33 protein-coding genes are annotated in these 40,686 nt (G+C 41.9%); 18 read left to right on the plus strand and 15 right to left on the minus strand.

Translation table 11 applies throughout. From position 1 onward, the window contains the following. Positions 1-461: 461 nt before the first annotated feature. The 8 genes from L2703_RS14345 to cmoA all read right to left on the minus strand — a co-directional run bounded on the left by L2703_RS14345 (position 462) and on the right by cmoA (position 9,325). Positions 462-1,355 (minus strand): LysR family transcriptional regulator, encoded by an 894-nt coding sequence (locus L2703_RS14345; RefSeq protein ID WP_248971762.1) that lies wholly within the window; start codon positions 1,353-1,355, stop codon positions 462-464. Between the two features lie 146 nt (positions 1,356-1,501). Beyond that, the gene (locus tag L2703_RS14350; protein ID WP_248971763.1) at positions 1,502-2,632 is read right to left on the minus strand and encodes a DUF3541 domain-containing protein; all 1,131 of its coding nucleotides are present in this window, start codon (positions 2,630-2,632) and stop codon (positions 1,502-1,504) included. Beyond that, positions 2,610-4,370, minus strand: coding sequence for a hypothetical protein (locus L2703_RS14355; RefSeq protein ID WP_248971764.1), 1,761 nt, complete (start codon positions 4,368-4,370; stop codon positions 2,610-2,612). Before L2703_RS14355 ends, L2703_RS14350 begins: the two co-directional genes overlap by 23 nt. Continuing rightward, the gene (locus L2703_RS14360; RefSeq protein WP_248971765.1) at positions 4,333-5,289 is read right to left on the minus strand and encodes an alpha-L-glutamate ligase-like protein; all 957 of its coding nucleotides are present in this window, start codon (positions 5,287-5,289) and stop codon (positions 4,333-4,335) included. Before L2703_RS14360 ends, L2703_RS14355 begins: the two co-directional genes overlap by 38 nt. Beyond that, a complete protein-coding gene (locus L2703_RS14365) occupies positions 5,289-6,797 on the minus strand; it encodes an inactive transglutaminase family protein (protein ID WP_248971766.1) in 1,509 nt (502 codons plus the stop codon). The genes L2703_RS14360 and L2703_RS14365 overlap by 1 nt, the downstream gene beginning before the upstream one ends. 8 nt (positions 6,798-6,805) lie before the next feature. After that, positions 6,806-7,579 carry an ATP-dependent zinc protease family protein gene (locus L2703_RS14370; protein WP_248971767.1) on the minus strand — a complete coding sequence of 258 codons (774 nt, stop codon included), beginning with the start codon at positions 7,577-7,579 and terminating at the stop codon, positions 6,806-6,808. Positions 7,580-7,604: 25 nt separating this feature from the next. Beyond that, a complete protein-coding gene (gene cmoB, locus L2703_RS14375) occupies positions 7,605-8,597 on the minus strand; it encodes a tRNA 5-methoxyuridine(34)/uridine 5-oxyacetic acid(34) synthase CmoB (protein ID WP_248971768.1) in 993 nt (330 codons plus the stop codon). Beyond that, the gene (cmoA, locus tag L2703_RS14380; RefSeq protein ID WP_248971769.1) at positions 8,594-9,325 is read right to left on the minus strand and encodes a carboxy-S-adenosyl-L-methionine synthase CmoA; all 732 of its coding nucleotides are present in this window, start codon (positions 9,323-9,325) and stop codon (positions 8,594-8,596) included. Before cmoA ends, cmoB begins: the two co-directional genes overlap by 4 nt. 756 nt (positions 9,326-10,081) lie before the next feature. On the opposite strand from cmoA, the gene L2703_RS14385 reads away from it, so the two are divergent. The 6 genes from L2703_RS14385 (at position 10,082) to ruvB (ending at position 17,814) form a co-directional block, all read left to right on the plus strand. Continuing rightward, entirely contained in the window at positions 10,082-12,853 is a 2,772-nt protein-coding gene (locus L2703_RS14385) for a diguanylate cyclase domain-containing protein (RefSeq protein ID WP_248971797.1), read from the plus strand. A gap of 167 nt (positions 12,854-13,020) precedes the next feature. Next, entirely contained in the window at positions 13,021-14,796 is a 1,776-nt protein-coding gene (gene aspS, locus L2703_RS14390) for an aspartate--tRNA ligase (protein WP_248971770.1), read from the plus strand. Between the two features lie 98 nt (positions 14,797-14,894). Further along, entirely contained in the window at positions 14,895-15,647 is a 753-nt protein-coding gene (locus L2703_RS14395) for a YebC/PmpR family DNA-binding transcriptional regulator (RefSeq protein WP_248971771.1), read from the plus strand. Further along, positions 15,644-16,162, plus strand: a complete 519-nt coding sequence (gene ruvC, locus L2703_RS14400; RefSeq protein ID WP_248971772.1) for a crossover junction endodeoxyribonuclease RuvC — start codon at positions 15,644-15,646, stop codon at positions 16,160-16,162. The genes L2703_RS14395 and ruvC overlap by 4 nt, the downstream gene beginning before the upstream one ends. After that, a complete protein-coding gene (ruvA, locus tag L2703_RS14405) occupies positions 16,159-16,776 on the plus strand; it encodes a Holliday junction branch migration protein RuvA (protein WP_248971773.1) in 618 nt (205 codons plus the stop codon). Before ruvC ends, ruvA begins: the two co-directional genes overlap by 4 nt. A 33-nt stretch (positions 16,777-16,809) precedes the next feature. After that, complete coding sequence (ruvB, locus tag L2703_RS14410; protein WP_248971774.1) at positions 16,810-17,814, plus strand: Holliday junction branch migration DNA helicase RuvB; 1,005 nt, start codon at positions 16,810-16,812, stop codon at positions 17,812-17,814. 557 nt (positions 17,815-18,371) lie between these two features. Here ruvB and L2703_RS14415 read toward each other — a convergent pair. Then, positions 18,372-19,238, minus strand: a complete 867-nt coding sequence (locus tag L2703_RS14415) for a PA4780 family RIO1-like protein kinase (RefSeq protein WP_248971775.1) — start codon at positions 19,236-19,238, stop codon at positions 18,372-18,374. 225 nt (positions 19,239-19,463) lie between these two features. On the opposite strand from L2703_RS14415, the gene L2703_RS14420 reads away from it, so the two are divergent. Continuing rightward, complete coding sequence (locus L2703_RS14420; protein WP_248971776.1) at positions 19,464-19,937, plus strand: YciI family protein; 474 nt, start codon at positions 19,464-19,466, stop codon at positions 19,935-19,937. Positions 19,938-20,084: 147 nt separating this feature from the next. On the opposite strand, the gene yfaE is transcribed toward L2703_RS14420, so the two are convergent. The 5 genes from yfaE to ubiG all read right to left on the minus strand — a co-directional run bounded on the left by yfaE (position 20,085) and on the right by ubiG (position 26,031). Further along, a complete protein-coding gene (yfaE, locus tag L2703_RS14425; RefSeq protein ID WP_248971777.1) occupies positions 20,085-20,453 on the minus strand; it encodes a class I ribonucleotide reductase maintenance protein YfaE in 369 nt (122 codons plus the stop codon). Next, positions 20,443-21,573, minus strand: coding sequence for a class Ia ribonucleoside-diphosphate reductase subunit beta (nrdB, locus tag L2703_RS14430; RefSeq protein WP_248971778.1), 1,131 nt, complete (start codon positions 21,571-21,573; stop codon positions 20,443-20,445). The genes yfaE and nrdB overlap by 11 nt, the downstream gene beginning before the upstream one ends. A 68-nt stretch (positions 21,574-21,641) precedes the next feature. Continuing rightward, positions 21,642-23,930: a class 1a ribonucleoside-diphosphate reductase subunit alpha gene (nrdA, locus tag L2703_RS14435; RefSeq protein WP_248971779.1), complete on the minus strand. Its 2,289-nt coding sequence runs from the start codon at positions 23,928-23,930 to the stop codon at positions 21,642-21,644. A gap of 611 nt (positions 23,931-24,541) precedes the next feature. Then, a complete protein-coding gene (locus L2703_RS14440; RefSeq protein WP_248971780.1) occupies positions 24,542-25,204 on the minus strand; it encodes an HAD family hydrolase in 663 nt (220 codons plus the stop codon). A 104-nt stretch (positions 25,205-25,308) separates the two neighbouring features. Further along, a complete protein-coding gene (ubiG, locus tag L2703_RS14445) occupies positions 25,309-26,031 on the minus strand; it encodes a bifunctional 2-polyprenyl-6-hydroxyphenol methylase/3-demethylubiquinol 3-O-methyltransferase UbiG (RefSeq protein ID WP_248971781.1) in 723 nt (240 codons plus the stop codon). Positions 26,032-26,418: 387 nt separating this feature from the next. On the opposite strand from ubiG, the gene gyrA reads away from it, so the two are divergent. Both gyrA and serC read left to right on the plus strand, forming a co-directional pair. Then, positions 26,419-29,139: a DNA gyrase subunit A gene (gene gyrA, locus L2703_RS14450; RefSeq protein ID WP_248971782.1), complete on the plus strand. Its 2,721-nt coding sequence runs from the start codon at positions 26,419-26,421 to the stop codon at positions 29,137-29,139. A gap of 223 nt (positions 29,140-29,362) precedes the next feature. Further along, on the plus strand, positions 29,363-30,454 hold the full coding sequence (serC, locus tag L2703_RS14455; RefSeq protein WP_248971783.1) for a 3-phosphoserine/phosphohydroxythreonine transaminase: 1,092 nt from the start codon (positions 29,363-29,365) through the stop codon (positions 30,452-30,454). Positions 30,455-30,818: 364 nt separating this feature from the next. Here the strand turns inward: serC and L2703_RS14460 are convergent, their stop codons facing one another. After that, positions 30,819-32,012, minus strand: coding sequence for an amino acid aminotransferase (locus L2703_RS14460; protein WP_248971784.1), 1,194 nt, complete (start codon positions 32,010-32,012; stop codon positions 30,819-30,821). A gap of 426 nt (positions 32,013-32,438) precedes the next feature. Here L2703_RS14460 and aroA point away from each other — a divergent pair, with 426 nt between their 5' ends. The 9 genes from aroA to L2703_RS14505 all read left to right on the plus strand — a co-directional run bounded on the left by aroA (position 32,439) and on the right by L2703_RS14505 (position 40,504). Beyond that, positions 32,439-33,719 (plus strand): 3-phosphoshikimate 1-carboxyvinyltransferase, encoded by a 1,281-nt coding sequence (aroA, locus tag L2703_RS14465; RefSeq protein ID WP_248971785.1) that lies wholly within the window; start codon positions 32,439-32,441, stop codon positions 33,717-33,719. A 177-nt stretch (positions 33,720-33,896) separates the two neighbouring features. Further along, positions 33,897-34,586 carry a (d)CMP kinase gene (gene cmk, locus L2703_RS14470; RefSeq protein ID WP_248971786.1) on the plus strand — a complete coding sequence of 230 codons (690 nt, stop codon included), beginning with the start codon at positions 33,897-33,899 and terminating at the stop codon, positions 34,584-34,586. A gap of 113 nt (positions 34,587-34,699) precedes the next feature. Continuing rightward, positions 34,700-36,367, plus strand: coding sequence for a 30S ribosomal protein S1 (rpsA, locus tag L2703_RS14475; protein WP_188740495.1), 1,668 nt, complete (start codon positions 34,700-34,702; stop codon positions 36,365-36,367). Between the two features lie 76 nt (positions 36,368-36,443). Further along, the gene (gene ihfB, locus L2703_RS14480; RefSeq protein ID WP_248971787.1) at positions 36,444-36,731 is read left to right on the plus strand and encodes an integration host factor subunit beta; all 288 of its coding nucleotides are present in this window, start codon (positions 36,444-36,446) and stop codon (positions 36,729-36,731) included. Positions 36,732-36,852: 121 nt separating this feature from the next. Beyond that, on the plus strand, positions 36,853-37,149 hold the full coding sequence (locus L2703_RS14485) for a LapA family protein (RefSeq protein WP_248971788.1): 297 nt from the start codon (positions 36,853-36,855) through the stop codon (positions 37,147-37,149). Between the two features lies 1 nt (position 37,150). Beyond that, positions 37,151-38,311, plus strand: coding sequence for a lipopolysaccharide assembly protein LapB (lapB, locus tag L2703_RS14490; protein WP_248971789.1), 1,161 nt, complete (start codon positions 37,151-37,153; stop codon positions 38,309-38,311). Between the two features lie 51 nt (positions 38,312-38,362). Next, positions 38,363-39,055 carry an orotidine-5'-phosphate decarboxylase gene (gene pyrF, locus L2703_RS14495; protein ID WP_248971790.1) on the plus strand — a complete coding sequence of 231 codons (693 nt, stop codon included), beginning with the start codon at positions 38,363-38,365 and terminating at the stop codon, positions 39,053-39,055. A 58-nt stretch (positions 39,056-39,113) separates the two neighbouring features. After that, positions 39,114-39,926, plus strand: a complete 813-nt coding sequence (locus L2703_RS14500) for an SDR family oxidoreductase (RefSeq protein ID WP_248971791.1) — start codon at positions 39,114-39,116, stop codon at positions 39,924-39,926. A 26-nt stretch (positions 39,927-39,952) separates the two neighbouring features. Continuing rightward, positions 39,953-40,504: a DUF2058 domain-containing protein gene (locus L2703_RS14505; protein WP_248971792.1), complete on the plus strand. Its 552-nt coding sequence runs from the start codon at positions 39,953-39,955 to the stop codon at positions 40,502-40,504. Positions 40,505-40,686 lie beyond the last annotated feature (182 nt).

Consider the following 40,686-nt stretch of genomic DNA (forward strand, 5'->3'; position numbering starts at 1 on the left):
TGAATAGTTATTCTCTTTCGAAGTCATGCAACGCAGTGTAAGCCCTTTTAAAACTCGCCACAAAGGAATGCCCCAGTCGGTTTTGCTTTACGTTCTCGCTATTTGAAAGGGAACAACCATTACTACATAACCTGAGCTCGGGATAAGGGATAAACTTATGCTATTTAAAATCAACATGTTACCCCTTCTCACTTTCAAGCTTGTCATTTGTTCTGCTAACAAGGCGAATTGACGTGTCAATAGCTAGCCTATTGTAAGTCGATTCAACGCAGTGAGCAGGGCAAAGGACTGTTTGAAAGGCATTTATTATCCCGAGCTCAGGTTACATAGCGACGCCTTAATCAAAAACCGCTGGACGCATTCACAGTGGTCACTTATTAATGCGCAATGGTATAACACCTAAAACCACGAATTCTGCTTTCTACTCACAGTCATATTGGCGCTAATGCATTAATGCAGGGTTAGATAGGCAGTTTGTGTTGCTGCAAAATGAGATTTTCAAGTAATTTTGACGCAGGACCCTGTTGATCGCGATTGGGTACGACTAAATTTAAAATGGCTTTACGTTGTGAGCAACCTCGAAGTTGTAAGCGGGTTAATTGATTGCTGCTCAGCTCTTGCTGCACGATAAAGCTAGGTATCCAGCAAAAACCAATATTTTTAGCCAAAATGGCTTTTGCTTCATGGAAATTCGAAACCGTCCACCTTTGTTCAGCCTTTAGCCAGCCATAATCAGTTGTCGATTTAACCCCAGTATCTTTGATAACAATTTGTAGATGCTGAGCAAGTTGTTTGTCATCTTCAATATAGTCGAGTTGAGCTAGTGGGTGGTCTGGGTGACACACTAGTTCGAATACCGATTCACATAATGGTTCAGCAATATGTCCTTTAGGGGGCGTTGCACAAATGGCGATATCTACCTGGTTATTTAAAATGAGTTCATGAGTGCCTGTGATCACTGAGTCGAGAATCGTGACTCGAGTACCACGGCTTTGAGGTAAAAATGAATTAAGGGCCTCAATAAGTGTATCAATTGGATAAATGATTTCACGTGCGATAGTTAAATTAGGCTCCCAACCTTGGCCTAAATTTGTCGCCAGTTGTTCAAGTTCATCTACAGACTGAGTCAGATGTCTTGAGCGGCGTAACAGTACTTCACCTTGTTCTGTAAGATAGGCTTTACGACCTTTGACCTCTAATAAATTGATACCCAACTGGTGCTGTAATTTTGCCACAGCATGATTAAGCGATGATTGGCTTTTATTGAGCTGTTCAGCGGCTTGTGCATAACCGCCAAAATCAACCACCGCTTGCACTATTCGCCATTGTTCTAGTGTTGATTTTGCTCGACTCATTGAGGCATCCTAGTGAAGTAATAGAATCCATATTTTGACATATAAAAAAGGCAAATGCAGTGCATTTGCCTTTGATTAACGCATTCTCTGTGGTTAACGTTTAACTAAATATTACAGTTTAATGCCGTTTGTCTTGTATTGATAAATCATTGGCTACTCTTGTTAGCCGCAGTTGATTTAGGTGTAACAAGTTTTGGAAGGTAGCGTTTAGTGCTGGTAATGTCGTTTAAATACGGCCCTTTATGTAATGTCTCTGGCCACTTGAGTAACATCATTGCTAACACATTTCGATGCTCACCAGAAGATAAGTGTGCTTCGCCTTTAGGTGATGGGATCATCTTAAGCTGTGGATGATAAGCGGCAATAACGTGTTTTTTGACTTTATCCACCACAGGGTTGTTGGCATTACCAGTGATTAAAAAACTGATCCCCACTTCGGTAATGATATCTTCTGTGGTGTCTTTTAAAATGCGATCAATATTGTTTTCAAAATAAGTCAAAATCCATTGGTATTCTTTTGCGTCAACGGGCTGTTGGTAGTATCCACTGGCTGCAAAAATAAAATGTGTCATGCCATATATTTTATTTTTGTATTGGCTTTTATCTAATTTAGCGTCCTCGCTATCAGGATAGGTTTTGATGAATGCTTGTTTATATGCAGAGTAATAGTCGCCCACACCCATTTGTTTAGCCCAAAAAACATAATTTATTAGTTGTGCTGCCCAGGATTTAATCATCTTTTTGTCTGTTAATGCTGGTGCTAAATTGGCATTTTTAAGGGTGTTTATCATGACATCATGGCATGGCCCTTTAAAACCAAATTCATCAACACGACTTGCGTAACGCAGTAAAATGTCAGTATAAAACATAAATTCAGGGTAGGGTGCAATGGCTGATTTGCGTGCGTTACCGCGTATACCAGGTTTAATTTTAGCCACTTCCTTTTGGGATTCGGCTTTGCTAAAACCGGGCTTGTCTAACTGACAATTATAATAAGCCTGTTGTTCAGCAATGGTTAATAAGTCTATCAATGCTCCATTGGCATATTTATCTTCGCCGGTCATACGATATTGCCTAATGGCATAATGACCTTGCACTCTGGGTGGTAAGGAAAAAAGGTTGGATTCTAGGGTTGATTTAATCCCTTGATATACCTGATCTGCAGTCAAATTGTGCGAAAGCGTTTCAACAGACTCTTTGGCAAAGGCCACGCTACCGAATAAGCTCGCTGACAGTAACAGATACGAGATTACATTACTCTTGCGGTGTTTCAGCATGGTTAAATCTCCTAATGAGTGAATATGGGTCAATGGGCGGGCCAATGAGTTGTTCAAGTTGGTTGTTAAATGATAATTGGGATTCATTAACAATTAATAAATCGAAAATATCTTGTGCAGAATAGGCAACGGGAGCCTGTGTCATAATCAGCTGTGCAATTGCCTGATGCCATAGTGGAAGATAAAGGCTAATTCCTTTATTAGCAATAGCTTGGTAGCTATATATTGCATCGGTGGCATGTGGCCAAGGTCGGCCAAAACTTTGCTCAAATGCAGCAGATAAATCCTTGTCAGCTTTCAACCAATCTTCATGAGTTAAACTGGCTGAGTATTGATAAAACATCAACGACGCTTTACTTCTAAACACATTCATTTGAGTTTGATACGCTTGCGTAAGCTGTTCGCGTTCAGACATTGGAGCAAATGGTTCTGATTGACTTAAAAAATGGCTTAGCCAGAGACTGGCTACCGCGTGACGTTGAAGATTTTGCGTTTTACGGTTAAGTAAATAAAATTGCCCACTTTGAGCCAACGAGACAATGGCATGGCTTAATTCATTGATTAATTGCAGTTGCTGAGATTGCGTCGTTAATTGGTCAGGAAAGCTTAAAGCATATTGACCAAACTGATGGCCAATCACCGTTTGTTTAATGAGTTGTCCGTTTACCTTAAATGGCGAGGGTTGCTGTGTTTGTGGGTAAGTGTAAATCTCACCGAGTACACGCTGTTGATGCATTATTCTGATTATTTGAACTTGAGTTTGACCCGCTTGTGCTGGTGGATGATGTTCAAGCCTATCGGGGGGGATGCTCTGAGCTATGATCCCAAACTCGGTTAACTTTGATAGCAGTAAGAGTAAATAATCGTGGGCTGAAATGGGTTTTATGGCTGAGGCTTTTTGAGTGTGAGATAACGCCTGAGCCATATTCCATGGCGCGACAGTCAGTTGTTTGGTTTGAGAGTCTAAAAACATGTTCAACATTGCTGGGCTGAGATCATAGGGAGCTAACATCAACTGGGCAGCATTTTGATAGCCCTGAGCTTGAGCCTGTTGCTGATTTAATTCATGTATAAAGGATATAGCAGACTGTATTTTTGATTTTGCTCGTGTTTGATAAGCAAACCATGCTTGTTTGCGACACTCTTCGTTTGGTTGAACAAGCAAATATTTAGCGATACGTATATCAATATTGGGTTGTTCTTGTTGGGTGTTGCTGCCTGAAGGAACGGTGATTTTGCATTGCTCGTCATTAAACTGCATCGTTAATTGACGCTCTGCTAAAGCTTGAGTTACGGCAGCCTGTGCACTGTGCAGTTTAGATTTTGCGGTTAACTCCCACTGTGATTCTTGCAGGTGAATTAACTGCTCAGCGAGTGGCTGATAGGGCGTTGTTTGCAATGAATCGATAAGCTGTTTGGTTGTTTTGGCGTTGAGTAACTCATACAGTTCATCTGCTAAATGCAGTTGGCACCAGAGTAAACCTTGTTTACTGAGAGTATCGGTTGCAAAAGGCCGATAATATTGAACCCGATCGTTAATATTATTTAACGCGAGTGTTTGCAGTTCAAATTCTGTTGCTTTTTGATTGGCTGTTAGGGTGCTATCAGAGTCGAGCGCGGTTAAATCAAGTTGATATAACAGACACTGTTCAACAAATAAGGCTAAAGGATTGGCCACAGCATGTGCTGTGGCCAATAAACTAAAACTTAGGATTACTAGAGAAATGCTTTTTAGCATAGGCCACGCGTTCTTCAACTGACATCGCTGGACCTTTCATGGCTTCAACATGTTTCAGTCGTGGTAAAATGCCTCTACCGTTGGCAATTTGAATGGTCAAACCAGGACGAGCATTCAATTCAAGTAGTAGTGGTCCTTTGTTTTTATCCAGTACCATGTCGGTACCTAAATAACCTAACTCACACATTTCATAAGCACTTGATGCCGTATGCAATAACGTTTCCCAATGCGGCACAGTGATATTAGACAGCGGGTAGTGGGTGTCTGGGTGTTTATCGACAGGCATGTCAAATTGTACAGCGTGTAAGCTCTTGCCTGTTGCAATATCTAACCCAACACCAACAGCGCCTTGGTGTAAGTTGGCTTTACCGTCAGAGGCGGCGGTCGATAAGCGTAACATTCCCATTACAGGGAAACCTTTAAATACGATTAAACGAATGTCAGGTACGCCTTCGTAACTAAAGCCATCAAATACTGGATCAAACTCAATTAAGCCTTCAACAATTGCCACATCAGGCTTACCCCCCAGTGAAAATAAGCCACTGAGGATGTTCGACACGTGTCGGTAAATTTCACTGTGGGTCACTTCATGGCCATTGGGTTTGTAATAGCAGCCATTGTTGACTTTAGTGATAACCAAAATCCCTTTACCACCAGAACCTTTTGCAGGTTTGATAACAAAACCAGTACGGTCACTGACCATGGCTGGGATCTCTTGTATTTTGTGTTGCTCATGAACAACACCAATTAGGTCAGGAACCGCAATGTTATTTGCAAGCGCAAGTTGTTTAGTGATCAACTTGTCATCAACGCGCTTATAAAATTTACGCTGATTATAGCGACCAATATAACTAATATTGCGCCTGTTCATATTCAGTACACCGCTACGGCTCAATTCCCAAGGCCAGGCGTACTTCATTATTTCTCTCCAACTAATGGTTTAAAGCGTTTTAACTCAGTTAGACGGTAGCCTGTGTATTGGCCCATCACTAATACTAGGGCTAAAATCACTAAGTGGATCCCTAAAAAGTTAAACACCCAATGTTGTACTAAATCGTTATCCATAGCTAAGTAGGCAAGGGTTGCCACAAATAAACTGCCGCCACCGGCTACAAATACTTTTTTAGGGCCTTCTTCTTCCCACAAAATAGACATACGTTCAATTGTCCATGCAAGAATAATCATCGGGAAGAATGTCACTGTTAAGCCTTCACTTAATCCCAATTTGAATGAAATCAGTGTAAACAAGCCAATGATAAAAATAACCACAATAATTACCGCGGATATTCGGGATATTAATAGCAAGTTGAGTGTTGATAAGTACGAGCGGATCATTAAACCAAACGCAACAATCAATAAAAAGCCAATTAACCCAGTCAATAATGTGGTTTGGATAAAGGCTAGGGCGATTAACACTGGCATAAAGGTACCAGATGTTTTAATCCCAACAATAACCCGTAAAAACACCACCACTAAAACCCCGATTGGGATGAGCAAAATGCCTTTAAACAAACTTTGCTCTTCAAGTGGTAATTGATAAAGCGAGAAATCCCACGCGTTATCATTCATCATCATGTCAATAGATGTGGCCAATGCTGAACGTGTGTCTTGCAGCATAGAGAAGTTAACTTGAGAGTTAATACCGCCCATCACATCTAATACAGAATGACCTGAGTATTCCCATAACACTAAGGTGTTATCGCGGCCTTGTTTGTTGTTTGGTACGTCAAACAACACCCATTCGCCTTTGTTATACACCTGCACATAAGAAGCTAATTGTTGGCGACGACGTTGATCTTCAAGTTGTAAGCCGTTAACGATGCGTGCTGGTACACCTTTTGAGTGCAGCATGTGCAAGAACAAATCAGTAGACGTGTTTGCCGACAATAACAATGCCATATTTTGGCTTTGCTCTGGGTCATTGATTAAATTCATCAATTGTTGAGCAAAAGACAGGTTAGTGGCACTGCGTCCCCACACTTCTTCGGTGATCTGTTCAGCAGCTGACTTCTCTGTTGCTGGCCATAGGTAAGTGTCTGGCGTTACAGGTTCTTCGGTTGCTTGAATCGATAACTTACCCGTAGGCACTAATGTGACTCGGTAATATAAGGCTTGTGGACCTGACGCTTCACGAATTGACCATACCGCACGGCGGTTTGCCACGTCGTTTGAAATGGTTAAACCGTAACCAGGTGATGTGGCGTTTTCAACTAACACGTCAAACGCCGGATCATTGGGTAACGAGAAGTTGACTTCGGCGGGCTGATTGCTACCTACAAAGCTCACTTTGGCGTCTACAGCCCAACTTTGGACCTGCTCACCAGGCAAAAAAGGCACATTGTGCTCAATTCCACGATAGATACTCGTGCTGATGCCGATGATAAATAGCAGCGCAACAAAGATGTAAAACGGTTTACGAGAATGCATTACTGATCCTATTTACTTAACGTGGTTATTTGGTCTTTTGCTTTACCGTGGATATAGATTTGGCCTACATCAACGACAGCAATATCTTTCATAAACTTGCGACCTAGCAACAATGGGTAGTCTAGGTGGCTGCGATCAACAAGGTTTAAGTCTGTTTCTGCTGAATATTTACCTATTTTTAAATGCGCATGAATAACGGGACGACGATCATCTTCAGAATCCACGTCTTGTTTAATACGAACAAATTTTTCAACTTTTGATTCAAAGGTATTAGGCGGTTGGTCAATACCATTGGTCATCACATCATAGCGAGCCCATTGTACGCCGTCGCGCTCAAATAATACGATATTTCGCGCATCTAAAGAAGATGACTCAGCGCCTGTGTCAATACGGGTAGCGAACTTGGCTTTCACTTCGTCAACATACACGCTTTCTACTTCGCCTAATAAAAACTTTTCACCGATTGTGGCTTCAGAGCATTGATCTGGAATGGCAATGGGTCTAGCAACCGGTGGTGGTGGCACTACAATTGTTTTTGGGCGTTCAGCCATGGCTGTACTGACCTGAGTTTTTAATTTTCTCATCTCGTTTGAAAGTGCGTTTATTTCTTCACTTTGTTGTGAACAACGAGCATTAATCGCGTCAATAACAACGGTTTGTGATGTGAGCAAACTGCTATTCAACTCAGCGTTTGTTAGCGAAGGAGGCGTGGGTTTTTGTGTTGCTGTACAACCAGAAAGTAAGGCTGCAGTAATAGATAGAGCAAGTACCTGCTTTAACATGTCAATTCCTGTTGAATAGTATTAGTTAAACTAAATCTTGATTCGGTTGATTCTTCGTTGCAATAATTATGGCCCGTTTAGGGGCTGGATAACCTTCAATGGTTAAACTCACATCATTTGGATCGAGATAGTCAATAAGTGATTCATTTTTCATCCAACTAGTGCTTCGTTGTTCATCCAGTGAAGTGACATCGATATCAACACAACGGATATCGGTAAACTCACACTTTTTTAACCACAACATTAACGCTGCGACAGACGGGATAAACCAAACGTTATTCATTTTGCCATATCTCTCTAATGGCACCAGAACAGCATTTTCATCACCTTCAATCACTAATGTTTCAAGCACTAATTCGCCCCCCATTCTCAACTGATCACGTAATTGTAACAAGTGATCGATTGGAGAGCGGCGATGATATAAAACACCCATCGAAAAAACGGTGTCAAATGCATCAAGTGGTGGCAGTTCCTCAATGCCTAATGGCAATAAGTGAACAGGATGTTGATTACCAGCAAGACGTTTAATTGCTTCAAATTGGCACAAGAAAAGAGGAGAGGGATCAATGCCGACCACTCTTTGGGCTCCTTGGCCTAGCATACGCCACATATGATAGCCACTACCACAACCTACATCTAGAACCGTTCTATTCTTCAATGATGTTATGTGTTCTTTTACTCTATCCCATTTCCAGTCGCTGCGCCATTCCGTATCTATTTCAATACCATGGACAGAAAATGGGCCTTTACGCCAAGGTTGAAATATCCCCAATAAATTGGTTAATTTTTCAACTTGTCCAGGGGTCAGTTGTTGACCGGTTCCGATTGTCACACTCGAAGTCAGCTCGACTAAATCGGGGACGGGGTAATTAAGTTTATTAAGCACCTTTTCCCATTTGGGCAGGTTACCATGCTTATGATCACGCTGCCATTGACCCAATATGGAGGGCAATGTTTCTAACCAATGTTGTAAGTTAGAGTCGGCTATGTCTTTGTAGAAAGAACTAAAACTGATCATTTAATTGCTACCATGGATGCAAAATTAAAACATTGAAACCATACAGAAAAATGTGAAAATCCGTTATCAGTTAAACGTTGTTTATGCACGGTCAAGCTGTCTGGACGCATCACATTTTCAAGCGCACTGCGTTTTTGACTGATTTCCAACTCACTGTAACCGTTTGCACGTTTAAAATTGAGATGCTGTTTATCTAACAGACCGTGAATTTGCTCATCTTCAAAATACAGTTTTTCAGATATCACCAAGAGCCCACCGGGTAGCATGCCATCATAAATACGTTTTATCAGTGAATCACGATCGCTCTTGGGTAAAAATTGTAAGGTAAAATTAAGCACAACCATGGATGCATTTTCAATATCAATATCTCTGATATCGGCACACAATAAATTAACCTTGATGTCACTGACATAAGCTGAAAGGTTTTCAGTACAGCGTTCAATCATTGATTGGCTGTTATCTATTGCATAAATTTGGCATTCACGACCTTCAATTTGGCGACGAATGCTTAGCGTCGCAGAGCCTAATGAACTACCAAGGTCATAGACGTTGCTGTTAGGTGTTACAAAATCGGAAGCAAAATCACCAATGGTATTGATAATTTGCGCATACCCTGGCACAGAGCGGCGTATCATGTCATTAAATACGCCAGCAACACGTTGATCAAATTGAAAATCCGCTATTTGATCTGCTGCGTGAGCATAAATGTTATCTTGTTGAGAAATCATGTGCTGTTATGTGGAAAAATTCTGAGTGTATTTTAGCTAATCATTGTTAATTGCAGCAAGCATTCAGCTAGGGTTTTATGAGTTTTTTTTTAAATAGTGTCGTTCAATGTTAATGTTAGGCTAATAACGATCCAAAAATGCTGTAAAATTAAGCGTTAATTAAACTAGGCTCGATATTGGGCTGTACACGTTTTTATTGTTAGGAATTCGATTTAAGGTTAAAAAATAAAAACGGTAATGGTGGAGATAATTTTAGCGTGAAAACCATTAAAACAATGATATTATTTGTTCAAATTACATAAATATAACAACAAAGCATGGATTTTTTTTGGCAATAGGGGTGTAAACAACGTTAGGCTAGGGCTTGTTGATCTTTGCTGGTTGAATGTTGTTTGAGTTAAAAATGTGTAAATCGAGGCGAGTTGATTGCTAGCTAGCCATTTAAGCAAGTCTTTGTTCGCTAAGCGTTAATCAACAAAGAGTAACACATTTTTAGCCAAACCTTATGCGCTGCTTTGTTGGCCATTTTTACTGTGTTATCGACTGTGTTGTAAAAAAATACGACAACATCTCTGCCTAGTAGCTCATGGTTAAGTCATGGTAATTTACCTGCAAAAATAACGCTGAAAATCAACAGGCCCGAATAATCACAATAAAAATGATATTTACCAATCAACATTGAAGTATTAGGGAAAAAACTTGAAATTGATACCTTGGTTGCAGACCTTCATTATCTTGTTATCATGTCTGAATGTGATGACTGTGTCTGCAAAACATGACGTGATGGCTCCAGCAGGCAAACCTTTGGTCATAGTACTTGGTGAAGACACTTATCCTTACCAATATTTAGATGAACAAGGTAATGCTGCAGGTATTTTAGTTGATATGTGGAACCAATGGTCAACAGTCACCAATACCAAAGTTCGATTTGTTTCAAGGCATTGGCAAGATTCTCTTGATCAGTTAGCGCAAAACAATGCCGATGTGCATATCGGAATGGCGAAAACCAAAGCACGTAGCGCAGCATTTGATTTTGCCAAGCCTATCACGTCGTTAAACACGTACCTTTATGTGCATAAATCGATTAAAAGCAAGAAACAATTTAGCGATCTTATTCCTTATCAAATTGGCATTGTTGAAGGGTCATCCCACGAGGTAATGTTACAACAACTCGAGCCTCGGCTCAGTTATAAGCGCTATAAAAATCGTAATCAACTATTAGCTGCGGCAGATAAAGGCGAATTGTATGTATTTGCCGGCATTGAAGGTTACCAGCGTAATGATCCGCTCGAGCAAGATATTGCGGCAAACTTTTACAGTTCATCACGTATTTTAATTCAAAAAGTGGATTTATTTCCTGCGGTGAACAAAGGCAATAAAACACTGATTAGAAAAATTAACGAAGGTTTTGCGTTAATTTCTCCCTCAGTTATCAAGCAAATTGAGCGTCGCTGGTTAGGTTATCATAAGCAAACATCTGGTGTGGTGATTGCCATGCAAAATGGTGTTGAGCCCTATGCTGATATAGGTGCTGATGGTTTACCTACGGGCATGTTGGTTGATTTGTGGCAATTATGGTCTAACAAAAGCGGCATTAATATTGATTTTATTAGTGGCGATATGAATAGCACTATTGACGATGTTAAACGCGGTATTGCAGATGTGCATATCGGTTATCCCGAAAGTAATGACATTCGTTCTGGCTTGAAACAAGCTTGGCATATTTTATCGGTGAAAAGTCGATTTTTTAGCCGTGACCAACATTTGGAGAATATAGACGAAACCACGATGAGGATTGGCGTGTTTCCAACTGCGCCTTATATTGCACAGGTTAAAACTGCATTTCCAAAGGCCCAACTTAGGTTTTATGATTCATTAGAGACCATGGTCAATGCTGCTTACAACAACGAAATAGTTGGCTTTGTGTCCTCTTCGGCGATGACCTCACATTATTTATTGGCTAATAAATTGTGGGCTGAATTTCGTCAATATACCGACATTGAATTTAACACCGACATGTTTGCGTTAACCCGCATTGATGACAGCGGATTAGCCGACAGAATTCAGGCGGGTTTTAATTTAATTTCTGTAGAAGAACAAATACAAATAGAACGAAAATGGCTAATTAACCCTGACGATAGGTATTTTTCAGGGTCAACCAATAAAATTAAACTTACAAGCCAACAAAAACAATACTTAGCGAGTTTAGGGGCCATTAAAATGGGTTACCTTAAAAATTGGGCACCGATGGAGTTTCAAGGTAAGAATGGTCAATTTTTAGGGGTTAATGCAGACATTAAAAACCTATTAGTTAAGCAACTCAATTTAACGATTATTCCGGTGGCTTATGATGACTTTGGCCTAATGGTCAATGACCTTGTTAAAGGTGAAATTCAGCTAGTGGCAAGTATGGCTCAAACCACTGCCCGTGAAACCGCACTCGCTTTTTCAAGCGCTTATTGGCCATCGCCCTGGGCTATCGTCACATCGTTAACCCAGCCTCCTATTTTTAACATTTCACAAGTTGTTGGCAAACGCCTCGCTGTGGTTGAGGGCTACCATATTGTTGATCAATTAAGGCAACAATATCCGGCCATCGATTTGGTGCTTGTAGCCAATACAGAACAAGGCATTAATGCTGTGATAAATGGTAAGGCAGACATGTTTGTTGAACAAGTTGCCACGCTGGCCTCGACACTCAAAGGGGGCCAGTATCCTAGTTTAAAAATGTCATTAATTGCTGAGTTAACAGAGCAACATAGTCGTATTGGTTTTTTCCCTGGCGTAAAAAAATTAGTGCCGTTAGTCGACAGAGTGTTATCTACAATCGATGAAAGCACACAACAAAACATGTATCAAAAGTGGGTCACACTTGATTTGAGCAGTGACACCTTACAATACGAACGCTGGGTAAAAATATTAGTCATCAGTGTGTTAATTCTTGCGGCAATTGCATTTGTGATTTTTTTGTCTAATCGTCGTTTAAATACCGAAATACAAAAAAGGCTTAAAGCTGAGGATAACCTTAAGTTTATGGCCAATCACGACAACCTAACAGGGTTACCAAATCGAGGCTTATTTGATGATAGATTACATCAGGCTGTTTTGACCCATCACCGAGATAAACAGCGTTTTGCATTATTGTTTCTCGATCTCGATGGGTTTAAAGCCGTGAACGATCTTCATGGCCATCATATTGGTGATAAACTTTTACATCGTGTGGGGTTATTGTTGAATAAATGCGTGCGTGAGTCAGATACTGTGGCACGCTTTGGTGGTGATGAATTTGTGCTGCTTCTTAACAACATCGACGATAAAAGCAGTGCTAGGCATGTTGCCGATAATATTTTACTTGCGCTGAAGAAGCCCATCGTGATTGATAATATTACGGTGACTATTTCAGCCAGTATTGGTATTGCTGTTTTTGCCGATGATGCCGATACCGCACAGCGTTTACTGAAATGTGCAGACAAATTAATGTATCAAGCTAAAAAGATTGGCGGGCATCAATATAAAATCAATGAATAGATTTGTTGATTTTTCAGTCATTCAATCGCGTTTATGTGCGGCAGGTATGGTTAATTCACAGAAACTAACTGATACTGCAATGCATATAGTTGAGTCACGGTATATAATGCCGTTTTATCGTTTTCGATTTCCAAAAATACCGCTTTGTGGATAAAGGATAGAGTTCAATGCGCAGTCATTATTGTGGAGACATTAATAAGTCTCATCTTGGTCAAGAAGTTACTTTAGTTGGTTGGGTCAACCGTAGCCGTGATTTAGGCGGAGTTGTTTTTTTAGACTTACGCGACAGAGAAGGGCTTGTTCAGGTTGTTTATGATCCAGACTTAAAAGCAGTCTTTGACGTTGCAAGCACATTACGCAGTGAATTTTGTGTACAAGTAAAAGGGATTGTTCGCGCACGTCCGGACAGCCAAGTTAACGCACAAATGAAAACCGGTGAAATTGAAATTCTCGGTAAGCAATTAACCATCATTAATGCGTCTGCTCCGTTACCCTTGAGCATGGACAATCATCAAAACAATAGCGAAGAACAACGTCTTAAGTACCGTTACTTAGATTTACGTCGTCCAGAAATGGCAGAGCGCTTAATTTTTCGCGCTAAAGTGACCAGTGCGGTACGCCGCTTTCTCGACAGCAACGGTTTTCTAGACATCGAAACCCCTATTTTAACCAAAGCAACCCCAGAGGGTGCTCGTGATTATTTAGTACCAAGTCGTACTTATAAAGGGCAATTTTTTGCATTGCCGCAATCACCGCAGTTATTTAAGCAATTGTTGATGATGTCTGGTTTTGACCGCTATTATCAAATTGTGAAATGTTTCCGTGATGAGGATTTACGCGCTGATCGTCAGCCAGAATTTACTCAAATCGATATCGAAACCTCATTTATGACTTCTGAGCAAGTGATGGAAAAAACTGAGCAGATGATGCGCGGTTTGTTTCAGGATTTATTAAATGTCGATTTAGGTGATTTTCCGCGTATGACCTACGCAGAAGCCATGAAACGTTACGGTTCAGACAAACCCGATTTACGTAACCCGCTAGAGCTTGTTGACGTTGCAGACCTCGTTAAAGACGTTGAATTTGCGGTATTTAACGGCCCTGCTAACGATCCAGAAGGCCGTGTTGCTGCGCTTCGTATTCCTACTGGTGCATCACTATCACGTAAACAAATTGATGACTACACCAAGTATGCCGGTATTTATGGTGCTAAAGGTTTAGCTTGGATGAAGATAAACGATTTGGCCGCCGGAATGGAAGGCATCCAGTCTCCTGTGCTTAAATTCTTATCAGAATCAATCGTTAATGACATCATTAGCCGTACAAGTGCACAAACTGGCGACATTATTTTATTTGGCGCAGACAAGTCAAACATTGTTGCTGAAGCCATGGGTGCCCTGCGTTTAAAAGCGGGTGAAGACTTTGATTTGTTACAAGGTGAATGGCGTCCACTTTGGGTGGTTGACTTCCCTATGTTTGAAAAAATTAACGGTGGATTACACGCTGTTCATCACCCATTTACCGCTCCGCGCGGGATTACTCCTGCACAGCTTGCGGCTAATCCTACGGCAGCGATTTCTGATGCCTATGACATGGTATTAAATGGTTGTGAGTTAGGTGGTGGTTCTGTTCGTATTCATAACGCTGAGATGCAAAGCACGGTATTTACTCTACTAGGCATCGACGCTGAAGAAGCAAAAGAAAAATTTGGTTTCTTACTTGAAGCGCTACGCTATGGTACCCCGCCTCATGCAGGTTTAGCCTTTGGCCTAGACCGCATCATTATGTTGATGACAGGCGCCACGTCGATTCGTGATGTTATGGCATTCCCTAAAACCACTACCGCAGCATGTCCATTAACCAATGCACCTGGTTTTGCAAACCCTGTTCAATTAACTGAGCTCGGGATTGCTGTAATCGAAAAGCCAAAAGCTGAAGAATAATGGTCATTGTTCAGTATCCATCGCTCTAAAAGAGCAACATATACCGAGGCTGCTGCCTCGGTATGTTTTTACAAGTAATGGATTAACAGGAGCTTAATGTGGCAGGACACAGTAAATGGGCCAATATTAAACACCGCAAAGCCGCGCAAGATGCCAAACGTGGTAAACTATTTACTAAATTCATTCGGGAGCTGACCGTAGCCGCCCGAGAAGGTGGGTCTGATCCCGATGCAAACCCAAGGCTTCGTGCAGCAATTGATAAATCACTTTCAAATAATATGACACGTGACACCGTTGAGCGTGCAATTAAACGGGGTGCTGGCGAGGTCGATGGACAACAACTTGAAACCATTATTTATGAAGGTTATGGCCCCGGCGGCACCGCTGTGATGGTTGAAACGATGACCGATAATCGTAATCGCACTGTATCAGGCGTGCGCAATGCTTTTAACAAGTCTGGTGGCAATTTAGGCACAGATGGCTCAGTGGCGTATTTGTTCAGTAAATCGGGCATTATTTCCTACGACCATAACACAAATGAAGACACATTAATGGAGCTTGCACTCGAAGCCGGCGCAGACGATGTCATTACCCATGATGATGGCTCGATGGATGTGTTCACCAGCCCTGAATCCTTTGGTAAAGTGAAAGATGCGTTAGATAAAGGCACACTTAATTGTGTGAACGCTGAAGTGACTATGGTGGCGTCGACAAAAGCAGAGTTAGATGTTGAAACTGCTGAAAAATTTTTACGATTAATTGATACCTTAGAAGATCACGATGATGTACAAGAGGTATATCATAACGCTGAGATTTCAGATGAAGTCATGGAAGCATTAGACAATTTATGATTATATTAGGCGTTGACCCTGGCTCACGCATTACTGGCTATGGTGTTATTCAATGCCAAGGTAGGACGCAAATTTATTTGGGCAGTGGTTGCATTCGAACATCGTCAGATGATTTACCCCAACGTTTACAACAGATCTATGCCGGTTTAACTGAAATCATCACTCAATATCAGCCCAATGAGTTTGCCATCGAGCGGGTATTTATGGCTAAAAATGCTGACTCTGCGCTCAAGTTAGGCCAAGCTCGTGGTGCTGCGATTGTTGCTGCAACTTGTGCTAACTTACCTGTTGCTGAATACAGTGCTACCCAGATTAAAAGTGCCGTAGTCGGTACTGGCCGCGCGCAGAAAACCCAAGTTCAGCACATGATTAAACAGCTGCTAAAGTTACCCGCTGCGCCGCAAGCGGATGCCGCAGATGCATTAGGTGTTGCGGTTTGTCATTTTCACACTTATCAGAGTCTTGTTGCCATGGGCGGTAAGGCCATTAGCAGAACGTATGGAAGATACAAATGATTGGTCGTCTAAGTGGAATATTAGTTGAAAAACAAGCACCTGAAATCATGATTGACGTTAATGGAGTGGGGTATGAGTTACAAGTCCCAATGACCAGTTTTTATGACTTGCCTGATCTTAATCAGCAAGTCATGTTGTTCACCCATTTTGTTGTGCGTGAAGATGCGCAATTACTCTATGGTTTTATTACTAAACAAGAGCGTGCACTGTTTCGCTTATTAATTAAAACCAATGGCGTTGGCCCTAAATTAGCCTTGACGATTTTATCTGGAATGACCGCTTCAGAATTTGTCACCTGTGTTGAGCGTGATGACATTGTCACGCTAATTAAACTTCCTGGCGTAGGTAAAAAAACGGCGGAGCGTTTAGTCATTGAGATGCGCGATAAACTTAAAAGTTTACTTGAAGCTTCTGTGGGATCAGAGCGCGAATTTATGCTGCAAAGTCATTATAAACCAGCTCCCGTTGTCGAGAGTGCAGAAGAAGATGCCATATCAGCGTTATTGTCACTTGGTTATAAACCAGCACAGGCAAGTAAAGCAGTTTCAGCAGCATACACCGACGGCATGAGCTCAGAAACGCTAATTAAAGCGGCATTAAAGTCGATGTTATAACACGATGAATTCATACACTAGGGTATCCACATAATGATTGAAGCTGATCGCCTGATCCAACCCCAAGTTCAAGGTCAAGATGAACAAATTGATCGCGCTATGCGACCTAAAATGTTGGATGAATATACCGGGCAGGACGATACTCGAGCTCAGCTTAAAGTGTTTATTCAAGCGGCGATAAATCGAGGTGAAGCATTAGATCATATGCTTATCTTTGGCCCTCCAGGGTTAGGTAAAACCACTCTAGCAATGATTGTGGCTAATGAAATGGGCGTGAATATTAAGTCTACATCTGGCCCTGTGCTTGAAAAAGCAGGTGATTTAGCCGCGCTGTTGACCAATCTTGAACAAGGCGATGTATTGTTTATTGATGAAATCCATCGTTTAAGCCCAGTTGTTGAAGAAATTTTGTATCCGGCAATGGAAGATTATCAACTCGATATCATGATTGGAGAAGGGCCGGCTGCGCGTTCAATCAAGCTCGATTTGCCGCCGTTTACTCTCGTCGGAGCCACAACCCGAGCAGGCGCGTTGACTTCTCCATTGCGCGCACGATTTGGTATACCTTTGCGTTTAGAGTTTTATAACGTAAAAGATCTCACCACAATTGTGACTCGCTCAGCTAACGTGATGAACTTAGACATTGACGAGCAAGGCGCAATTGAAATTGCTACCCGTTCCCGTGGCACACCTCGAATCGCCAACAGACTGTTACGACGTGTGCGCGACTATGCTGAGGTTAAACACGATGGCGTGGTCACACAAAAAGTGGCTCAGTATGCCCTTGATTTACTCGATGTTGACATGCAAGGTTTTGATTATTTGGACCGCAAATTATTGTTAGCGATTATCGACAAGTTCATGGGCGGGCCTGTTGGGTTAGACAATCTGGCTGCTGCAATTGGTGAAGACAGAGAAACCATTGAAGATGTGCTCGAGCCATTTTTGATCCAACAAGGTTTTATTCAACGCACACCAAGAGGGCGTATTGCAACACAGCGGGCTTACGAACATTTCAGCTTAGTTAAACCAGAATAGCGCCTCAGAATAAACGAATAAGCCAGCTATTTGCTGGCTTCAATCAGGAAAAATAATGATCAGAAAGTGCGTAGGAAAAAGCGCTTAGAATAAGGCTGGAGGTGCAGCGAGCTGTTTTACCTGCAACATTTTTTACAAGGTTTTAATTAACCAGTAATACTATTGCGCATTACAAGGTGACCGCTCAGAATGCGTCCAGCGTTTTTTGATTAAGGCGTCGCTATGTAGTAATGGTTGTTCCCTCTCAAATAGCGAGAACACAGAGCCCAAGCGGCTGGTGCATTCCTTTGTGGCAAGTGTTAAAAGGGCTTACACTGCGTTGCATGACTTCGAAAGAGAATCGCTATTCATTGAGTCATTCGCCTTGTTTAAGTTCTTTTAAATTCTCGCGAATCGATCATTTACTCACGCGCAATGTTATCAGCATGTTCGCATTTTTGTGTTAATGGCTATTATTGGGTTAACATCAGCGCCGTGGCGTCAAGCGATGTTAATCTGCACAGGTATGCTAAGCAGAGTTAAGCGGCACAGGACCATAGGTTCACTTTCACAATCAATTAGTCATCATAGTGGTCATTATCAATTGCATGCTGACGTTGTTGTTTAAATTGCGCCTCTTGGTATGCGGCGTTTATCTCATCAAGTACAGATGCCACATCTGCCGTATTGGTATCTTCATCAAACATGCCGGTTAATACCGTATCTGCTTCTAATTTTCCTTGCTCATACAGTGACCACATTTCTTTGGCATACTTTGTTTGCAACAGCTCTGGAGCAAATTGGCCGTAGTATTCGGTCATGTTATTTACATCGCGATACAACATGGCTCTGGCATTGTTGTTAGCCGAAGCATCGACGGCTTGTGGAAGGTCGATGATAACCGGACCATGACTATCTACTAATACATTAAACTCAGATAAATCACCGTGCACAATACCGGCACATAGCATACGTACTATGTAGCCCATCATAGTGTGATGTTGTGACATGGCTTGTGCATGGGTTAAGTTTACGTCGTTTAAACGTGGAGCCACATCGCCATTGGCATCGGTGATCAACTCCATCAATAATACACCGTCAAAACAACCGTAAGGCACAGGTACGCGTATCTTTGCTGCAGCGCATTGATACAATGCATCCACCTCGGCATGTTGCCAGGCTTTCTCTTGTTCTTCGCGACCGTATTTCGAGCCTTTTTCCATCGCACGACCACGACGGCTATTTTTGGTTTTACGTCCCTCTTGGTATTGTGCTGCTTTTTTGAAGCTGCGTTTAGTCGCTTCTTTATAAACTTTGGCACAGCGGATCGCATCACCACAGCGGATCATATAGACCGTGGCTTCTTTGCCGCTCATCAATTGGCTTATGACTTCGTCAATAAGGCCATCGTCAACCAGAGGTTGTAAACGTATTGGGGTTTTCATAGCGCCCGTTATACATGAGTTATGTCAAGGATGATATATTTTGGCAGACTATTTTTGTGTTGATTCGGTAAGCGGTATTTTTTTTATACAATTGCTGTCTAAAAAACATCAGGAGTGTGTATTGGCTCACCTTGTGGTTGTCAGAGCAGCAGTTTGCATGGGTTTCGGGTAAGATAAGAGCATGTTGGTACATAATCGTCTTTTTAGTACACAAAAGGAATACCGATGAAAACTCATTCTCGTATGTTAGTCCGTTTATTGATGATAAGCGCGATAATGTCATCGCCGTTACAGGCCAAAACACAGGTCAACCCATTGTTTGATCAAGCTCGTGCGACAAAAAACGGGGCAGATGAATACGGCATGAAACGCTATGTAATGGCATTTCTTAAACGTGGTCCAAATCGTGATCGTCCAAAAGCTGAGGCGGATGAACTGCAACGGCTACACATGGCCAATATTGGACGTTTAGCCGAAGAGGGTAAATTGGTATTAGCAGGTCCATTTTTGGGAGATGGTGATTTACGCGGAATTTATATTTTTGATGTAGAAACCCTTGAACAGGCTAAACAATTAACTGCAACCGATCCAGCGATTAAAGCAGGCAGTTTGATAATGGAATTAGTACCTTGGTATGGCAGTGCAGCGTTAATGGAAGTCAATGGGATCCACAATACCCTAGCGAAAACCCTAATGTAATCTAATGTGGGTGATGCTGTTATCTTGGTAACAATTTATTTTTAAGTGATTGCTATTTAACTGAATATTATTTAAGTGGTTATCATTACCGTGGTGCTAGCTATTTACCCACATGCTGCACAAAATAAGTCGCACATTTTGATTTGTTTAACCTTCGTGGGCCAGTTTAGTCAGCGCGGGTGTCGCAGTAGGATTATTGCTGTATTGACGTTTTACTACAACCTCAACTCCTTTAGTGGATAACTTCAGGTTGAGATCTGACTCTGGTACACAACAGCAGGGTAAACACTCGTTTGCTTTGAGCTCAGCTAATGGCGTAGTGAGATAACTCACTTCGCCAGAAATCACCGTGGTTTTACACGCGCCGCAAAAACCATTACGGCACTCTGAAAATACCTTGACCTTTTTCGACTCAAGCGCTTCTAGTAAGCTTGAATGTTTGCCGTCAAACAAAATCACCGGCTGACCTTTCAAGCTTACGATTGGGGCTTTTTTAAAAAAATTTCTATAAGTCAAAGTCTAAAAACTCATCGCCATCGACAGAAGAATCAATTTGTCCAACAAGGTATGAAGACACTTCAACTTCTTGCGGGGCAACTTGCACTGCATCGCTTTCTAACCAGTTCTTCATCCACGGTAGTGGGTTTGAAGACTCTTCGTACGGTTGCGGTAAGTGCACCGATTTCATGCGTTGGTTAGTAATAAACTCAACATATTGACATAAAATTTGCTCATTTAAGCCGATCATTGAGCCGTCTTTAAACAAATACTTAGCCCATTCTTTTTCTTGCTCAGCGGCTTTAACAAACAAATCGTAGGCTTCTTGCTGGCACTCAATGGCAATTTCGGCCATTTCTGGGTCGTCTTTACCGCCTTGCATTAAGCTCAGTATGTGCTGCGTGCTGTTAAGGTGTAAGGCTTCATCACGTGCGATTAAGCGGATGATTTTGGCATTACCTTCCATTAAACGGCGCTCTGCAAAAGCAAATGAACAGGCAAAGCTCACATAAAAGCGAATGGCTTCCAGTGCGTTTACAGACATCATGCACAAGTACAGAGACTTTTTAAGTATGCGTAAATTAACGGTAATTGTTTCACCATTAATCACGTGAGTCCCTGAACCATGCAAGTTATACACTTGTGTTAGCTTGATTAAGTCATCGTAATAACGTGCAATGTCACCGGCGCGTTTTAAAATGTGCTCATTTTCCACAATATCGTCAAACACCACAGAGGGGTTATTCACAATATTACGGATAATGTGGGTGTATGAACGTGAATGAATGGTTTCTGAAAACGACCAAGTTTCAATCCAGGTTTCTAATTCCGGCAGCGATACCAATGGCAAAAATGCCACATTTGGCGAACGGCCCTGAATAGAGTCAAGCAAGGTTTGATATTTAAGGTTTGAAATAAAAATGTGCTTTTCGTGTTCAGGTAATCCCCCGAAATCGATTTTGTCACGGCTTACGTCAACTTCTTCAGGACGCCAGAAAAACGATAATTGTTTTTCAATTAGTTTTTCAAAGACTTCATATTTCTGTTGATCGTAGCGAGCTACGTTAACGGATTGACCAAAAAACATCGGTTCTTTAGTAGAGTCGTTAGGTGTTTGACAAAATGTTGAGTAAGCCATTATTTAAGTGTCCTGAAAACGCATTTCAAAAAGCGGGGAAGTCCCCGCTCAATAATTACATTAGATAATTAGATTTTGCACGCACCGCCTGCACAACCATCATCTTCTTCCTCTACGGCAACCAAATCGTCAAACTGATCTTTCGCGCCATCACGAGTGTTATGGTAATACAAGGTTTTAACCCCTAACTTGTACACACTTAACAAATCTTTAAGTAAGGTTTGCATAGGTACACGTCCGCCTTCAAAACGGCTTGGGTCGTAGTTAGTGTTAGCTGAAATCGCTTGGTCAACGAACTTCTGCATAATGCCCACAAGTTGGATATAACCATCATTGTTTGGCATGTTCCATAATAATTCGTACTTGTCTTTTAATAGGTCAAAGTCTGGTACGACTTGCTTTAATTGCCCGTCTTTACTTGCCTTAACACTGATTAAGCCGCGTGGAGGCTCGATACCATTAGTCGCATTAGAAATTTGCGATGAGGTTTCTGACGGCATTAATGCTGACAAGGTTGAGTTACGTAAACCGTACTGTTTAATGTCGCTACGTAGGGTTTCCCAATCCATGTGTAATGGCTCGTCACAAATCTTATCGAGATCACGCTTGTAGGTATCGATAGGTAAGATACCTTGCGAATAAGTAGTCTCGTTAAATAGCGGACAGGCACCTTGTTCTTTTGCTAAGTTCATTGAGGCTTTCAGTAAGTAGAACTGAATTGCTTCAAAGGTTTTATGGGTCAAGTTGTTGGCTGAGCCGTCTGAATATTTTTTGCCATTTTTAGCAAGGTAGTTAGCAAAGTTAATCACACCAATACCTAAGGTGCGACGGTTCATTGAACCAAGTTTTGCTGACTTGATTGGGTAATCTTGATAATCAAGTAAGTTATCAAGGGCACGCACAGCAAGATCGGCTAAAGGTTCAAGTTCTGATAAATCCTGAATAGCACCTAGGTTTAATGCTGACAGCGTACACAATGCAATTTCGCCGTTTGGATCGTCGATGTTAGTGAGTGGCTTGGTAGGCAGAGCAATTTCTAAACACAAGTTAGATTGCTTAATAGGAGCTACTTTAGAATCGAACGGACTATGTGTATTGCAGTGATCCACGTTCTGAATATAGATACGGCCAGTTGAAGCACGCTCTTGCATCATTAATGAAAACAGTTCAACGGCTTTAATTTGTTTTTTACGGACGTTGCTGTCTTGCTCATACTGTAGGTATAAACGTTCAAATTCTGCTTGATCTTCAAAAAATGCATCGTAAAGACCTGGCACGTCCGATGGACTAAACAAACTGATGTATTCGCCTTTAATTAAGCGTTGGTACATTAATTTGTTTAATTGCACACCATAGTCAAGATGACGTACACGGTTATCTTCAACACCACGGTTGTTTTTAAGGACAAGTAGTGACTCAACTTCTAAATGCCATAACGGGTAGAATAGGGTAGCAGCACCACCGCGCACACCGCCTTGAGAACATGATTTAACCGCAGTTTGAAAATACTTATAAAAAGGTAAACAACCTGTGTGGAATGCTTCGCCGCCACGGATAGGGCTTCCTAACGCGCGGATACGACCAGCGTTAATACCAATGCCGGCACGTTGACTGACATATTTAACGATAGAAGATGCCGTGGCGTTGATTGAATCTAGGCTGTCATCACATTCAATTAATACACATGAGCTGAACTGGCGCGTTGGCGTACGTACACCAGACATAATCGGTGTCGGTAATGAAATTTTAAATAATGACGTCGCATCATAAAAACGCTTGATGTAATCCAAACGAGTGTCTTTTGGATAACGAGCAAACAAACACGCGGCCACTAAAATATATAAAAACTGTGCGCTTTCATACACTTCATGTGTGACACGGTTTTGCACTAAATACTTACCTTCTAATTGCTTAACCGCAGCATAAGAGAAGTTCATATCGCGCCAGTGGTCGATATAGCTGTCTAAGGTTTCAATTTCTTCACGGGTGTAATCGGCCAAAATATGCATATCATATTTGCCCATTTCCACTAAGCGTGTCACGTGATCGTATAGTTTAGGTGGTTCAAATTGACCAAAGGCTTTTTTACGTAAGTGGAATACCGCTAAACGTGCTGCTAAAAACTGATAATCAGGTGAGTCTGGCGAGATTAAGTCAGCAGCTGCTTTAATAATGGTTTCATGAATGGCTTCAGTTGGAATGCCGTCAAAAAACTGCAGATGAGATCGAAGTTCAACTTCAGATACCGAGACGTTTTTTAATCCCTTGGCTGCCCAAGTGATCACGCGGTGAATTTTATCTAAATCGATAGTTTCACGTTCGCCACTGCGTTTAGTGACTGTCATATTGCTATTCATTGAAGAGAGGCCTTGGTTTTATATCCGGTCATGTGATCATGTTCAGGATGCTGTGTTACTTTATTCGATCAGAACAAATCACAAAACAGTTCCATGTTAAAACAATCATCCTGAATGCACTTACGCCGATGTACATCTACAGTACGTTCAGTAAGCAGCTACGTTTTTACTGCAAGTGCAGCGTAGTGTTTAGATTGTTACCCACACACAAGATATGGTGTTATTTATAAACTGAGATACAAGATAGTGAGGTTTGAGCTGATTTGCAAGCCACAATTTCATTAACTTCTTGTGGATAAGTTGAGGATAAAGAGCAGGGTTAGTAACGACTAACCCTAGAGCCCAAATTTATATAGTGTTTTTGACGGTTGATGATTTTTTATCCGATAGATTAGAAAAATTTGATCGATAAAATAAGCAGCGATCAAAATTTTATGGCCATTTTTAGATTGATCTTTTATTGCTTTTGATGTGCAGCAGAATGAGCAGCAAAAAATGGATAATCAACCACGGATAACGCTCGCGGCAAAGTTTATTGGTTAATGATACATGCGTCATACCAATGTGCATTGAGTCAATGAGCGATTATCTATTAATAATGTACATAGGTATTATTGGCTAAAAAACTGTGTCAATGAGGCGCCATGTTCAAATTGGCGTTTTGACGGCCATAAGTCAGGCTTATCTGTAGCAGATAAATAGCCCCACAATGCTACGGCACCCAGCATATTAGCATTATTGGCGGCAACGAGATCGCGTTCTGCATCGCCTAAGTACAAAATGTGTTCAGGCGGCGTGGCAATTTGTTGTGCGGCTAACAACATAGGTGCAGTATGCGGTTTCGCGAAGCGCGTGCTGTCTCCGCTGATCATCGCTTTAAGGTTGGCAGTTAAACCCAACTTGTCGACTAATGGTCGTGCAAAGCGTGCAGGTTTGTTAGTGACAACCCCATAAGGAATACTTTGTTGATCGAGCAATGTGAGTAACTCTGCTAACCCATCAAATAAACGACTGTAAGTGCCATTCACCTGAACATAGTGGCGTAACAACCCCTGTTGTACGCTCATTTGTGTGGTTTCATCTGCTTCTGGAATGGCTGTTTTAACTAAAAATAAGCTTCCGTGCGACGCGGCATGGCGCATTTTATCAAGTGGTTGGGCACTAAAGCCTGAATCGTTTAAGCTGAGATTAAGTGCATGAACTAAATCAGGTGCTGTGTCTGCTAATGTGCCATCAAGGTCAAATAAAACGCCTTTAACATCATGTTTATGCACTTATTTATTCCTTATAAAAGCGTTGAGTGATTATGTTGAGTGAGTGTCAGGTGTCACAAGAGGATGTGGCCGATAAAGACGACTTTATCGGCACGATGACAGTGTTAATCGACTTTTTGCGTGGCAATCATGTAGTTAACATCTACATTTTTAGTGTATTTAAACACACCAGAGAGTGGATTGTAGGTAATGCCTAATGCGTCTTTACATAATAAGTCGGTATTATCTACTAAGGCCATTAACTCAGACGGACGAATAAATTTACTGTGATCGTGCGTGCCAATAGGCAACATTTTCAGTAAGTACTCTGCACCAATAATGGTTTGTATATAAGACATCATATTGCGGTTTATGGTTGAGAAAAACACAAAACCGTTTGGTTTAACCATATCGCAACATGCTTGAATGACAGACTGTGGGTCTGGAACATGCTCAAGCATTTCCATACAGGTGACGACGTCATAGTATTCAGTGTGGTTGCTGCGATGATCTTCTGCGGTTGTTTTAAGATAATTAACCGTCACCCCCGCGTCTAATGCATGAAGTTTGGCGATTTCTAGTGGATCAGTACCCATGTCGATACCATCAACATGAGCACCGATACGAGCCATGCTTTCAGATAAAATCCCGCCACCACAGCCCACATCTAACACTTTTTTACCAAAAATCCCGCCAGCGGTTTGGTCGATATAATTTAATCGCAGTGGATTAAGTAAATGCAATGGCTTGAACTCGCCATTAAGATCCCACCAGGTTTGGGCCATGGCTTCAAATTTTGCGATCTCTTGTGGATCAACATTGGCTGTTGAGTGTTCAGCGTTTGACATAAATTAACCTAACTGTGTAGTGATGTATGGCGGTTATTATAACGATAACCTTTACGAATAGTAGTCAGCATTATGCTTTTGCGTCCTCGTGCTGTTTATTAAATCATCACTTAACGCCTGCGCTGGCGATTTTTACAACTTAACATGGGTAAACCCTCAGCGGTTTGAGTGTTACACGCATTTAAATTTGCATTATGTTGGTTAAAATTGATAGCAAATTAACTGAAAATATTCACTTTTTTATAATTTTTATACACTAGAGTCGATTTGGCTGGTGTTTGCTCTGGCGACAATAAATATCTGTGTTAGAATGCCAAATCACGTTTTTAAGCTAGATAATAATATGGAAGTTTTATTGTCAGCTAATTTTAGGGGAACGCGCAGTTTATGACTGATCTGGCATCATCTATTTCGCCAATTAATATCGAAGACGAACTTAAGAATTCTTACCTTGATTACGCCATGAGTGTAATCGTAGGTCGTGCATTACCTGACGTCCGTGACGGTTTAAAACCAGTTCACCGTCGCGTACTGTTCGCCATGAGTGAATTAAAAAACGATTGGAACAAACCATATAAAAAATCCGCTCGTGTGGTTGGTGACGTTATCGGTAAATATCATCCGCATGGTGATACCGCGGTATACGATACAATAGTACGCATGGCGCAGCCTTTCTCGCTACGTTATACACTTGTTGACGGACAAGGAAACTTCGGTTCAGTTGACGGTGACTCAGCAGCGGCAATGCGTTACACCGAAATCCGTATGCAAAAGTTGGCGCACTCGCTACTTGCCGACCTTGAAAAAGAAACCGTTGATTTTGTGCCTAACTATGACGGCACCGAATTTATTCCTGCGGTATTACCCACACGTGTACCTAACCTGTTAATTAACGGTTCATCGGGTATTGCTGTGGGTATGGCGACCAATATTCCGCCACACAATTTAAGTGAAGTTGTTCAAGGTTGTTTGGCATTAATTGCCGACCCAAGTTTGTCGATTGAACAATTAATGGAATATATTCCAGGGCCAGATTTCCCAACTGCGGCGTCAATTAACGGTCGTAAAGGCATTATTGATGCCTATAAAACGGGTCGTGGCCGTGCGGTAATGCGTTCTAAAGCCGAAGTCGAAACAGAAGAAAATGGCCGCGAGCGTATTATTGTTCATGAAATTCCTTATCAAGTTAACAAAGCTAAGCTGATTGAAAAAATTGCTGAGTTAGTTAAAGACAAAAAGATTGAAGGCATTAGCGGTTTACGCGACGAGTCTGACAAAGACGGTATGCGTATCGTAATTGAAATCAAGCGCGGTGAAGTGGGTGAGGTTGTTCTTAACAATTTATATGCCCAAACACAAATGCAGTGTTCTTTTGGTATTAACATGGTGGCATTGACCAATGGTCAGCCTAAATTGTTTAACCTTAAAGAAATGCTTGAGTGCTTTATTCTTCACCGCCGTGAAGTGGTGACACGTCGTACTGTATTTGAGCTGCGTAAAGCCCGTGAACGTGCCCATATTCTTGAAGCATTAGCGATTGCTCTGGCTAACATCGACCCAATCATCGCCTTAATTAAAGCATCGCCAACACCAGCTGAAGCGAAAGTGAAGTTAGTGGAGCAAGGGTGGGATTTAGGCCATGTGCAAGGCATGCTTGAAAAAGCAGGCGATGATGCTGCGCGCCCAGAATGGTTAGAGCCAGAGTTTGGGATCCGCGACGGCAAGTACTATTTAACCGAGCAACAAGCACAAGCGATTCTTGAGTTACGCCTACACCGTTTAACCGGTTTAGAGCACGACAAGATTTTAGCTGAATACGAAGAACTATTAGTCTTAATTGCTGGCTTATTATTAATTCTTCGTAGCCCAGAACGCTTAATGGAAGTCATCAAAGAAGAACTAGAAGAAATTCTAGAGCAATATGGTGATGCCCGTCGTACTGTGATTAACGCTAACGAAATTGACATGAGTCTTGAAGACTTAATCAATGAAGAAGACGTTGTTGTGACCTTGTCGCATTTAGGTTACGCCAAGTATCAGCCATTGTCTGACTACCAAGCTCAGCGTCGTGGCGGTAAAGGCAAAGCAGCAACCAAAGTAAAAGATGAAGATTTCGTTGAAAAACTATTGGTTGCCAATACCCACGACACTATTTTGTGTTTCTCTGACTTTGGTAAGATGTACTGGTTAAAAGTGTATCAATTACCATTAGCGAGCCGCGCATCTCGTGGTCGCCCAATTGTGAACTTATTGCCATTATCTGATGGCGAGCGTATTACTGCTATTTTACCAGTACGTGAATACGCTGATGATAAATTTATTATTATGGCTACCGCAGACGGTACAGTGAAGAAAACCGCACTTACTGCATACAGCAACCCACGCGCCAACGGCATTATTGCTGTGAACCTAAAAGATGGTGACCAATTAATTGGTGTGGACATTACTGACGGTAGTAACGACATCATGTTGTTCTCTAACGAAGGTAAAGTGGTTCGCTTTAACGAAAAAGCCAAAGACAGCGAAACGGGCGAAGTAAAAATTGATGCCGAAACCGGTGAAGAAGTGATTGCCCTTCGTCCAATGGGCCGTACAGCAACTGGTGTGCGTGGTATTAAGCTTGAAGAAGGCCAAAAAGTAGTGTCGTTGATTGTGCCTAAAGGTGACGGCGCAATCTTAACTGTAACCGAAAATGGTTACGGTAAGCGTACTGAATTAAGCGAATACCCAGCGAAGAGCCGCGGCACCAAAGGTGTTGTGTCTATTAAAGTGAGTGAGCGTAATGGTGCCGTTGTCGGTGCTGTACAAGTGGGTGAGTTTGACGAAATCATGCTCATTAGCGACAAAGGCACATTGGTTCGTACACCTGCTGACGGGGTTTCAATTATTGGTCGTAACACCCAGGGTGTGACCATTATCCGTACTGCGGACGATGAAAAAGTGGTCGGTCTACAGCGTATTGAAGAAATTCAAACTGAAGAGCTGTTAGATGAAGAAGGCAATGTGATTGCACCTGCAACTGACGCTGAAGCAACAGATGTTGAATCTGTTGGTGAAGAGCTTGATACAGATGTACAAGAAGATGTTCAAGACGACGAGCAAGACTAACCTCATCGTAACCTGTACACCTTAAAAACGAGCGCCTAATGGCGCTCGTTTTATTTTGCGGAAAATTATTCATCAAAATAGGCAAATAAAGCCCTATTCAACGGCAAATAAAGACCTTAGTATTAACGGCCATATTATGATGATATCAATGGTATGAATTATCTGAGTAGATCAGAGCGTTAATGTGATTGGTATGAATACAAACTGAGTCAAGGAGTTGTCTGTGAGCGCGATTTATAATTTCTGTGCGGGTCCTGCCATGTTACCTCAAGCTGTGATGCAAAAAGCACAACAGGAATTAATTGATTGGAATGGTCTTGGCGTTTCCGTGATGGAAATCAGCCACCGTAGTAAAGAATTTATAGCGTTAACTGAGCAAGCTGAAATCACCTTACGCCAATTAATGAATATCCCTAAAAACTACCATGTGCTTTTTATGCATGGTGGCGGTCGCGCTCAATTCTCCAATGTGGTGAATAACTTTTTAGGTGATAACGGCCGAGCACTTTACCTCGTGAGTGGGCAATGGTCTTCAGCAGCGGTAAGTGAAGCCATTAAACTTGTAGGTGAAAGTCAAATCGACAGCCTTGATATCGTTGAAAAAGTTAACGGATTAAACCAAGTTAACTTACCTGATCTTCATGCTATCGATAAAGACTACCGTTATGTGCATTACTGCTCTAATGAAACGGTAGACGGTATTGAGATTTTTGAAGAATTAGACAGCCCATGGCCGGTGGTGGCCGATCTGTCATCAACCATTATGTCTCATGAAATTGATGTCAGTAAATACGGGCTTATTTATGCGGGTGCGCAAAAAAACATTGGCCCATCAGGTTTGTCGATAGTGATTGTGCGCGACGACATGCTGAAATTACCAACATTAGCACAGTCGTCAGTGATGGATTATCGCGTTGCGGTTGAGCATGGCTCAATGTTTAATACACCGCCAACCTTTGCCTGGTATCTCGCATCAGAAGTGTTTGCCTGGTTAGCCGCTAATGGTGGCGTAAGTGCCATGGCTGAAGTCAATCAACAAAAGGCAGCATTACTCTATAGCTGTATAGACGCGAATCCATTTTATAAAAATGGGGTTGCACCACAAAATCGCTCGCGGATGAACGTGACGTTCCAATTAGTTGATGAAAGCCTAGATGCTGAATTTTTAAAACAAGCAGAGCAGGCCGGTTTAGTTGCGCTAAAAGGTCATCGTATTGTTGGTGGTATGCGTGCCAGTATCTACAATGCCATGCCTATTGAAGGTGTCCAAAAATTGGTCAACTTTATGGAGCAGTTTGCCGCTCAACACGCTTAGCGGCTGGCTGTTGCCATTCATCACGCCTCGATGGCGGTGCTAAATCAAAAAAGATCCCTTGCGGATCTTTTTTGTTATTTTTTGCACCGTTTTGCGCGCAAATGCGCCTTTATACCAGTCCTTTTTAGTTAGTGGGCTATGACTTAGCGCGCCCTCAAAGGCTGCCACGACTACCTCACTGATTACTTTCGCTAAAAGCGCGTATTCTAACGCGGGTAGGTATTATGCATCCGCACAAAAAATCAATATCAATTAGTTATCCTGATTGGTTTTTGTGTAAAGCTTTAGGTCATGTATCATCAGACAAAATAAAGCCGACTTTCAAAGAGTCGGCTTTTATTATTTGAGTCAGTGCAACCTGACGCTATTTGATGACTGCAGCGATTGATTTTGCCAAATAATCAACGTTTGCTTCGCTAATACCCGCAATGCTAATGCGGCTTGAACCGACCATGTACACGCTGTATTGCTGTTTCAACGTTGCAACTTGTTCAGGGTTGACCCCTAAAAATGAGAACATGCCTTTTTGACGTGCAATAAAGCTAAAGTCGCGGTCAACACCATTGGCAATGAGCTGATTAACCAGCATTTCACGGTTGCCGTTAATACGGTCACGCATCACTTTAAGCTCGTCTAACCATTGTTGTTTAAGGGCATGGTTGCCTAAAATCGTTTCGACGATAGCTGCGCCATGCGCTGGCGGCATAGAGTAAATACAACGGATCACATACAACAGCACTGACTGCGCGATATCTGCCGTGGCGCTGTCTTTTGCCACAATGGTGCAAGCACCGATGCGTTCACGGTAAAGACCAAAGTTTTTAGAGCACGAACTACATAAAATCATGCTTTCAACTGCCGCAGCCATTTGGCGCACACCGTAGGCGTCTTCATCAACACCATCACCAAAGCCCTGGTAAGCCATGTCGATTAACGGTGTAAATCCTTGTTTAACCGTAACCTTAACCACTTCGTCCCATTGCTCGATCGTTAAGTCCATACCACTTGGGTTATGACAACATGCATGCAATAACACCACATCGTCTTTACCTATGGTGTTTAAGGTTGCCATCATTTGCTCAAACTTGAGGCTTTTAGTGTCGTAATCGTAATATGGGTAGGTTTTAACAGTGATACCTGCCGCTTCAAATAAACCGGTATGATTGGCCCAGGTTGGGTCACTGACCCACAATACCGCATTAGGATTACAACGTTTTATAAAGTCAGCGGCGACACGCAGTGCACCGGTTCCGCCAGGGGTTGACACTGTACGTACTCGGTTAGCAATCAGTGCACTGTGGCTGGCACCAAAGGCAAGTTCTGTCATTAACTGATTGAAGGGAGCCGAACCCGTTGGGCCAATATAGACCTTGGTCGTTTCGGTGTCTAAACGAATTTTTTCAGCGGCTTTAACACAGTCTAATATTGGCGTGTGCCCTGCAGGATCTTTATAAACTCCAACGCCTAAATCGACTTTATTAGGGTGGCTGTCTTCGCGATATTGTGTCAAAAGACCCAAAATAGGGTCAGCGGGGAGTGCTTTAAGGGTATTAAACATGGATAGCGCCTTATATTTACTATTTACACTAAGCATAACGCGCTTTAAACACAGAGTTAAAGCCATTATTATCAGTTAAGTTAATTAATCGCTAATTGAGATTATTTCAATTGGAAAGTTAATTGAACGGGCAAAAAATACTGTCATGTTGACAAAATATCTGCTGTAATGCTCCTCCATTACAATTTTTGATGTTTGATTGAAGCAAAACCTGATAAATGGTTGGCTTTAGTTGCCATATCAACACGATGTTATGTTTGATTTGAGTGACTTTTTAGTATATCAACTCATTATAAAATACGTTCAAACTTAAGATGTTAACCGTAATGAATTTATGCCACTTGATTTACGCTGTTTGGCAATAACTGAGTGATGTTTACCACTAAGATTAACTTTAACCTAATCTGTAGCAAAAGAAGAAAGCGAATGAAGCAACTGCGTCTTGACCCAATTACATGCATAAATGGCGAAATTAATATTCCCGGTTCTAAGAGTATTTCCAATCGTGCATTATTGTTAGCCACTCTTGCCAAAGGCACAACTACACTCACCAACTTACTCGACTCAGACGACATTCGTTACATGCTGGCGTCATTGAAGCAATTAGGCATTCAATATAGTTTAAATGATGATAAAACCGTGTGTGTAGTGGAGGGCAATGGCGGACCATTAGTATCAGCAGATGCACAAAGCTTATTTTTAGGCAACGCCGGTACTGCAATGCGTCCATTATGTGCCGCGCTCACCTTAGGTGAGGGTGAGTTTACCTTAACCGGCGAACCTCGTATGGAAGAGCGTCCTATTGGCGACTTAGTTGATGCATTGCGTCAATTAGGGGCCGATGTGACTTATCTTAAAAATGATGGTTTTCCACCGTTAACCATTAATGCGACGGGTCTTAATGGTGGCGATGTCGACATTGCCGGAGATTTATCAAGTCAGTTTTTAACTGCGCTTTTAATGGTTGCGCCGCTCACTAAAGACAGTGTAAACATTAAAATTAAAGGTGAGTTGGTGTCTAAGCCTTATATCGATATTACTATCGCGCTAATGAAACAGTTTGGTGTTGAAGTGATTAACCATCAATATCAGCGTTTTGAAATTAAATCCGGACAACAATATGTATCACCCGGTAAGGTTTTAGTAGAAGGTGATGCGTCATCTGCTTCGTACTTTTTAGCTGCTGGTGCGATTCAAGGCGGTGAAGTAAAAGTGACTGGTGTTGGCCGTTTAAGCATTCAAGGTGATGTGAAGTTTGCCGATGCATTAGCGCAAATGGGCGCTCAAATAGAGTGGGGCGACGATTACATTATTGCTCGTAAATCGCCGTTAACAGCCATCGAAATGGACATGAACCACATTCCAGATGCGGCAATGACAATCGCTACCGCAGCGCTGTTTGCTAAAGGCACCACCAAACTGACCAATATTTATAACTGGCGGATTAAAGAAACCGATCGTTTAGCGGCCATGGCAACTGAGTTACGTAAAGTCGGTGCGACAGTCGAAGAAGGTCATGATTATATCACCATAACTCCACCAGAAACCTTACATACTGCAGCGATTGATACTTACAACGATCATCGCATGGCGATGTGTTTTTCAATGATGGCGTTTGCTGAATGCGGTATTACCATTAACGATCCAGACTGTACATCAAAAACGTTTCCAGACTACTTTAGTCAATTTGCCCGCTTAGCAAAATAAACGTCATACCAGCTGATTGACTCGCCCTTTTACATTAACTTACATGTAAAAGGGCGATCTTGATTCTAATATCCAAAAATTCATCAGTATTTAAGATTGTTTTGTTATACAATGCGCGCGCTTATTTTGATGACCCTTTATCTTTTCAGGGACGATAGATTATTTTCGGAGGAAATTATGTCAGACCGATCTCCAGTGATCACAGTTGATGGCCCTAGTGGTGCAGGGAAAGGGACAATCTGTCAATTATTGGCACAACATTTAGGTTGGCATTTATTAGACAGCGGTGCAATTTATCGTGTATTAGCGTTAGCGGCTATTCATCATGATGTAGAACTTGAAAACGAAGAAGCCTTAACCTTATTAGCCGCGCATTTAGACGTACAGTTTTTAACCGGTAACGACAATGACGCCATTAAAGTTATTTTAGAGGGCGAGGATGTGACCACCACCATTCGCACTCAAGAATGCTCTAATGCCGCCTCAAAAGTGGCCGCATTACCACGCGTTCGTGAAGCATTATTGCGTCGTCAACGAGCCTTTAGTGTCGCCCCTGGTCTAGTGGCCGATGGCCGAGATATGGGGACTGTGGTTTTTTCAAAAGCACCGGTAAAAATATTTTTAACCGCCTCAGCGGAAGAACGGGCCCAAAGACGCTATAATCAGTTGCAGGACAAGGGCTTCGATGTTAAAATCGACCGCCTTTTAGCTGAAATTATTGAACGAGACGACCGTGATATTAATCGCGCTTCATCGCCACTAGTTCCTGCTGAAGATGCACTTGTTATTGATACAAGCGGCATAGGCATTGAAGACGTATTAAAGCGTGTGCTTGAATACGTTGAACAAAAAATTACTGTTGCATAGTCGAATCGTCGATTATTAACCAGTAGGTATTTGTGTTAAGGATGACACAAATAATATTACTAGACTCCACATCTAGGATGGATGGTGGTTTATTACATAAAGTAACTTAAAACATGACTGAATCTTTTGCTGATCTATTTGAACAATCCCTTCAAACCCTAGAGTTCCGTCCAGGTTCTATCGTTCGTGGTACTGTTGTTGCCATCGAAAACGGTATGGTACTTGTTGACGCAGGCCTTAAGTCTGAAAGCCCAATCTCTGCTGACGAATTCAAAAACGCACAAGGCGTTTTAGAAATTCAAGTTGGCGACGAAGTTGACGTAGCGCTTGACTCTGTTGAAGATGGCTTTGGTGAGACTCAATTGTCTCGCGAAAAAGCTAAGCGTCATGAAGCTTGGATCGTTCTAGAAAAAGCGTACGAAGATGCTGAAACTGTAATCGGTATCATCAATGGTAAAGTTAAAGGTGGTTTCACTGTTGAATTAAACGGTATCCGTGCCTTCTTACCAGGTTCTCTAGTTGACGTGCGCCCAGTTCGCGACACCGCTCACTTAGAGTACAAAGAATTAGAATTCAAAGTTATCAAGCTTGACCAGAAGCGCAACAACGTTGTTGTTTCTCGTCGTGCAGTTATCGAATCTGAAAGCAGTGCAGAGCGTGATGCACTTCTTGAAAATCTACAAGAAGGCCAAGCAGTTAAAGGTATCGTTAAGAACCTTACTGACTACGGTGCATTCGTAGATTTAGGTGGCGTTGACGGTCTATTACATATCACTGATATGGCGTGGAAGCGTGTTAAGCACCCATCTGAAATCGTTAATGTTGGTGACGAAATCAACGTTAAAGTACTTAAGTATGACCGTGAGCGTACTCGCGTATCACTAGGTCTTAAGCAACTTGGCGAAGATCCATGGTTAGAAATCAGCAAACGTTACCCAGAAAGCACTAAGCTAACTGGTCGCGTAACTAACCTAACTGACTACGGCTGCTTCGTAGAAATCGAAGAAGGCGTTGAAGGTTTAGTACACGTTTCTGAAATGGATTGGACTAACAAAAACATTCACCCATCTAAAGTTGTTAATTTAGGTGATGAAGTTGAAGTGTTAGTACTAGACATCGATGAAGAACGTCGTCGTATTTCTCTAGGCCTAAAACAATGTAAAGTTAACCCATGGGATGACTTTGCAACTAAGTTTAACAAAGGCGACAAAGTATCTGGTAAGATCAAGTCAATCACTGACTTCGGTATCTTTATCGGTCTTGACGGTGGAATCGATGGTCTTGTTCACCTATCTGACATTTCTTGGAACGGTACTGGCGAAGACGCAGTGTCTGAATACAAGAAAGGCGACGAAATCCACGCAGTGGTTCTATCTGTAGACCCAGAGCGTGAGCGCATCAGCTTAGGCGTTAAGCAAACTGAAGATGATCCATTCAACGCATACCTAGCAGACAAGAAGAAAGGCACCGTAGTTAACGGTACTGTTTCTGCTGTTGACGCAAAAGGTGTTACAGTTGAATTAGCAGAAACAGTTGAAGGTTACATCCGTGTAGCTGACATCTCTGCAGAGCGCATCGAAGACGCATCTACTGTATACTCAGTAGGTGATGCAATCGAAGCTAAGTTCATGGGCGTAGATCGTAAGAACCGTTCTATCAGCTTATCTATCAAAGCGAAAGATGAAGCTGAACAGAAAGAAGCGATTGCTACTCTGAACAAGCAAGATGACGTTGTAATGAGCAGCGCGATGGCTGAAGCTTTCAAAGCAGCTCGCAAGTAATCGAAATCGTCTGTTGTATGGGGACTTCGTCCCCATTAGGCGACTGTGTTTGGCTTGATAATATGGAATAGCTAAGATGACAAAATCTGAACTGATCGAAAAACTCGCCACTAGGCAGTCGCAATTGTCTGCAAAAGAAGTGGAAAGTGCAATCAAAGAAATGTTAGAGCAAATGGCGACAACATTAGAAAGCGGTGATCGTATAGAAATCCGTGGATTTGGTAGTTTTTCTCTTCACTATCGTGCGCCTCGTACTGGCCGTAATCCAAAAACAGGTACATCTGTTGAATTGGAAGGCAAGTATGTACCGCACTTTAAACCAGGCAAAGAACTGCGCGAACGTGTCGATGCTGTTAATGCTTAATTAACGCTCTTAAAAAAGCCTCCTTTGGGAGGCTTTTTTGTATCTAATCACAGTCAATGCTGGTCAGTTTGCTAAATTTCTTGGATAATCATTATATTGATGCGTATACATGGAGAATAACGTGAGATCTTTTATTGTCATTGTACTAATTGGATTACTGTTTGTATTAGCCTTATTGTTTGGTGCTAAAAACGAGCAAGTTGTCACCTTGAGTTATTTTATCGCCGAAGGTGAGTACCGTTTACCTGTTGTGCTTGCTAGCGTATTTTTTAGTGGCTTTATTATTAGCTGGGTATTTGCCAGTTATTACATTATAAAACTTAAACTTGCTTTACGTAAAAGCAATAAAGCACTTAAAAAATTTACCACAGTTGATGCAATAAACATCGACGTACCCGCAAAGGATCAAGCTGTCTAGTATGCTAGAAATCTTGTTCTTGCTATTGCCCATCGCCGCTGGTTACGGTTGGTACATGGGGCGACGCAGTATTCGCCAAAGCGATAGCCAAAAAAGTAAAAAGTTAAGCCGAGATTATTTTACTGGGCTTAATTTTTTACTGTCTAATGAGTCTGATAAAGCGGTAGATCTGTTTATCAGTATGTTAGACGTTGATGACGAAACCATAGATACTCATTTGTCGTTAGGGTCATTATTCCGTAAACGTGGTGAAGTGGACCGCTCTATTCGGATCCATCAAAACTTAATTGCCCGCCCAAGTCTTACCAATGACCAACGTGACATTGCCATGATGGAACTTGGTAAAGATTACATGGCAGCAGGTTTTTACGACCGAGCAGAAGAGATCTTTATCAATTTGGTCAGTCAAGATGAACACAGTGAAGAAGCTGAAACACAGCTTATTTTAATTTATCAAGTGACCAAAGAATGGCAAAATGCCATTGATATCACCAAGCGATTGCCACGCAAACGTCAACAGGCACTCAAATGCACCACTGCGCATTTTTATTGTCAACTTGCAGATGAAGCGCAAAACGACAACGACAAAATCAAAAAATTACAACAAGCCATTAAACAAGATGCAAAATGCGGTCGGGCCTGGTTAACCCTTGCCAAAATATACCTCGACGCAGGTCAATTTGACTTATGTAAACACGCCATATCAGAATTAAAAACAGCAGACATTGATTTGTTTGCTGATGCTATCGCTACAGCTAAACAGGTTTACCGAGACACCCAAGACCCTGATGGTTATCAAGAATTACTTGCCAAAGCCATTGCAGAAGGCGCTGGGGCTAGTGTCACAGTTGCGTTAGCCGAACATAAAATTAGTGTTAATCAACATCAAAGTGCTGAAACCATGATGCTCGATAGCTTATATCGTCATCCAACAATGAAGGGATTTCAGCATTTAATGAAACTGCATATCAAGCAAGCTGAAGATGGCCAGGCAAAACAAAGCCTGTCTATGTTAGAGCAGCTTGTCGAACAACAAATTAAATTCCGTCCAAGTTATCGCTGTACTGCCTGTGGTTTTCCATCACACGGCTTATATTGGCATTGTCCGTCTTGTAAGCAATGGGGCAGTATCAAGCGCATTAAAGGCCTGGACGGTGAATAAGCCTAATACACTCTATAATAACTAACACATGCTATTGCCGCTGGAGTCCAAATGACTGATAAACCCATTGTAGTTGCCCTCGACTATGACAATAAAACAGATGCACTGAGTTTTATTGATAAACTCGATCCAACCATGTGTCGTTTAAAAATCGGCAAAGAAATGTTTACCTTGTTTGGCCCGCAACTAGTAAAAGACATCCACAGCCGTGATTTCGATTTATTCCTTGATTTAAAATTTCATGACATTCCTAACACAGTGGCAAAAGCAGTGGCTGCGGCGGCTGATTTAGGCGTTTGGATGACCAATGTGCATGCCAGTGGTGGATTAGCCATGATGCAAGCAGCAAAAAAAGCACTGTTGCCTTTTGGTAAAGATGCGCCGCTGTTGATTGCCGTTACCGTGCTAACTTCAATGTCTGATGACGATTTAGCCTTACTCGGTATTAATGTGCCTGCATTTGAACATGTGCTGAGATTAGCTAAATTAACTCATCAAGCCGAGCTTGATGGTGTGGTGTGCTCAGCGCAAGAAGCTAAACTGCTAAAATCATCTTTTGGGCAAGACTTTACTTTAGTGACCCCAGGGATCCGCCCTGCAGGAAGTGATACGGGTGATCAACACCGAGTCATGACACCACCACAAGCGATTGCAGCAGGTTCAGATTACTTGGTGATTGGTCGCCCAATTACCCAAGCTGCAGATCCATTAGCAGCACTTAAAGCTATCCATCAATCGCTATAATGTGTTACCGATAAAGATATCGTATTAGCTTAACCCGAACACAAAATAAGGGATAACTATGTTTGATTACACAGGTAAAAATGTTGTTGTCGTGGGCGGCACTTCTGGGATTAACCTGCAAGTGGCAATCAATTTTGCTAAAGCAGGCGCCAATGTGGCTGTAGCCAGTCGTAATATAGATAAAGTAAATAATGCCGTTGAGTTATTAAAACAAGCCCATTCAACTGGTAACCACTTAGGGGTGAGTTTTGATGTGCGAGACAACGAAGCGTTAAGCCTTGGTTTTGCACAAATCGCTGCACAATATGGCCACATTGATCTTTTAGTGAGTGGTGCAGCGGGCAATTTTCCTGCTAGTGCGGCTAAATTGTCTAACAACGGTTTTAAGTCGGTGATTGATATCGATCTTATTGGTAGCTTTCAGGTATTAAAGCAAGCTTATCCTTTGTTAAACAGACCCAATGCCAGTATTATCCAAATTTCAGCACCCCAGGCATTTATTGCCATGCCACTTCAAATTCATGTGTGTGCCGCCAAAGCAGGAGTTGATATGTTAACTCGCACATTGGCACTAGAGTGGGGCGTTGAAGGTGTGCGTATTAATTCGATAGTGCCAGGCCCGATAGCCGACACTGAAGGTTTTAATCGTTTGGCCCCAAGTGACGCGTTACAACAAGGTGTCGCCAATAGTGTGCCGTTAAAACGCAACGGCCAAAGTCAAGATATTGCCAATGCGGCATTATTTTTAGGATCGGATATGGCCTCATATATTACCGGCGTCGTGTTACCAGTAGATGGTGGCTGGTCGTTAGGTGGTGCCAGTATTGCGATGACCGAATTAGGCAATTTAGGTGCTAAACAAGGCTTATAGATATTCATTTTTAAAGGTAATAAATCATGGCAAATGCATTACAAGATCAATTATTAAAAGCCGGTCTTGCCAGTAAACAAAAAGTACGTGATGTTAAAACACAAAAACGTCGCGATAAAAAAGCGAAAGTTGACGATGGCAGCGCTGAATTAAAAAAGCAAATTGCCGAGCAAAAGTTACAGCAAGCCAAAAAAGATAAAGCCCTCAATGAACAGCGCTTTGCACAAGCAACTGAAAAAGGCCAGGTTCGTGGGTTAATTAGTGAGTTTTCTAAGTTCGCCATAAACATCCCTAAAGATGCCGAGCTTAAGTTTAACTACACCTTAGAAAACAAAATTTACTCGTTATACATTACTGATAAAATTCAAGCTGAGCTGCTTAACGGTACTTTAGGCATTGTGCGTCATGAAGATAAAAGCTATTTAGTGCCACACAAGTTAGCTGAGCGAGTAAAATTATTAGTGCCGCAGTGGTGTGGTTACTTGTGGGATAAAGCCGCAAAAGATGCGGTAGAGCAGGTGAGTGATGCTGACGATCCTTATGCAGATTACGCCATCCCAGATGATTTAATGTGGTAATCAATACCGTAACAAAGCCTCTGTGATAGAGGCTTTTTTGTATAAATTATTGATGCCCGTTCAACAATAATACTAATCAACCTCAGCTCTGGATAACAAACGCCTTTCAAGCAGTCCTTTGCCTTCCTCACTGCGTTGAATTAACTTGCAATAGGCTAGCTATTGACGCGTTAATTCGCCTT

Source organism: Shewanella basaltis, from assembly GCF_023283885.1.
GTDB classification, from domain to species: domain Bacteria; phylum Pseudomonadota; class Gammaproteobacteria; order Enterobacterales; family Shewanellaceae; genus Shewanella; species Shewanella basaltis.

What these genes read in the sequence shown, in the direction of transcription:
- L2703_RS14460 (WP_248971784.1), bottom strand. Translation starts at nt 32,012, where the DNA reads ATGTTTAATACCCTTAAAGCACTCCCCGCTGACCCTATTTTGGGTCTT.
- gyrA (WP_248971782.1), top strand. Translation starts at nt 26,419, where the DNA reads ATGACTGATCTGGCATCATCTATTTCGCCAATTAATATCGAAGACGAA.
- cmoB (WP_248971768.1), bottom strand. Translation starts at nt 8,597, where the DNA reads ATGATCAGTTTTAGTTCTTTCTACAAAGACATAGCCGACTCTAACTTA.
- L2703_RS14345 (WP_248971762.1), bottom strand. Translation starts at nt 1,355, where the DNA reads ATGAGTCGAGCAAAATCAACACTAGAACAATGGCGAATAGTGCAAGCG.
- aspS (WP_248971770.1), top strand. Translation starts at nt 13,021, where the DNA reads ATGCGCAGTCATTATTGTGGAGACATTAATAAGTCTCATCTTGGTCAA.
- nrdB (WP_248971778.1), bottom strand. Translation starts at nt 21,573, where the DNA reads ATGGCTTACTCAACATTTTGTCAAACACCTAACGACTCTACTAAAGAA.
- cmk (WP_248971786.1), top strand. Translation starts at nt 33,897, where the DNA reads ATGTCAGACCGATCTCCAGTGATCACAGTTGATGGCCCTAGTGGTGCA.
- L2703_RS14500 (WP_248971791.1), top strand. Translation starts at nt 39,114, where the DNA reads ATGTTTGATTACACAGGTAAAAATGTTGTTGTCGTGGGCGGCACTTCT.
- L2703_RS14350 (WP_248971763.1), bottom strand. Translation starts at nt 2,632, where the DNA reads ATGCTGAAACACCGCAAGAGTAATGTAATCTCGTATCTGTTACTGTCA.
- cmoA (WP_248971769.1), bottom strand. Translation starts at nt 9,325, where the DNA reads ATGATTTCTCAACAAGATAACATTTATGCTCACGCAGCAGATCAAATA.
- ruvC (WP_248971772.1), top strand. Translation starts at nt 15,644, where the DNA reads ATGATTATATTAGGCGTTGACCCTGGCTCACGCATTACTGGCTATGGT.
- lapB (WP_248971789.1), top strand. Translation starts at nt 37,151, where the DNA reads ATGCTAGAAATCTTGTTCTTGCTATTGCCCATCGCCGCTGGTTACGGT.
- ruvA (WP_248971773.1), top strand. Translation starts at nt 16,159, where the DNA reads ATGATTGGTCGTCTAAGTGGAATATTAGTTGAAAAACAAGCACCTGAA.
- aroA (WP_248971785.1), top strand. Translation starts at nt 32,439, where the DNA reads ATGAAGCAACTGCGTCTTGACCCAATTACATGCATAAATGGCGAAATT.
- L2703_RS14365 (WP_248971766.1), bottom strand. Translation starts at nt 6,797, where the DNA reads ATGCATTCTCGTAAACCGTTTTACATCTTTGTTGCGCTGCTATTTATC.
- L2703_RS14355 (WP_248971764.1), bottom strand. Translation starts at nt 4,370, where the DNA reads ATGCTAAAAAGCATTTCTCTAGTAATCCTAAGTTTTAGTTTATTGGCC.
- L2703_RS14415 (WP_248971775.1), bottom strand. Translation starts at nt 19,238, where the DNA reads ATGAAAACCCCAATACGTTTACAACCTCTGGTTGACGATGGCCTTATT.
- rpsA (WP_188740495.1), top strand. Translation starts at nt 34,700, where the DNA reads ATGACTGAATCTTTTGCTGATCTATTTGAACAATCCCTTCAAACCCTA.
- L2703_RS14420 (WP_248971776.1), top strand. Translation starts at nt 19,464, where the DNA reads ATGAAAACTCATTCTCGTATGTTAGTCCGTTTATTGATGATAAGCGCG.
- L2703_RS14360 (WP_248971765.1), bottom strand. Translation starts at nt 5,289, where the DNA reads ATGAAGTACGCCTGGCCTTGGGAATTGAGCCGTAGCGGTGTACTGAAT.
- ubiG (WP_248971781.1), bottom strand. Translation starts at nt 26,031, where the DNA reads ATGTCAAACGCTGAACACTCAACAGCCAATGTTGATCCACAAGAGATC.
- L2703_RS14505 (WP_248971792.1), top strand. Translation starts at nt 39,953, where the DNA reads ATGGCAAATGCATTACAAGATCAATTATTAAAAGCCGGTCTTGCCAGT.
- nrdA (WP_248971779.1), bottom strand. Translation starts at nt 23,930, where the DNA reads ATGAATAGCAATATGACAGTCACTAAACGCAGTGGCGAACGTGAAACT.
- pyrF (WP_248971790.1), top strand. Translation starts at nt 38,363, where the DNA reads ATGACTGATAAACCCATTGTAGTTGCCCTCGACTATGACAATAAAACA.
- ruvB (WP_248971774.1), top strand. Translation starts at nt 16,810, where the DNA reads ATGATTGAAGCTGATCGCCTGATCCAACCCCAAGTTCAAGGTCAAGAT.
- L2703_RS14385 (WP_248971797.1), top strand. Translation starts at nt 10,082, where the DNA reads ATGACTGTGTCTGCAAAACATGACGTGATGGCTCCAGCAGGCAAACCT.
- ihfB (WP_248971787.1), top strand. Translation starts at nt 36,444, where the DNA reads ATGACAAAATCTGAACTGATCGAAAAACTCGCCACTAGGCAGTCGCAA.
- L2703_RS14370 (WP_248971767.1), bottom strand. Translation starts at nt 7,579, where the DNA reads ATGTTAAAGCAGGTACTTGCTCTATCTATTACTGCAGCCTTACTTTCT.